Annotated in this window: 56 protein-coding genes and 1 tRNA gene (2 of these 57 only partly in view); 27 read left to right on the forward strand and 30 right to left on the reverse strand. The window is 36.8% G+C overall.

What is annotated here, in order from left to right:
• Positions 1-196: the 3' end of a glycosyltransferase family 4 protein gene (locus tag AA637_RS09260; protein WP_446682520.1), read on the forward strand. Its footprint begins 995 nt before the window's first position; 196 of the gene's 1,191 nt are visible here — the last part of the coding sequence; its start codon lies off the left edge, out of view; the stop codon is at positions 194-196.
• Positions 197-281: 85 nt separating this feature from the next.
• Here AA637_RS09260 and menB read toward each other — a convergent pair whose 3' ends face one another.
• From menB to AA637_RS09275, 3 genes are read right to left on the reverse strand one after another with little or no spacing between them, the layout of a single operon-like run.
• Positions 282-1,115, reverse strand: coding sequence for a 1,4-dihydroxy-2-naphthoyl-CoA synthase (gene menB / locus AA637_RS09265; protein WP_446682521.1), 834 nt, complete (start codon positions 1,113-1,115; stop codon positions 282-284).
• 5 nt (positions 1,116-1,120) lie between these two features.
• Complete coding sequence (locus AA637_RS09270) at positions 1,121-1,708, reverse strand: hypothetical protein (RefSeq protein WP_446682522.1); 588 nt, start codon at positions 1,706-1,708, stop codon at positions 1,121-1,123.
• Positions 1,709-1,747: 39 nt separating this feature from the next.
• Positions 1,748-2,524, reverse strand: coding sequence for an HAD family hydrolase (locus AA637_RS09275; RefSeq protein WP_446682523.1), 777 nt, complete (start codon positions 2,522-2,524; stop codon positions 1,748-1,750).
• Positions 2,525-2,562: 38 nt separating this feature from the next.
• Between AA637_RS09275 and AA637_RS09280 the strand changes: the two genes are divergently transcribed.
• From AA637_RS09280 to AA637_RS09315, 8 genes are all read left to right on the forward strand, one after another.
• Positions 2,563-3,009, forward strand: coding sequence for a hypothetical protein (locus tag AA637_RS09280; RefSeq protein WP_446682524.1), 447 nt, complete (start codon positions 2,563-2,565; stop codon positions 3,007-3,009).
• A 478-nt stretch (positions 3,010-3,487) separates the two neighbouring features.
• Entirely contained in the window at positions 3,488-5,107 is a 1,620-nt protein-coding gene (locus tag AA637_RS09285; RefSeq protein ID WP_446682525.1) for a hypothetical protein, read from the forward strand.
• A 1-nt stretch (position 5,108) separates the two neighbouring features.
• On the forward strand, positions 5,109-5,717 hold the full coding sequence (locus AA637_RS09290) for a type IV pilus modification PilV family protein (RefSeq protein WP_446682526.1): 609 nt from the start codon (positions 5,109-5,111) through the stop codon (positions 5,715-5,717).
• Positions 5,695-6,273 (forward strand): pilus assembly FimT family protein, encoded by a 579-nt coding sequence (locus tag AA637_RS09295; RefSeq protein ID WP_446682527.1) that lies wholly within the window; start codon positions 5,695-5,697, stop codon positions 6,271-6,273. The genes AA637_RS09290 and AA637_RS09295 overlap by 23 nt, the downstream gene beginning before the upstream one ends.
• 81 nt (positions 6,274-6,354) lie before the next feature.
• Complete coding sequence (locus tag AA637_RS09300; RefSeq protein WP_446682528.1) at positions 6,355-7,137, forward strand: Rpn family recombination-promoting nuclease/putative transposase; 783 nt, start codon at positions 6,355-6,357, stop codon at positions 7,135-7,137.
• 145 nt (positions 7,138-7,282) lie between these two features.
• Positions 7,283-8,116: a PulJ/GspJ family protein gene (locus AA637_RS09305; RefSeq protein WP_446682529.1), complete on the forward strand. Its 834-nt coding sequence runs from the start codon at positions 7,283-7,285 to the stop codon at positions 8,114-8,116.
• A gap of 86 nt (positions 8,117-8,202) precedes the next feature.
• Positions 8,203-8,466, forward strand: coding sequence for a hypothetical protein (locus AA637_RS09310; RefSeq protein WP_446682530.1), 264 nt, complete (start codon positions 8,203-8,205; stop codon positions 8,464-8,466).
• Positions 8,463-8,876, forward strand: a complete 414-nt coding sequence (locus tag AA637_RS09315; protein WP_446682531.1) for a type II toxin-antitoxin system VapC family toxin — start codon at positions 8,463-8,465, stop codon at positions 8,874-8,876. The genes AA637_RS09310 and AA637_RS09315 overlap by 4 nt, the downstream gene beginning before the upstream one ends.
• Before the next feature lie 87 nt (positions 8,877-8,963).
• Here AA637_RS09315 and AA637_RS09320 read toward each other — a convergent pair whose 3' ends face one another.
• The 5 genes from AA637_RS09320 to purH all read right to left on the reverse strand — a co-directional run bounded on the left by AA637_RS09320 (position 8,964) and on the right by purH (position 16,175).
• Positions 8,964-10,169, reverse strand: a complete 1,206-nt coding sequence (locus tag AA637_RS09320) for a 4-hydroxy-3-methylbut-2-enyl diphosphate reductase (protein WP_446682532.1) — start codon at positions 10,167-10,169, stop codon at positions 8,964-8,966.
• Positions 10,170-10,244: 75 nt separating this feature from the next.
• Positions 10,245-10,679 (reverse strand): YggT family protein, encoded by a 435-nt coding sequence (locus AA637_RS09325; RefSeq protein WP_446682533.1) that lies wholly within the window; start codon positions 10,677-10,679, stop codon positions 10,245-10,247.
• A gap of 255 nt (positions 10,680-10,934) precedes the next feature.
• Complete coding sequence (locus AA637_RS09330; RefSeq protein WP_446682534.1) at positions 10,935-12,410, reverse strand: CPBP family intramembrane glutamic endopeptidase; 1,476 nt, start codon at positions 12,408-12,410, stop codon at positions 10,935-10,937.
• A gap of 322 nt (positions 12,411-12,732) precedes the next feature.
• Complete coding sequence (locus tag AA637_RS09335; protein WP_446682535.1) at positions 12,733-14,502, reverse strand: serine/threonine-protein kinase; 1,770 nt, start codon at positions 14,500-14,502, stop codon at positions 12,733-12,735.
• Between the two features lie 137 nt (positions 14,503-14,639).
• Positions 14,640-16,175: a bifunctional phosphoribosylaminoimidazolecarboxamide formyltransferase/IMP cyclohydrolase gene (gene purH / locus AA637_RS09340; protein ID WP_446682536.1), complete on the reverse strand. Its 1,536-nt coding sequence runs from the start codon at positions 16,173-16,175 to the stop codon at positions 14,640-14,642.
• A gap of 220 nt (positions 16,176-16,395) precedes the next feature.
• Between purH and sppA the strand changes: the two genes are divergently transcribed.
• Positions 16,396-18,189 (forward strand): signal peptide peptidase SppA, encoded by a 1,794-nt coding sequence (gene sppA, locus AA637_RS09345; RefSeq protein ID WP_446682537.1) that lies wholly within the window; start codon positions 16,396-16,398, stop codon positions 18,187-18,189.
• Positions 18,190-18,491: 302 nt separating this feature from the next.
• Here sppA and AA637_RS09350 read toward each other — a convergent pair whose 3' ends face one another.
• Together AA637_RS09350 and folE are read right to left on the reverse strand one after the other, a co-directional pair.
• The gene (locus tag AA637_RS09350; RefSeq protein WP_446682538.1) at positions 18,492-19,484 is read right to left on the reverse strand and encodes a CobW family GTP-binding protein; all 993 of its coding nucleotides are present in this window, start codon (positions 19,482-19,484) and stop codon (positions 18,492-18,494) included.
• A 143-nt stretch (positions 19,485-19,627) separates the two neighbouring features.
• Positions 19,628-20,287, reverse strand: a complete 660-nt coding sequence (gene folE / locus AA637_RS09355; protein WP_446682539.1) for a GTP cyclohydrolase I FolE — start codon at positions 20,285-20,287, stop codon at positions 19,628-19,630.
• A 408-nt stretch (positions 20,288-20,695) separates the two neighbouring features.
• On the opposite strand from folE, the gene AA637_RS09360 reads away from it, so the two are divergent.
• The 3 genes from AA637_RS09360 to AA637_RS09370 all read left to right on the forward strand — a co-directional run bounded on the left by AA637_RS09360 (position 20,696) and on the right by AA637_RS09370 (position 22,857).
• On the forward strand, positions 20,696-21,232 hold the full coding sequence (locus AA637_RS09360) for a late competence development ComFB family protein (RefSeq protein ID WP_446682540.1): 537 nt from the start codon (positions 20,696-20,698) through the stop codon (positions 21,230-21,232).
• Positions 21,233-21,412: 180 nt separating this feature from the next.
• A complete protein-coding gene (locus AA637_RS09365) occupies positions 21,413-22,042 on the forward strand; it encodes a MotA/TolQ/ExbB proton channel family protein (protein ID WP_069792040.1) in 630 nt (209 codons plus the stop codon).
• A 173-nt stretch (positions 22,043-22,215) separates the two neighbouring features.
• On the forward strand, positions 22,216-22,857 hold the full coding sequence (locus tag AA637_RS09370) for an ExbD/TolR family protein (protein ID WP_446682541.1): 642 nt from the start codon (positions 22,216-22,218) through the stop codon (positions 22,855-22,857).
• Between the two features lie 173 nt (positions 22,858-23,030).
• On the opposite strand, the gene psbA is transcribed toward AA637_RS09370, so the two are convergent.
• The 3 genes from psbA to AA637_RS09385 all read right to left on the reverse strand — a co-directional run bounded on the left by psbA (position 23,031) and on the right by AA637_RS09385 (position 26,615).
• Positions 23,031-24,098: a photosystem II q(b) protein gene (psbA, locus tag AA637_RS09375; RefSeq protein WP_069792042.1), complete on the reverse strand. Its 1,068-nt coding sequence runs from the start codon at positions 24,096-24,098 to the stop codon at positions 23,031-23,033.
• Positions 24,099-24,421: 323 nt separating this feature from the next.
• Positions 24,422-25,762, reverse strand: a complete 1,341-nt coding sequence (locus AA637_RS09380; protein ID WP_446682542.1) for a TldD/PmbA family protein — start codon at positions 25,760-25,762, stop codon at positions 24,422-24,424.
• A gap of 109 nt (positions 25,763-25,871) precedes the next feature.
• Positions 25,872-26,615 (reverse strand): glycosyltransferase family A protein, encoded by a 744-nt coding sequence (locus AA637_RS09385; protein ID WP_446682543.1) that lies wholly within the window; start codon positions 26,613-26,615, stop codon positions 25,872-25,874.
• Between the two features lie 162 nt (positions 26,616-26,777).
• On the opposite strand from AA637_RS09385, the gene AA637_RS09390 reads away from it, so the two are divergent.
• From AA637_RS09390 to rpsN, 4 genes are all read left to right on the forward strand, one after another.
• Positions 26,778-27,692 (forward strand): sulfotransferase, encoded by a 915-nt coding sequence (locus AA637_RS09390; protein WP_446682544.1) that lies wholly within the window; start codon positions 26,778-26,780, stop codon positions 27,690-27,692.
• Between the two features lie 229 nt (positions 27,693-27,921).
• Complete coding sequence (locus tag AA637_RS09395) at positions 27,922-30,438, forward strand: sigma 54-interacting transcriptional regulator (protein ID WP_446684564.1); 2,517 nt, start codon at positions 27,922-27,924, stop codon at positions 30,436-30,438.
• Between the two features lie 147 nt (positions 30,439-30,585).
• Positions 30,586-31,977: a malic enzyme-like NAD(P)-binding protein gene (locus AA637_RS09400; protein ID WP_446682545.1), complete on the forward strand. Its 1,392-nt coding sequence runs from the start codon at positions 30,586-30,588 to the stop codon at positions 31,975-31,977.
• A 166-nt stretch (positions 31,978-32,143) separates the two neighbouring features.
• The gene (rpsN, locus tag AA637_RS09405; protein WP_446682546.1) at positions 32,144-32,446 is read left to right on the forward strand and encodes a 30S ribosomal protein S14; all 303 of its coding nucleotides are present in this window, start codon (positions 32,144-32,146) and stop codon (positions 32,444-32,446) included.
• 44 nt (positions 32,447-32,490) lie between these two features.
• On the opposite strand, the gene AA637_RS09410 is transcribed toward rpsN, so the two are convergent.
• Entirely contained in the window at positions 32,491-32,799 is a 309-nt protein-coding gene (locus AA637_RS09410) for a monovalent cation/H(+) antiporter subunit G (RefSeq protein ID WP_069789639.1), read from the reverse strand.
• Between the two features lie 99 nt (positions 32,800-32,898).
• Here AA637_RS09410 and AA637_RS09415 point away from each other — a divergent pair, with 99 nt between their 5' ends.
• The 3 genes from AA637_RS09415 to ribE all read left to right on the forward strand — a co-directional run bounded on the left by AA637_RS09415 (position 32,899) and on the right by ribE (position 34,535).
• On the forward strand, positions 32,899-33,450 hold the full coding sequence (locus tag AA637_RS09415) for a peroxiredoxin (protein ID WP_446682547.1): 552 nt from the start codon (positions 32,899-32,901) through the stop codon (positions 33,448-33,450).
• 9 nt (positions 33,451-33,459) lie between these two features.
• A complete protein-coding gene (locus AA637_RS09420; protein ID WP_446682548.1) occupies positions 33,460-33,714 on the forward strand; it encodes a TIGR03643 family protein in 255 nt (84 codons plus the stop codon).
• A gap of 131 nt (positions 33,715-33,845) precedes the next feature.
• Positions 33,846-34,535: a riboflavin synthase gene (ribE, locus tag AA637_RS09425; protein WP_446682549.1), complete on the forward strand. Its 690-nt coding sequence runs from the start codon at positions 33,846-33,848 to the stop codon at positions 34,533-34,535.
• Here ribE and cobQ read toward each other — a convergent pair whose 3' ends face one another.
• The 7 genes from cobQ to sufC form a co-directional block, all read right to left on the reverse strand.
• Positions 34,536-36,017, reverse strand: a complete 1,482-nt coding sequence (gene cobQ, locus AA637_RS09430) for a cobyric acid synthase CobQ (protein WP_446682550.1) — start codon at positions 36,015-36,017, stop codon at positions 34,536-34,538. It abuts the gene before it with no gap.
• 175 nt (positions 36,018-36,192) lie between these two features.
• Positions 36,193-36,642 carry a pentapeptide repeat-containing protein gene (locus AA637_RS09435; protein ID WP_446682551.1) on the reverse strand — a complete coding sequence of 150 codons (450 nt, stop codon included), beginning with the start codon at positions 36,640-36,642 and terminating at the stop codon, positions 36,193-36,195.
• A gap of 315 nt (positions 36,643-36,957) precedes the next feature.
• Complete coding sequence (locus tag AA637_RS09440; RefSeq protein WP_446682552.1) at positions 36,958-38,127, reverse strand: histidine kinase; 1,170 nt, start codon at positions 38,125-38,127, stop codon at positions 36,958-36,960.
• A gap of 443 nt (positions 38,128-38,570) precedes the next feature.
• Positions 38,571-39,350 (reverse strand): segregation/condensation protein A, encoded by a 780-nt coding sequence (locus AA637_RS09445; protein WP_446682553.1) that lies wholly within the window; start codon positions 39,348-39,350, stop codon positions 38,571-38,573.
• A 129-nt stretch (positions 39,351-39,479) separates the two neighbouring features.
• The gene (locus AA637_RS09450) at positions 39,480-40,958 is read right to left on the reverse strand and encodes a UDP-N-acetylmuramoyl-L-alanyl-D-glutamate--2,6-diaminopimelate ligase (RefSeq protein ID WP_446682554.1); all 1,479 of its coding nucleotides are present in this window, start codon (positions 40,956-40,958) and stop codon (positions 39,480-39,482) included.
• 212 nt (positions 40,959-41,170) lie between these two features.
• Complete coding sequence (gene sufD / locus AA637_RS09455) at positions 41,171-42,544, reverse strand: Fe-S cluster assembly protein SufD (protein WP_446682555.1); 1,374 nt, start codon at positions 42,542-42,544, stop codon at positions 41,171-41,173.
• Positions 42,545-42,721: 177 nt separating this feature from the next.
• Positions 42,722-43,492, reverse strand: coding sequence for a Fe-S cluster assembly ATPase SufC (gene sufC, locus AA637_RS09460; protein ID WP_446682556.1), 771 nt, complete (start codon positions 43,490-43,492; stop codon positions 42,722-42,724).
• 187 nt (positions 43,493-43,679) lie between these two features.
• Between sufC and AA637_RS09465 the strand changes: the two genes are divergently transcribed.
• A complete protein-coding gene (locus AA637_RS09465) occupies positions 43,680-44,189 on the forward strand; it encodes an inorganic diphosphatase (RefSeq protein ID WP_446682557.1) in 510 nt (169 codons plus the stop codon).
• Between the two features lie 112 nt (positions 44,190-44,301).
• On the opposite strand, the gene purM is transcribed toward AA637_RS09465, so the two are convergent.
• A complete protein-coding gene (purM, locus tag AA637_RS09470; RefSeq protein WP_446682558.1) occupies positions 44,302-45,327 on the reverse strand; it encodes a phosphoribosylformylglycinamidine cyclo-ligase in 1,026 nt (341 codons plus the stop codon).
• A gap of 596 nt (positions 45,328-45,923) precedes the next feature.
• Here purM and AA637_RS09475 point away from each other — a divergent pair.
• Positions 45,924-46,820 (forward strand): septal ring lytic transglycosylase RlpA family protein, encoded by an 897-nt coding sequence (locus AA637_RS09475; RefSeq protein ID WP_069789629.1) that lies wholly within the window; start codon positions 45,924-45,926, stop codon positions 46,818-46,820.
• An 88-nt stretch (positions 46,821-46,908) separates the two neighbouring features.
• On the opposite strand, the gene AA637_RS09480 is transcribed toward AA637_RS09475, so the two are convergent.
• Complete coding sequence (locus tag AA637_RS09480; RefSeq protein WP_446682559.1) at positions 46,909-47,625, reverse strand: hypothetical protein; 717 nt, start codon at positions 47,623-47,625, stop codon at positions 46,909-46,911.
• Positions 47,626-47,855: 230 nt separating this feature from the next.
• Here AA637_RS09480 and AA637_RS09485 point away from each other — a divergent pair, with 230 nt between their 5' ends.
• Complete coding sequence (locus tag AA637_RS09485) at positions 47,856-48,095, forward strand: hypothetical protein (RefSeq protein WP_446682560.1); 240 nt, start codon at positions 47,856-47,858, stop codon at positions 48,093-48,095.
• 3 nt (positions 48,096-48,098) lie between these two features.
• Here the strand turns inward: AA637_RS09485 and AA637_RS09490 are convergent, their stop codons facing one another.
• From AA637_RS09490 to AA637_RS09500, 3 genes are all read right to left on the reverse strand, one after another.
• A complete protein-coding gene (locus AA637_RS09490) occupies positions 48,099-48,545 on the reverse strand; it encodes a DUF3531 family protein (protein WP_446682561.1) in 447 nt (148 codons plus the stop codon).
• Positions 48,546-48,840: 295 nt separating this feature from the next.
• On the reverse strand, positions 48,841-50,469 hold the full coding sequence (locus tag AA637_RS09495) for a hypothetical protein (protein ID WP_446682562.1): 1,629 nt from the start codon (positions 50,467-50,469) through the stop codon (positions 48,841-48,843).
• Positions 50,470-50,668: 199 nt separating this feature from the next.
• Positions 50,669-50,741: transfer RNA gene (locus AA637_RS09500), tRNA-Arg, on the reverse strand.
• Between the two features lie 126 nt (positions 50,742-50,867).
• On the opposite strand from AA637_RS09500, the gene AA637_RS09505 reads away from it, so the two are divergent.
• Entirely contained in the window at positions 50,868-51,251 is a 384-nt protein-coding gene (locus AA637_RS09505) for a hypothetical protein (protein ID WP_446682563.1), read from the forward strand.
• Positions 51,252-51,302: 51 nt separating this feature from the next.
• The gene (locus AA637_RS09510) at positions 51,303-52,421 is read left to right on the forward strand and encodes an iron-containing alcohol dehydrogenase (RefSeq protein WP_446682564.1); all 1,119 of its coding nucleotides are present in this window, start codon (positions 51,303-51,305) and stop codon (positions 52,419-52,421) included.
• A gap of 175 nt (positions 52,422-52,596) precedes the next feature.
• On the opposite strand, the gene AA637_RS09515 is transcribed toward AA637_RS09510, so the two are convergent.
• Together AA637_RS09515 and AA637_RS09520 are read right to left on the reverse strand one after the other, a co-directional pair.
• Positions 52,597-53,640, reverse strand: a complete 1,044-nt coding sequence (locus AA637_RS09515) for a D-alanine--D-alanine ligase family protein (RefSeq protein ID WP_446682565.1) — start codon at positions 53,638-53,640, stop codon at positions 52,597-52,599.
• A gap of 104 nt (positions 53,641-53,744) precedes the next feature.
• Positions 53,745-54,962: an ABC transporter permease gene (locus AA637_RS09520; RefSeq protein ID WP_446682566.1), complete on the reverse strand. Its 1,218-nt coding sequence runs from the start codon at positions 54,960-54,962 to the stop codon at positions 53,745-53,747.
• 131 nt (positions 54,963-55,093) lie between these two features.
• Here AA637_RS09520 and AA637_RS09525 point away from each other — a divergent pair, with 131 nt between their 5' ends.
• Positions 55,094-55,642, forward strand: coding sequence for a manganese efflux pump MntP (locus tag AA637_RS09525; RefSeq protein WP_446682567.1), 549 nt, complete (start codon positions 55,094-55,096; stop codon positions 55,640-55,642).
• Between the two features lie 179 nt (positions 55,643-55,821).
• On the opposite strand, the gene gshB is transcribed toward AA637_RS09525, so the two are convergent.
• Entirely contained in the window at positions 55,822-56,778 is a 957-nt protein-coding gene (gene gshB, locus AA637_RS09530; RefSeq protein ID WP_446682568.1) for a glutathione synthase, read from the reverse strand.
• Positions 56,779-56,865: 87 nt separating this feature from the next.
• Complete coding sequence (grxC, locus tag AA637_RS09535; protein ID WP_446682569.1) at positions 56,866-57,126, reverse strand: glutaredoxin 3; 261 nt, start codon at positions 57,124-57,126, stop codon at positions 56,866-56,868.
• A gap of 370 nt (positions 57,127-57,496) precedes the next feature.
• Between grxC and AA637_RS09540 the strand changes: the two genes are divergently transcribed.
• Positions 57,497-57,671, forward strand: the start of a protein-coding gene (locus AA637_RS09540; protein ID WP_446682570.1) for a glycosyltransferase. It continues 2,141 nt past the right edge of the window; 175 of the gene's 2,316 nt are visible here — the first part of the coding sequence; it begins with the start codon at positions 57,497-57,499; the stop codon falls past the right edge of the window.

The raw sequence follows: 57,671 nt of genomic DNA on the forward strand, positions 1-57,671 counted from the left end.
CACCTATGCCAATGATTATAACTCCCTTGCTTGGGGAATTTTACAAGTATTACAAAACCCAGACTATGCCCAAATATTAGTCAAAAACGCCTATCAAGATTTAAAAGATAGATTTAGGTGGGGCGACTTAGCCAAGCAAACAGAAGCAGTATATACCCATATTTTAAAAGAGCGTCGCCAAATTACTTGGGAATAATTACGGTTTGAGTTCCACCCTCATTAAGGGGGGTCATGTATTAATGAGGAATTAAGAGGCGATCGCATCAAGCAAACCCAAAACATTACGGCAACCATGGATATTCATCAAAATTTGGTGGACGTTTTTCCAAAAATGCCTGTTTACCCTCAGCCCCCTCCTCCGTCAGATAATAAAGCAACGTCGCATTTCCAGCCAACTCCTGTAACCCCGCTTGTCCATCACAATCCGCATTAAAAGCTGATTTGAGACAACGAATGGCAATGGGGCTTTTCGCCAAAATTTCCCTAGCCCAATCAATCCCCTCCGCCTCTAATTGCTCTATAGGTACAACCTTATTAACCAAACCCATATCAAGGGCTTCTTGGGCGTTATATTGACGGCACAAAAACCAAATTTCACGGGCTTTTTTTTGCCCCACTACCCTAGCCAAGTAACTAGCCCCAAAACCACCATCAAAACTACCCACCTTTGGCCCAGTTTGCCCAAAAATAGCATTATCCGCCGCAATGGACAAATCACAAATAAGATGTAAAACATGACCACCCCCAATGGCATACCCTGCTACCAAAGCAATCACCACCTTGGGAATAGTACGGATTAACCGTTGCAAATCCAGAACATTAAGACGAGGCACCCCATCATTACCCACATATCCTGCCTTACCCCGCACACTTTGATCGCCCCCAGAGCAAAAAGCATATTTACCATCAGTATGGGGCCCAGCGCCCGTTAACAATATTACCCCTACTTTTTGATCTTCCCTAGCATCACAAAAAGCATCATATAATTCAAATACCGTTTGTGGACGAAAAGCATTACGTTTATGGGGACGATTAATAACTATTTTTGCAATTCCTCCCTGTTTAAAATATAAAATATCGTGATATTCCTTGACCTTTTCCCAATTAAAATTCATTACTTTTAAATACTAATAGAACTCGGTTTATCATAACTAGCAATTATCCGCCGACAGCCCGACTCAGGTTGCGCCCATTGATTGACATATTCATTAGGATTTCCCCAACATAAACCCAAATATACCTCATCTTTTCCTGTATCAAGTTCCGCCCACTCCGCTTCTTGATACAATTCCTCTAACTGCTCGGAAGTTAACTCATTTTCCCTATCTTCTGATAAATAATATTTCATATCCTCCGTTACTTCGTGCCAAAAATCTAGTACCGAAGACTTAGCCCCCACCAAAAAATCCTTATCTCCCTCGATCGCAATTAATTGATTATATACTTCTGGAAAACTAAAACTTTTTCCCTTAAAAGTAATCTTTCGTTTGATTAAACCAGAAACATTATTCTTTTCTTGATACTCATGAATTTGGCGACGAAAATCTCTAAAAATAAATACTCGCCCCGTTTTATCCATATCAAGAGCCTTAGAAACAACGGGATTATCTAGCTTTTCAGAGGTATTAAAAATCAATCTTTTGCCACTCCAAGTGGCCTTCAATTCCATTTCTAAAAAATCAATTAATTCTTTAGTGCTGTAAGTCATCGGGTTAATTAGTCTAATTAACTGGAGGTAAAATTGTGTTTAGGAGAATAAATTAACCATATCACCTTTAGTGAAATCTGTTAAAGATAACAATGTGATACCAGATTCTGGGGTGACACTGGCTCTAATTTCTTGGGTATTATAACCCCAGGAGGCTAAAAATAATCTTATTCCTGCCAAGTCTGGTTGTTGACGTACTCCCTCTAATGCTTCCAGTCTATCCTCAATAAAGCAAATATCAGTAGGTTTAACTTTTTCTTGGTCTAAAATTACCCTCAGACTATCGTATTTTTTTCTTTTTTGTTCCTTGCCCCAAAAGGTTATTTTATCTGTGTCAATGTCTTGACTTGCTAATAATTTTTTAGCAAAAATTCCTTCTTTAGTGGTAATGATAAATATTTTATAGTTTTTATAAATAATTGCTTTTATTACTTCTACAATGTCATCATAAAAATTGTGTAACCTTAACCATTGCTCAATATTATTATTAATTTGATTTTGTCGAACTAAGTCTAATTCTTTGGCTATTTGTTCTTTGGTTATATTATCTTTTTTCATAATATCTTTAACAACATTCTGCCAATTATTAAATAAAAATTGTTTATTCTTTTCCATTTCAATAGCTCGAAAAATTAACGGCATTTCCCACCCAGTTTCGATGGTAGGACGTAAATATTGAAAAACTTCTTGGCTATACTCTAAATTTTTTACTTTACTCTTCCAAATTATTTCGTAAGTCAATCTACTACTATGGAAATATTCTGCCATGCCATCACAAATGACCCCATCAAAATCTAGTGCTAAGATTTTATTCATAAGATATTTTAGTTTTTATTTTTTTATTGTAAATTACCATGAATCAAGAAATACATGAGTCTATAATTAATTCTTTAACCAAAGAAACTTTAACGGATTTAAAAAAACAAATTACGAGAATCGATAACTATTTGATGGTTATTTTTTCCCTAGTAGTAATTTTGTTAATAATTTCAGGATACTTAAACCATAATCAGGTACTAAAAATTGTTTTTCAGTCTATAGAAATGAGTTTATTATTTGCTTTGTTAATTGTCTGTGTTGTGGGGTTATTTCAATATAGGTATGAATATTTTATTTTTAGTGATTTACCACAGGATACTCAAAGTGTGATAGTAAATGAACAGTATGTCATTAAATATTGGCAAGAGGAGTTATGGAAGTTACACAGAGTTTATCAAAGAAAAAACAGTTGTCTTAATAGTGCCTATATCTTAATGATTATCTCAACTATATTTTTAACGATCAACATATTTTTAAGTTAGTTTAATTGTTGGTGATGGTACTATTACTCGAAAAAAAGTCAAGATAGATAAAACTTCATGGCAACTTGATAGGGTTACAAACGATACCATGTTCCCTTCTCTTTTTCTTTTAAAATGAAGGATAGAACAAGGTCACAAAAAACATGAAAATAAAGCAATTTCTTTTTTTTACTTACTAACAATTATGGAAGAATAACATTAGTTTCACAACTCAGGTATATTTACTTACATATATTTCCCAGTACATAAACACCGCTAATATAATAAAGTTATAATAAAGATACATACTATATGACAAAACAAAACATATAGACCATAACAAGATTCAAGCAACACTTAGTTGTAATAATCATTATTTAAATTATTAAAAAAAACTAATCACATATCCTGATTACGATAATTAAATACAAAACTAAATAATTATTAACTTTTCTTTTCAACTACTATTAATACTAAGCCAAGCGGAGTAATAAATGCTATGTCCCACAAACCACCCGAATCATCCTTAAAATCCCTATTCTGGCTATGGCAGAAAAGACTAGGACAAAATAACCAAGAAGCAGGAAACACCCTCATTATCGCCATTTCCCTGGGAGTTCTGCTCATTGGTGCCACTAGCACCATGATTTTTACCTCTAGCAGGAATAGAACCAACGTTGCTTCTGATGAAATGTCAGTCAGGGCGCAAGAAGTTGGAGAACTAGGCGTAACAAGAGTTCATGATTTTATTGCCAGAAACTCTAGGTTAGCAGAATATCCCAGAGCCTTAGAAGATGTAGAGTCGATATTAGATAGTGATTCGGAGTGGGTAGAAGATTGGTCAAGTATTAGTACTTCAAGCGCAGTAGAAGGAGTTTACCCCAACACTTCATCATCAAATCAAACTTGTACAAATGTTGTTAACTCCTATAGTTCCTCAACAAGCACCCCTGATAAAATTCAATCGTTTCAGAACGGTCAAGCAGTAAATCCAGATAAAATTAATCAGGGTGGATTCGAGTTATTAGGATATGTGATAAAAAAGCCGGGAGGAGAATTATTTGTTAGTTACCAAGAATTACAAAATGCCAGAATAGGGAAAAATCAAGGCGATACCTATGCCTTCGGGGAAATGGTTATTAGAAGTTCAGTCAATCCCAATGCCACTTCCACATCAAACTTATTTACCAATAATGACTCTAGTAGATCACAAGGTCAAATAAGAGTAAGTTTTCCATTAGTCCAATCAGATCCCACATCTATTGAGTTTCCTGGAGTTTGGATTAGTCAGCAAAGTATATTATCTCCGACGAATAGCCAAATTGATGCGACATTACTTGCGCCAAGTTGCGATAATATTGGCTTAAATATAATTCCAGGAAATGATGTCATTCTTTCAAAAGCAACCTTTCCTCCATTGCCCCCCGAACCAGTAGGCGATCCAAAATACTATGATCTAGGCGATTTGACTAATAGTATTACCTTACCTCGTACCAGTGACTTACCAATGAGAACTGAAACTGTGAGTCATGATGGAACTAACTACGATATAAAAGTGTATGAATACAAAGTTAATAGCATTAACTATAACGGAGGAAGTACATTAAAAATTATTCCAGGCAGAAAGGTTGTTCTTCACTTACATGGTAATGTGTCTTTGGGAGGCAGTCAAACCATAGAGAACATCTGTACTAACAGCACTGGTTATAGTTGTAACACTAGCACTAACGTTGTCACTTACACTTCTTCCGCTGAAACAAGTCTTTATCGCAATTCTAATCTAGTAATACTAGGGCGTAAACAAAGAAACCCTAGCGTAGATGACGTTACAGAACCCAATATCTGTTTAAGTGGTGGCGCTCAAATTTTTGGCTTTGTTTTTGCCCCTGATTATGCCGTAGGTGCAGCAGGTACGGGTGCTGGAAATGGATTTATTGGGGCAGTCTGGGCAAGATTATTTAATCCCCCCAGCACTTGTGGTTCTAACACAGGTCAAGTAGTAGCAATTCAAGAAATAGATAGTTGGGATATGCTAGGTATGGGTACAAGTTTTGTCCCAGGTAACTTACCGCCTAGAATTGAAACTATCTCACAATGGCAACGGGAGGGATTGAATTAATATGAGTAATAATAATTTGAAAATAATTCAATTACAACTTTTATCAGGGTTAAAAGCGAAAAATAACCACTCGGGCTTTACCCTAATCGAAGTCCTTGTCACCATCCTTGTGGTTACAGGATTTGTCCTCGGCTCACTCCAAGCAGTGGTACTCGCTACCTTTTTCCGAGTCCAGGCCCAAGATAAAAACGAAGCCCTGAACTGGGTTCAGCAGGACTTAGAATTAATTCGTTATCAGGCTTTTAGTTTAGATATAGATCCCGACAATCCTGAATCTAGTCTAACTTTATCAAGAAACGATGCTTGTACCAACTCAACCTATGGAACAAGACTAGAAGATTTTATTGATGGTAATTACCCCGAAAATCCTGCTAATCCGATAAGTGTCAATGGCAAAAATTATCGAGTTTTCCGAACATACACACCTTCTGGTAACACATTAGTTATAAACCATGTAATAGCTTACGCTCCTGCCAGTAGTGGTTTTGATGCTCATCCTCGTTATAATTCTAGTGCAAGTTATAGCACTGCTCCAGATGAAGATAACCCTAATCGTGTAACAACCCTATCAACGGAGGTAATACCAGATGCTGCACTTAGTTGCGACTAAACTTAAACTAAAAAATCAAGACCCTCAAAAAGGCTTTACCCTAGTAGAAATAGTTGCCATTTTAGTAATTATTGGCATCGGTAGCGCACTGGCAACCCCCAGTCTAATCAATTCTCAGCGCCAAGATCGAGTAACTCAAACTTTTAGACGAGTAACTTCGGCTCTTAAGGAAGCCCAAATTAATGCAAATAGACTTAGTACAGATTGTGACGTGACTATTAATGCAACTTCCGTTAGTGCCAGTCCTGCAGGTTGCTTACTAGAGACTGTTACTTATGATTCATCAATTGTTAACGTTTCATCCACGGCAGGAGCTTTACCACAAACGATAAACTTTGATTTTCGAGGTGAAACCGAAGTTGCTGATATACAAACTATAAGATTTTTTCGCCAAGATTACAGTAGTCCCCCTAGTGCGATTTCAGGTACAGGAAAATGTATTGTAATTTCTAACACTTTGGGCATGATACGCACGGGTAATATGACTCCCGTTGATGGTAATGCGGATGATTGTGATAATCCTGAAAATGCCCGTTATGATGACAGCAACCCTTAATTAACTTTTCTCAGTGTTGGCAGGTTTGATCACCCCTGCCTTCATAAGAGGGGAACACAAATAAACTTCAAATTCTATGAAATGAAAACCGACTCTATCTTTTACGAACTATTCTTAAATCTTCCTGATAGTCTATTCTCCCTGCTTGGGTTATCCCCCCAATTAGCCAAAGAATATCAGTTTACATCTCAAGAATTAAAACAACTCGCCAAAAGGATAGACGGACTTTTTCTCCCTCTCAATGATGATAAACCCATCTATTTTGTGGAGGTACAATTTCAAAAAGATGATTCCCTTTATCATCGGTTATTTACTGAAATATTTACTTACTTAGGGCAATACAAACCACCGCAAAACTTCTGTGCAGTTGTTATGTGGGCAAAAAAAAGTTTAGATATATCCCTACCACCCTATTATCAAGAATTTCAAGACTCAGGTAAATTAACTGTCATATATCTTGATGAATTAAACTCAAACACCACTGATAGTATTGGAGTGGAAATTATGAAACTAATTATCGCTCCACAATCTCAGGCAAAAACCCAAGTAGAAAAACTGTTTTCCATAGCCCAAAAAGCGGACAACTCAACCACAAAAAACCAAGATATTATAGAACTATTAGAGAAAATATTAACCTACAAATTTAGTAATTATTCTAGGGAGGAATTGGCAAGAATGTTTACCCTATCAGACTTCAAAAAAACTCGTTTTTATCAAGAAACCTACGCTGAAGGCAAAATTGATGCAAAAATATCTAGTATTCCTAACCTGTTAAAACTAGGTTTAACCGCCGAACAAATAGCCCAAGCCCTCGAATTAGATATTGAATTGGTTAAGAAAATAGCTGGAAATGAGCAAAATTAATCGGGAGTCTTTTTCTCTCCTCTCCCTTGGGAGAGGGGTTGGGGGTGAGGGCAAAACCAACGGTATGATATACCCCCAAGTTTGGAGGGAGAGCTTAACGAGAATATGATTATTTTAATAAAAACAAAATCTTAAATTTAAAACCATGAAAAACTATAAACTTTTACTCAAACTACTACAGAAACGAAATGATCTAGGAATCACCCTCACAGAATTATTAGTGGCGCTCGTTATCAGTGGTATTGTTTTAACCGCCACTACCAGTGGTTTTATTAATATCTTAAGAGCGAATCAAAATGTCAATTCCAAAAGTGATCAACTTACTTCTTTATCAAGAACTCTAGTTTATATACAAGAAGATATTAAACAGGCTATCTCGGTTGAAGCTACTTCTGCTACCGCAGGAGGAGAGTGTGACAGTACAGATGTTGATTCTGTGAACTGTTTAAAATTAACTTATGCTACCACCAATAATGATGATGGTAGCGGTGGAATTATTCCTAGTTGTGACGTACCAGATGCAATTACTTACTACGGTTATCAAGATATTAGCAGTTCAGACTCTATTTGGTTCAAACCAGGAATTTTACGAAGAAAAACGTTTACTAAAGTCCGTGATGATAAAACTACTTCTGATAGGAGTGATGATACTTGTAGTGTAGCCGAAAGTAATTGGATTACTGTTGCTGATGGTTTGATTAGCGTCAATGAAGATGATCCCACTGATTTTCCTATTGATTTTCCTACTCCTGATGGCACGATCGCATCTGATGATTTTTGTAGTCAGAATGATACAAATTGGACGGGAAGTGACGCAATTTATGGGGCTGATAGTTCGGGGTTTGGAGGTTTTCGCTTTTGTTTAGAAGAAAATAACGACGAAAATCGCCTAGTAAGAATTTTCTTGTATGGAAATATAATTAATGGCGATCCTATTCAAGTTGATGTTGTCACCTTTGCCCGTGCGGGACAGAATTAGGGACTAAAAGTTTAGTTTTTTTTAATAGTTGCTATCTTATTAGGTAAGCATTATTCAATTTGTTATACATTCACTATTTATTATTTATGAACGAGCAAACATTCACCCTAGAAGTAAAAGAAGGAAAATTAATTATTTCCAATGAAATTCAAGATTATTTAAATAAATGTTCTGAGAATGTCCAAGTTATTTTGACAGTTAAATCAGAGTCTAATAAAGTGGCAAATAAATGGAATAAATGGTTTGATCAACTAGAAAATTCTCAATCTTTAAAAAGTTTAACTGATATTGAAAATGAATATAAAACATCATTAATAGATAAGTATAAAAAGCAAGGTTTAGAACTATGATAATTTGCGATACAGCACCTTTATTTTGTCTGGTTGATCCATCTCAACCCCGTCATTTAGCTGTAAAAAATTTTATTAAAAATAATCCTTCTACTTTAATAACTACTTGGTCTTGTTTTACGGAAGCTATGTATCTAAGTCTGCAAAGAGGAGGGTGGGTAATGCAAAACAAATTAAGTAACTTATTATTAGAACAATTGCTATTTTTACAACCTATTGAAGTGCTTGATTATTCTCGTTTATTTCAATTAATGGATAAATATAAAGATCGTCCAATGGATTTAGCTGATGCTACTTTAGTTGTTGTTGCAGAAAAATTAAATTTACATTCTATATTAACTTTTGATTCAGATTTTTTCTTCTATTTAATTAACGATAAAAACACGTTTAATGTTATTAATTTAATGTAATGTAATATTACTGAAAAAAAATTTATCCCCTCGAAATCTAAGAAAAGTCGAAGGGAAAGTTAATTGAGAGCGAGACAATAATCTTTTTTATTTCAAACTATCGTTTTTCAGAGCAAAGATTTTCTCGATAATATCCTCCACAACTTTATCGGGAGTGGATGCGCCTGAAGTAACCCCCACAGTGATTTTACCTTCGGGAAGCCAATGGTGCTTAATTTCTAAGTCTTGTTTGAGGGGTTTATGCTCAATATTGTTGTCATCATCGATACGATTGGCACTATCAATATGATAGGAAGGAATCTTGTAATCGATCGCAATTTCTTGTAGATGAGTCGTATTAGAGGAATTAAAACCACCGATTACCACCATCAAATCGAGTTTTTCTTTCACTAAATCCAACATGGCATCCTGCCTTTCTTGGGTAGCATCACAGATGGTATTAAAACTCATAAAATGATCATTTAATGCGGTAGGGCCATATTTTTTGAGCATAGTTTGTTGAAATAAACGCCCAATTTCCTCGGTTTCGGTTTTTAACATGGTGGTTTGGTTAGCAATACCTACCCTTTCTAAATCTTTATCAGGATCAAATCCTTGAGAATAAGCATTTGCAAACATATCTAAAAATTCTTCCCTATCACCACCATTAAGGATATATTCACTAACATAATTAGCTTGATCCATGTTTAATACTACCAAATAAGTATCAGCAAAAGAGCTAGTGGCGATGGTTTCCTCGTGGTTATACTTACCATGGATGATAGAAGTATAACTACGTTTTTTGTGCTTTTCTACCGAATTCCATACCTTCGATACCCAAGGGCAAGTAGTATCTACAATGGTGCAACCCTTATCATTTAAAAATTCCATTTCCTGCACACTAGCACCAAAGGCGGGTAAAATTACCACTTCTCCACGGTTAACCAAAGAAAAATCTTTTTCCCCATCAATGACGGGAATAAAACCCACATTCATCTCTCGCAAACGTTCATTTACCGAAGGATTATGGATAATTTCATTAGTAATCCAAATTTTCTCAGTGGGGAAATGGGTGCGAGTTTCATAGGCCATTGCCACTGCCCTTTCTACACCCCAACAAAAACCAAAGGCTTCGGCTAAACGAATGGTAACGTCTCCTTTGGTAATTTGATAATTATTTTCTCTGATGGTTTTGATTAAACTGCTTTCATATTCACTATTCAAAACTCCTGCGACTTCTTCTTGATGCCCAAAGCCTTTACGATGATAGTTTTCTGATTTTTGGAGATTGCGCTTAAAAGTTTTAGTATCCATGGGCAGGTTAATTTTTATACTGATTTTTAATTTCAATTTTAACCTGACTGGGGTTTGCTCGTGAATTATTACTTGCTAAGGGCGCTTGTACAAATATCTAACAACGGTTACCCCAAGCCACCCCAACAGGGCATATACAATAATGGCAACCATCACGTTAAGATCAAAAACATTCATACCACCGATAGGATTCATGGTTTCATCAGATACGGGGCTAATAAATAGGGTAGCAAAAGGACTCATAAATAGATCAGAAACGCCATAAATAAATTGGGCAAATTGATTTTCAGGATTAGCACCCAAAAGACGCAATAGAAGTCTAATAAACAATAAAACTTGTAAAAATCCTACTAATATATAAATTGTATTAACAATCCAACTAAAGGTAGTGGCTCTTTTTTCTGCTTTTAATTCTCTTTCTCTTTTACGAATTTTGTAGGCTTCTTCTTCTTGGCGAAGTTTCTGCTCTTTTTCTATATTTTTATCATCATTAAAAGGTTCGTTATTCATGATTTTAAGGGTAATTTATGTTGGTTTATAGGTTGTAATAAGTGTGTTTTACCAATGTAGTGTCTTTTTTTCTCGTGTAAAACATTTTTATTATTACTCATTTATAAATATATTATTATAAACGTTTAATAATTACTATTATTTCTCTAAAACTATAATTTACTTATTAAATCCCCCATCATGAGGGATTTTAATTTTTTTAGATAGGAGTTTAAGGTTTAAAAACAAATTCTCAAGGGTTTTTTGTTAGCAGAATTAATTTATTTTACTACCTAATAAAAATAAACTAAATAAGGTGCCACTATTCCATAAACTATGTACCATGATGGAAGATAATAAACTGCGAGAGCGAGTATAGACAAACCCTAATAAAATTCCTAGGGTTGCTAAGGGTAAGATTTCTGATAAGCTAAGATGGGCGATCGCAAAAATAACCCCACTAAGTATAATAGCCCCCCATACTGGCATATAACGGGTAAGAGAAGGTAACAAAAAGCCACGAAAGACAATCTCTTCAAAAATGGGGGCGGCTACCGAAGCGGTAACAAAGAAAATAAACAAGGCTACTTTATCCTGGGATTCCAACGCCAACATCAATAAAGGATTACTACCCCCCTGCCCATCCCAAATTTGTTGGTTAAGGAAAGATACCAAAAACACGAGGGGAATGGCGGTTAAATAGCCCCCTAAACCCCACCAAAACCAATTTTTATTGGTCAATTTAAACCAACCTTCGGGCAGAGGAAAAAAGGGCTTTACGGATAAATACAACACCAATAAACCGCTACCTGCCATCAAAAAGTAACTAACTAATACATATAAAGCCTTGCCTCTAATGCTTAAACCCACGGGATTAAAACCACTAGCACTAAACAAAATTGGTAATAGTATTTGAGAAACGAAGAAAAAACCAATGATTAATACTTGTAAAATGGTTTCCCAATCCCATTTTAATTCCCATGATAAATTACCATTAACAGCAATAATGGATGATTCTTTTTTCAGTAACCATTGAATTAGTAGAAAGACGATTAAACCTGTGCCAATAACTCCTCCAAAAAAAGGAATAATACTAAGGATAACTAATCTAACAGTGGCTTTTTCTGCTAGGGTTTGTTGTTGTAATTGAACTTCTAATAATTTATCTTGATTATTGTCAACTTGATAATATTTTTCTAGGGCAGTTAAGGCAAACCAATCATCTAAGTTTTCTCTGATAATGGTTTCTGAATTCGCTTCTATGTTACCTTCAGATTGCCAAAGATTATTGAGGGTTGATGCCACTGAATTATTAGATATTTGTTGCCAATATTGGAAGGCTTCTTCTACTTTATTTTGAGAAGCGTTAATAAGTCCTAATTTTATTTTTAATTGCTCGATTAATTCTTGATTTTTGTTAAAACTTTGTTTAATTTGTTGCCTAGGGCTTTCTGATAGGGCGATAAATTCTTCCTCTTTTTCTTCCGCTTGTTTAAGCGCGGCATCCAATACGTTTTGATATTGTTTTTCTGCTACTTGATAGGGATTATTTCCCACTAAACTGGGAGCGAGTTGGTTTAGGTTTTCGTTGTCTGATGCTTCTAATTCAGCAACGTTGAGAATGAGATTAGTTTGATATAACTCTAGCTGAGATTGTACTTGAGGTTCTGCTAAACTTTGCCCAAGGGCAAAAAATACGCTGAGTAAGGATACAACTGTAATTATAGCTAAGAGCGATCGCTTTATATTCATATATTATTTATTAAATGGTTTTATTTATTACTGTATCAAAATTTGTCCTTTGAGAAAATAATAATGATATTTATCTAAAAATGTTTGATAATTTAGTATCTCATAAAAAATTAAGTAATACCAATTTCAAAAACTAATGCTATTCGATTTGATTTAGAGGCAAGGGGTTTAAACCTCTTGTTAAAAAGAAATATATTATGGATTCAATATAACTAGCCATAATTAAATCAATTTAGATAAGAAATAACAAAAAACTTAGCCTCTTATAAGAGTTTTAATAAAATAAGAACTATAATTAATTTTACCAACCTAATTAATCATTTTAGTTTTTAGAAAATGGGATAACATTTTTCAGAGAAATAATATGACATTTATCATTTACTAATACAGAAGCTACAAGCATTTGATTATTTAAGTTGTTTAGTTTAATAATTTTTTTTTCTAAATCAAAACTACTAACTAAATTTCCTTTTAAATCTAAACATAATACCTTTCCTAAAGAGTTAGCACAGATAAAATAGTTATCAAAAGATAAAATAAATTCAGGAGAAAGTTTTAAGGGTATTCTTTTTACTTGAAAAGGTTTAAGGTTAATTAGTACCACATAATCAGTAAACTTTTCTCTAGCTAAAAAGTAATTTTTATTTTTTTGATTAACTTTGATATTTTCTAGCGGTAAATCAAGACAATAGTTATTATACCAATCTCCTTTTCTAGTAAAAAATTTCCAAAATGAATAGTTTTTATTAATTTCTTTTTGTTCAAAACTTACTAATCCATGGCCTTGATCAAGGATAATAATTTCTTTGGGGAAAAAGTCTTCTATTTCGGGCATCAAACAAGTTAAATCATCTAACTTTATTAGTTGAAAAGTTTTGTCTAGTTTATCATTGATTGCTAAGGTTAACCAATTACCATTAGGGGCGATCGCACTTAGAAAATTATCAGCACAAAAGGAATAAATAAAAGTGATTTCATTAGAGAATAGATTGATACTATAACAACGAACATTGTTAATATCTTTCGTAATAATAAAACAACCATTGTTAAAGGGTTTTAGATCAAAAATAGTACCATCAATTTGATAAGTTTTGCTAGATTTTATTATTAATTTATTATCAATTATTTGATATTCTTTTATTAAAAATGTATTCTGATAGGCAAAGTAAAAACAAGATTCATTGACCACAAATAGAGTAAAATAATCATCTAAAATATCAATAGTATCTGAATCAAAATTACTAGAAACATCTTTGACATAGCCATCAAAAAAAGGATTTTTCTCCGTAGTAACCGTCTCCAAAGCCAACAAACACCGTAAAATTTGGGCTTTCATTTCCTTCGCAGTGCGAAAACGATGGCTCGGTAACTTTGCCAAAGCCATTTTTAAAGTGTCTTGTAACAAAGGAGGTAAATCAGAAGGAATATCAGGTAAATAATTGAGATGCCCTATCATAATCTCCTTGGGGCTACCCGAAAAAGGACGTTTTCCTGTCAACAACTCATATAAAACTATCCCCATGCCATAAATATCCGAACTGTAGGAATATTTGCCATAAAACTGCTCAGGGGCCATATAGGCAGGGGAACCAGTATCCCCTAAACTGTTAGTATCATTACCCTTATCTTCTGATTCAATTTTTGCCACTCCAAAATCTGATATTTTGGCAACCCAACCATTAGGAGAAACCGTTAATAAAATATTTTCTGGCTTTAAATCTCGATGGATAATTCCCTTTAAATGAACACTCGATAAACCTGATAAAATATCAACAATTATCTTTAATTTTTGTTCAATATTTAAGGAGATAGAACTATCAATAAAATCTCTTAAAGTGCCACTATCACAATATTCCGTTACCAAGAAACGATGTTTTTTGCTATGCTCTAAACCTTGGCAACGAATAATATTTTCATGGTCTAAACTTAATAAAATTCTGGTTTCTCGTAAAAACTTTTTCGTAGAAAACTTTTGGGCATCCAACTGCTTGAGAGCAAATAATTCCCCCGTTTGTCGATGAATCGCACTATAAACTTTACCAAATTGCCCTTCCCCTGCAAGGCTTAACATTCGATAATTACTACTTTTCACCAGATGACACCCATAATTTTATCTTCGGATACTTATAGTATAACCATGGGCTACCTTTTCTTTTATTGACAATGGTCTATCTTTTATTTTATTAACAATGGGCTCGGGGCCCATTGCCTAACTCAATTTAAATCCTTTTAGTGTAAGAAATGCCTTACCCCAGTAAATACCATCACTAAGCCCAACTCATCGGCGGCTTTGATGGAGTCTTTGTCTTTGATTGAGCCTCCTGGTTGAATTATCGCTGTGATACCTGCGGCGGCGGCAGTGCGGACAGAATCATCGAAAGGAAAAAAGGCATCACTGGCCAAATAAGCCCCTTGGGCTTGATCTCCTGCCTCTTCTAGGGCGATTTTTACCGAGCCTACCCGATTCATTTGCCCTGCACCGATACCGAGGGTGGTACGATTTTTGCTAATGGCGATCGCATTTGATTTTACGTGTTTAACAATCTTCCAAGCAAAGAATAACTCTTTTAATTGCTCTTCGGTGGGTTTTTTCTCGGTGACGACTTCCCATTGGGCAGGGCTTTCGATTTGTATATCATTATCTTGCACCAAAAAGCCCCCGGCGATCGCCTTTATGTTATCCTGACTACCTGCATATAAATCCGAGAGAATCAACACCCTTAAATTAGGCTTTTTGGCTAAGATTTGCTGTGCTTCCTCGGTACAATCAGGTGCCACGATACACTCTAGGAAAATCTTACTCATAGCCGTAGCCGTAGGGGCATCAATGGGGCGATTTAGGGCGACAATACCCCCAAAAGCTGAGATAGAATCCGCCTGATAAGCCTTATTATAAGCATCTATCAAACTAGAACCCACAGCCACCCCACAAGGGTTAGTATGCTTCACAATCACCGCCGCTGGTTCATCGTTAGGAAATTCCGCTATTATCCTTCTAGTGGCCTCTAAATCCACCAAATTATTATAACTTAACTCCTTACCTTGCAACTGTTGCGCCCCTGCCCAACCAGTTTTTGGACTGCCGCTTTGATACCAACTCGCCTGTTGATGAGGATTTTCCCCATAGCGCAAAGTAGCAATTTTCTGTCCACCAATGCCATAATAACCCTGTGTATCTGGGGCAACTTCACCGAAATAACGACAAATTGCCTGATCATAACTTGCTGTCATGGCAAAGGCTTCCGCCGAACGAGCTTGTCGAAATTCGAGGGTAGTTTTACCGCCATGGGCTCTCAATTCTTCAATATATTGATTATACATGGCAGGGTTAGTTAATACTGCCACATGGTGATAATTTTTTGCTGTCGCCCTCACCATGGCAGGGCCACCAATATCAATTTTTTCGATGGCATCGGCTAGGGTACAATTAGGATCGGCAATGGTTTGTTCAAAGGGATATAAGTTCACTACCACTGCATCAAAAGCCCTGATGTCATTGGCTTTTAAGTCAGCCAAATCTTCTTCTGTATCACGGGCAAGAATCCCCCCATGGATACGAGGATGTAAGGTTTTTACCCTACCGCCCAAAATTTCGGGTGATCCTGTGTAGTCACTTACTTTGGTTACTTTAATTCCTGCGGATTGTAGGGTTTTGGCTGTACCGCCACTACTGACGATGTCAAAGCCAAATTCGTTAACTAATGTTTGCGCTAACTCTACAATACCTGTTTTATCTGAGACGCTTAATAAAGCTAAACCTGTCATTAATTTACTATAAAAATACTAATACGATCAAACAATAGCTTACCATAGTTGCTATTAGTCCATTCTTTGCTTATGGGGATAACCGTTGCCCATTAACTATTCCCTGCCCTGATGATGACACTTTTTGCTCATCCCTGATTATCAATTATCAATAATTCTCCTATATTAGATATATTGAGTGATTCGCCCTGAAACAACGGGATAAAATTGAAATAGTACCATGAAAAAATTTTTACAACAAACTTTCGCTAGTTTTATCGGTAGTTTAGCTGGTTTATTCTTCTTTTTTGCCCTCAGTGCAGGGGGTTTATTTTTCTTTTTCATGGCTGTGTTGATGAATAGTAACACCCCCCAAGTAGATAATCAGTCAGTGTTGGTTTTTAACCTTAATAGTCAAATTACTGATAGTACGGGCGATCGCCCTTTAACGGTGGTTTTAGGAGAAGAAAGCCCCGATATTCTCTCCCTAAGACAAATCACCACGGCTATTAGTCGAGCGGCGGAGGATGAACGCATTACGGCTTTATTTTTGGATGGAAGTCGAGGTAACATTAACACAGGATATGGTAGTTTAACGGAGATTAGAACTGCTTTAGAAAAGTTTAAAAATAGTGGTAAAAAAATCATTTCTTATAATGTTTCGTTAGGTGAAAAAGATTATTTCTTAACATCCCTTGCCGATGAAATTTATCTTAATCCTTTGGGTACGGTGGAAATGAATGGTTTAAGTTCTGCCCAATTATTTTTCGCAGATGCTCTGGAAAAATATGGTATCGGAGTACAGGTAATTCGGGTAGGTCAATATAAATCAGCGGTAGAGCCTTTTACTAGAAATGATTTTAGTCCAGAAAGTCAGTTACAGACGGAAGAGTTATTAACTAATTTATGGGATATATACACTGATAAAATAACTGAATCTCCAGTTTTAACTCCTAGTAGTATTAATAATATTGCTGATAATATAGGTTTATTAAAAGCAGAGGAAGCTCAAGAATTAGAGTTGGTTGATACCCTGGGTTACCCTGATGAAGTAAAAGATAATTTAAAGATTATTTCTAATAATGAAAACAGTGATTCTGTTCCTACTATTGATATTGGAGAATATGTGGCAATTACCAATAGAAAAAATACTCAAAATGTAAAAGAGACTATCGCTATTCTTCACATTGATGGCAACATCGTTGATGGTATGGGCAGAGTCGGGGAAGTAGGAGGCGATCGCATGGCACAAGAAATAGAAAAAATTAGAGAAGATGATAATATAAAAGGGGTAGTAGTAAGGATTAATAGCCCGGGAGGAAGTGCGATCGCATCTGAACGCATTGCCAGAGAATTGGAACTCACCGCCCAAGAGAAATCCATCGTTATCTCCATGGGGGATGTGGCAGCCTCTGGGGGTTATTGGATAGCCACCGCAGGGGAAAAGATATTTGCCAACGAAAGCACCATCACAGGCTCTATAGGGGTTTTTGGTTTACTGTTTAACCTCGAAGACATTGCCGACAATATTGGTATCAATGCCGATGTCATCAAAACCAACGAACTCGCCGATATTAGCAACACTTTTAAGACCAAAACAGAGCAAGAGATTAACATATATCAAAGTAACGTTGACCAGATTTATACTCTCTTCCTCGAAAAAGTAGCCCAATCCAGAAGTTTATCTACCTCCGAAGTAGATGAGATTGCCCAAGGTAGAGTTTGGTTAGGCAGTATTGCCCAAGAAATTGGTTTGGTGGACGAAATTGGTGGGTTAGACAGTGCGATCGAGTATCTTAACACCGTTTTAGAACTTAATGAACAATATAAAATCCAAGAATTTCCTCAAAGACGAAATTGGGAAAGTGAATTATTAACGGCATTAGGAGGAGCAAACTTCAAAGCAAGTAATCTTGATAAGGTAGCCCTTACGAATACAATTTGGAACTTAAATTCAGAATTAGAGTTAGTTGATATTATTAATAAACCTAACCGTATTTACACAATTCTACCCTTTAAAATGAACATAAAATAAATTACTAAATAGCTGCAAATATTTGTTTTTAATATTTAAAAAATAGATATTACAGGATATTCAAACAAAAGTGAGTTGATAAAAGATATTTTGGTGGGTGCTGCCCACCCTAATTCTCTAGTCTAGAGTAAATGTAGAGAGGAATGAGAAAGGGAAACACATAAAAGAAAAATAGAGAGAAAATATAAATAAGCAAAAATAAAATCTTCTCTCTATGAACTAACATAGCAGACCAGAAAATTTTCGTCATGGTACCTATGAAATGTGAGTCAAAGGTACTGATTTAAACCTATTTATTTTATCTAATTAACGATACACTCTTGTAGTTTTGCCCTTAAGTTATCTGCTGATATGTCTTTGCCTATCATCACTAACTGATTTTTCTGGGGCGTTTGCCATTCTTCTGTGTTCAAATCATAGCGTTTCCCGCTGAGTTGGAAAATATGTTTTAATTCGCTTTCTGCAAACCATAAAATTCCTTTGGCTCGATATACTTTCGCCATGATATTATCTGTGATAAAGTTTTGGAATTTATCTACGTTGAAAGGGCGATCGCACTCAAAGGAAACCGATACAAAACCATCTATCTCTAAATGATGGGAATGATCATGATGATGATCGTGTTCATGGTGGTGATCATGAGATGATTCTAGCTCATTTTGGGGATAATTATTAACATTACTTCGCTGTATATCTAATATAAGAGGTAAAGGTATCTTTGCATTTTCACAACATAAAATACTAGCCCCTTGCTTAATAGTAGAAATACTGGTTTCTAATTCCTTGACCTTTTCTTCTGTAACTAAATCAATTTTATTTAGTAATATAATATCACCATAAATAATTTGTTGAAGTGCTGCATCACTCTCAAAATATGATGGAGTAAAATTCTCCGCATCGATTAAAGTTAGCACAGAATCAAGACGAACTAAATCCCTTAATTCAGGACTTAAAAAAGTTAAAATAATAGGTAAAGGATCAGCAACTCCCGTTGTTTCCACAATTAAATAATCAACTTTTTGCTCACTTTCTAATACTTGATAAACAGTATCCAATAAATCATCATTAATAGTGCAACAAATACATCCATTACTTAAACTAAGCATATTTTCTTCTACCGATACCAACAATTGACTGTCAATATCAATATCCCCAAACTCATTAACTAAAACCGCAACCTTTAAGTTATGGTTATTGCTCAAAATATGATTTAAAAGAGTTGTTTTTCCACTCCCCAAAAACCCCGTAATAATAGTGACGGGCATTCCTCTTTTAGGTAACATTAAATTGTCCATAAAAAAATAAAAATATTATTTATAACAACCCATTATAAGTTGTTAAGCAAGGGGTTTTAAACCCTTGTTTTGTCCGTTGATCAGATTTATTACCACCTTTTTGGGATTTTACAAAAAATTTAGTAATATTCTAATGATTAATCTCAATTATTAAAAGTAGGGCGATGCTGAATCAAATTCATAAACTCTTGGCGGGTTTTTGCGTCCTCCGAAAAAACACCTCTCAAAGCGCTGGTAGAAGTCCAAGAGCCTGGTTTCTGTACCCCACGCATAACCATACACATATGACTCGCTTCCACGACCACAGCCACCCCTTGGGGTTGCAATAAACCCTGTAACGCATCAGCAATTTGAGATGTTAAACGTTCTTGTACCTGTAATCTTCTAGCATACATTTCACAAATTCGAGCAATTTTTGATAATCCAATGACCTTACCATTAGGAATATAAGCAACGTGCGCTCGTCCAAGAATTGGCAAAATATGGTGTTCACAAGAGCTAAACAAATCAATATCCCTCACCAAAACCATTTCATTGGATTTCTCATGAAATACCGCCCCATTAAGCAATTCATCCAAGGATTGATCATAACCTGAGGTAAGAAACTTAAGAGCTTTAACCACTCTTTTTGGAGTATCTTTCAATCCTTCCCGTTCTGGATTTTCCCCCAAACCTATCAGTAACGTTCTCACCGCTTGAATCATCTCTTCCTGCGTTACTTGAGGCCTAGACTCCGTAGCAAGAGAAGGTAGTTGGTTTTCTTGCACCGTTGCTTTCATCATCGAGGATTCAGTGAATGTCATGGTATTTTGTTCATAAATCTTTAATTATTAAAATGATAACCATTATCAAATAAAATGACAATTGCAAAAGTCTTGAATATTAAGTAGGTTGGCGAAATTAATTATAGCTCTTATTTTATTAAGACTCTTATGAACAAGGGGTTTAAACCCCTTGCCTAAATCGATTTAATTATGCCCACTTACTTAGAAAAATAGCTACTCTGTCCAAAGGTCATAAAAGAGTTTCAGCCCTCTATTTACGATGAGTTTGAAGTATAATTTATTAGTGGACTAAAGCGAATCACATTTTCTGAAATATGTTGCTCGGTTCTGATATTAATTTATTGTTTATTCAAAAATAAACTAAGTTCTATCTATCAAATCCAAGAAATCTAAAGGATTCCAAGATTAAAATAACTGACTCAAACCATGACAAACGAAAAAAAAACTTATAAAAATGTAATGGAAATATTGGTTGATGAAGAAATAGAATATCAATTAGTTCACAATAAAACAATTAATCCTAACCTAAGAGATTATATAAATCCTATTGAAGTGGCAACTTTTGCTCTTAATCGTTTGCCTAGCTTATATGCTTCTTCCACAGAGGGAATTCAAAAACAAAAAAGAAGAGCAATTATCAAATATAAAAAAGAAATACATCAAGCTGTAACCCAAGGATTTGCTGCAGTTGAGCGAGATCCCCTCAGAAAGTCAACTCCTCTATCAAGTGAAAGGGAAGACATTATTTCGGATGCGAGAAAAACATTGACTAAATTTGATGAGAATATTCCTAAAGAAGAGTTATCTTTAATTGTTGAATTTATGGAAAGTTTTTTGAACAAGATACAGAATGGGGAGATTACATCGGCAGAAATAATTAAACTTTATTATTTATTAGATTTTTATTGGGAAGAAGACGGGGAGGGGTTGATGCAGAATAAAAGTGTTCGTTGGTATGGGTAATGGTAAAACCAAGAAATAGAAGTAAGAGAGTTTTTGATTCAAAATTTTTGAGAAATTTCTTTTGATGTGGTTAAAATTTCCCCATTTTTTTAAATTCTGTGTGATCATTGATAATCGATAATAAATCATTAATAATTTAGTGATGTATCTTGAATTGTTAAAAAAGGAACTATATTAACGGTGACACTAGCAGAACTAATAGAAAAGGGTGGATTTTCCATTTGGCCTTTGTTATTCTTATCGATTCTCGCTCTAGGAACTATTGTCGAGCGCATTTGGTTTTGGTCAAAGGTTCTGGTGAAGGAGGAACAAATTTTAAATTCGATTATGGATGCGGCGACAACAAACTGGGGGAAAGCTGGAGAGATTGCTTCTCGTTATCGCAATCATCCTTTGGGAAAATATCTTAATACTCCTTTACAGTTGGATAATCCAGATCCTGAAGTATTCCATCTTGCCCTTGAAACTGGTGCAGATGATGAGCTTTCTCAAATGCGTAAGGGGGATAAAATTCTCGAAGGGGTAATTGCTTTATCTCCTCTGTTGGGTTTATTGGGTACAGTATTGGGTTTAATTCGCTCCTTGGGTTCTATTTCCCTCAGTGATTTGGGTACAGCTTCAACAACAGGGGTAACTCTTGGTATTGGTGAGTCTTTGATTTCTACTGCGGTGGGTTTAGTGGTGGCGATTATTGCGGTGGTTTTTTATCGTCTTTTTCAGGCTTTTTGGGCTAATCAGGTCAGAATTTTTCGGAAGGCTGGAAGTGATTTGGAGTTGATTTATCGTCAAAAATGGAATGTGGATGAGTAGAAGTTGAGGTCCACAAGAATTAAATTTTGATGGTTTATAATTTAGTGAGTAATTAATTTAAAGTGGATCGTTTATTGTATCAGTGTTGATAATTGCTAATCTATGGGTAGCTAGACACTGATATTTGAATTCGCTTAATCAAAAATAAGGTTTTTATTTTAGTCTATATATTTATGACACAGATACCAGTACCAAAGAGAAACAAGAGTAATTCTTCTCAAAAATATGCCCCTCGCCCTCTCAAGTTATGGGGTGATATGAATACTCAGCCGGAGGTTAGAATTGAGATTGTGCCGATGATTGATGTCATTTTTTGTATTTTGACGTTTTTCATTTTGGCGGCGGTGGGTTTTTCTAGACAACAGGCGATTAATTTGAATTTACCAAGGGCAACTACTGGCACGGCACAGATGCGGGAGATGTTGGTGGTAGCTCTTGATAATCAAGGGCAGCTTTATTTGGAAAAACAACCAGTAAGCCAAGTTCAACTTTATAGCGCCATAAAAAATTATAATACGATTAATCCTTCTGGATTGATGGTGCTTCACGCCTCTGAAGAGGTGCGTTACAGTCAGGTAGTGGAAGTTTTGGATATGTTGAAAGAGGTAGGGGGCGATCGCGTGGCTTTGGCTACTCTGGCGGGTAACTCCCAAATCCCCACGGAAAATCAAACTCCGACCCCAGGGATAAATCCTTATCTCAACCCTGATAGTAATAATATCCTACCAAATAATAATGGCGGTGGCGAAGGTGAAAATATGCCTTCTTCCCCTGTGCCTTTACCTCCTGTACCCGAGTCTCCTCCTTCTTTTTAAGACTCTGGAAATGGTGGATTGTTAGTTTTTTGTTGGGAAAGGACTAAATTGACGTAGTTCTTTCCTTGAGTCTTTGTCAATCTAATTTTTAACACCTACGCAAAAAGCACCCCCCAACTAAGGAGAGTGCTTTTTAGTTATTATTTAGTTGTTAAACTAACTTCCGTTAGATATTAACCGTTGATTACAGGAGCAGAAACTGCTTCAGCAGAGGCTAAGTCTAAGGGGAAGTTGTGAGCATTACGTTCGTGCATTACTTCGATACCGATGTTGGCACGGTTTAATACGTCTGCCCAAGTTCCAATGACGTGACCTTGGCTATCTAAGATAGACTGGTTGAAGTTGAAACCATTTAAGTTGAATGCCATGGTGGATACACCCATTGCGGTGAACCAAATACCAATTACAGGCCATGCACCTAAGAGGAAGTGTAACGCGCGGCTGTTGTTGAAGGATGCATATTGGAAGATTAAACGACCAAAGTATCCGTGAGCAGCTACGATGTTGTAGGTTTCTTCTTCTTGACCGAATTTATAACCGTAGTTTAAAGACTCGGTTTCGGTGGTTTCACGTACCAAAGAAGAGGTTACGAGAGAACCGTGCATTGCGGAGAATAAAGATCCACCAAATACACCAGCTACACCTAACATGTGGAAGGGGTGCATTAAGATGTTATGCTCTGCTTGGAACACGAACATGAAGTTGAAGGTTCCAGAGATTCCCAAAGGCATACCATCAGAGAAAGATCCTTGACCGATAGGGTATACTAAGAATACTGCAGTGGCAGCGGATACAGGTGCAGAGTATGCAACACAGATCCAAGGACGCATTCCTAGACGGTAGGATAGTTCCCACTGACGACCCATGTAACAGAAGATTCCGATTAAGAAATGGAATACTACTAATTGGTAAGGGCCACCATTGTACAACCACTCATCTAAAGATGCTGCTTCCCAAATAGGGTAGAAGTGTAGACCGATAGCGTTGGAGCTAGGTACTACTGCACCAGAGATGATGTTGTTTCCGTATAATAAAGAACCTGCTACAGGCTCACGGATTCCGTCGATGTCCACAGGGGGAGCAGCTACGAAAGCGATTAGGAAACAAGTGGTTGCAGTTAGTAAGCAAGGGATCATTAACACACCGAACCAACCTACATAGAGGCGGTTATTGGTAGAGGTGATCCACTGACAAAACTGCTCCCATGCGGAAGACTGTTGTTGTTGTAAAGTGGTAGTCATCTTTTATGATTTCTTTATGATGTTTTCGAGGTACAATAATTGAGTGAATTTATCACTCTGTAGATATGATAATACACCAAGTAAAGTTTTGTCAAGGATTTTAAGAAATCTTTTTTCGAGGGGCTGAAGTGCTAGCAAATAGGGGGTATGGAGTCTTTACAATATGAAAAAAATCTTGGGTTGATGGTTTTACCCTGATATGGTGTTTATGGTTTGCAACAGAGGAGATTGAGGTGTCGTGGGTAGCTGTTCATAAAAAATGAAGAAGCTCTCAATATGAGAAAATGAGAGCATTTCTGAGTAAAAGATTAAAAACTGAGAATTTACTGTCCTGTGATAGAAAGGCTATCTACCCAAATACGAGGACATACACCGCTGGGGGTGATTTCGGCTTCTTCTTCGATAAAAATAATAGATTTTAATAAATCAAGGAAGTCTCCTGCTACGGTGGCGGCCTCGATGCTGGTTTTTTCTCCTTTGTTAATTAACCAACCATCAAAGGGAAGGGAGAATGAGCCTTGTAATGAGTTTACCCCTGCATGGAGGGCTTGAACGTCATCAATTAAGATTACGTTTTCTGCTTCATCGAGGTTATATTTTTGGGTGGGTTGTTGCCCTCGGAAAACATGGAAAAAGTTGGGGCTAATACTTACTTTTGCCCCGATGTTGGCATTGCCTGTGGGTTGGGCTTTCATTCTCTTGGCAGTAACGCTACTGTGGAGGAAATTCGTTAATACTCCTTCGAGGATGAGGGGAAGGTTTTGGGTGGGGGTACCTTCTCCGTCAAAGGTTTCTCCGCTGATGTTGGCGGGGTGCAGGGCATTGTCGGATACGGATAGGAGAGGGGATGCTATTTTTTCACCGAGGGATTCGGGGGTGGAAAGACTTTGTTTATCGAGGATGCTTTGGGCGTTATAGAGGTTACTAAATGCACCCAATAGGCTTAGGAAGGCTTCGGGGGAAAAGACGACTCTATATTTTCCTGATTTGATGGGTTGATAGTCTAGGTGGCTAATGGTTTTGGTGACGGTTTCTTGAAAACAGCTATCTATGTCTAGTTTGGGTAGGCTGGGGGCGATTTTGAATGCTCCTCCGCTACGGGGTTTTCTGCCTTCTTGTTCGGTGGTAGCGTATAAATAAATAGTGGCGTAGGTGCGGTTTTCTTCTCTTAATGCTCCTTCGCTGTTGAGGTAGAATCTCTCTATTTCTTGTTCTGATATTCCATTATAGGGTACCGAGGCGATCGCACTGTGGGCTTTTAATAAATTATCTTCTACGGTTAAAAGTTTTTCGATTAACTCAGCAGGGGGGGTTTGCTCTCCTAATTCTACTTGGACTTCGGGTAAGGGGGATTTTGCTTTGTCACTAAAATCAGGAATATTTTCTTTCACACCAAAAAAACTAGCTTCATAGGCAGTTTTCAATGCTGCTTCAATGCCTTTATCATCCACGTCGGTGGTGGATGTCACCCCAATTTGGTTATCATCATTCCAAACTCGCACAATGACACTAGATTTGTGGGAGGCTTTTACCTGTTTTGGCTCCCCTTGAAATACTTGAACACTGGTTTGCTCTACCGTTGAGCCATAAATGTCGTATTTTTTGATATTTAACTTTTCTGCTTTTTCTTTGGTGTTAAGGGCGATCGTTTGTGCTTTTGACATGTAATCTTCTAAGATAATTGCTACTAATGATCAAGAACTGGATGAAAATAATGTGCCTAATCATATACCAATATACCCGAAATATTAGTGTTTAATTGCCACACAATAATTAACTCAAAGGATATAACCCAAACTGATTTTTTATTTTGTCTGTTAATTTACGTCTATTAAGCCAATTGAATTTTAATATACCTTCATTGCCTGACATATTCTCTCCTCCTCCAAGAGTATAGATAGCTCCAATAAATGGTAAAGGCTTCAAAGGATAATTTTTAGCATTCATTTTATCTCGAATTTTTTGATGATCTAAATAAAATTTATAATATCCATATCCCCTGTTATATTCGGGGTTATCAGGAATATCAAGTATATCATATTTAAGAATATTTGCAGTTCCTGAGAGAGTATAAAATTTTTTTATTTTGATATATACACAAGATTCTCCTTCCAAATATTTATAACCATTAGAAAAATACCAACCATTACAAGAAGGATTTTTTTCCACAAAAGAAGCTAATTTTGAGCTTACACAATCATCTGCATCAACCAACATCACATGGGTAGGATTATATTTTTTTGCTTCCACTATTCCCCTTAAAACTTTTCTTCCTTTATCTGTTAATCCTTTTACAATTTTATTGGGGTGTTCAGGAATATCATAGATCATCTGTACATACTCTATTGCAGGATGGGAAAATCTAACAAGCGGCTTCTCATGACAGACTACAACCACTTGAAACTGAGAAGATGTTTGATTACAAATAGATTTTAAAGTTCTTTCCAACAATTGACTAACTTTATCCCAAGATTTAGATACTTGTTCACTTTTCAGTGGAACCACAAAAACTAACATATAATTTTATAAATAATTATCGAATAATAATAGCTCAGAATAATTTTTTTTTCTATTTATAGCAGATCATAGTCTTTTGTCTGTATTCAAAATTTAATGAGTAAATAGATTAAATAGTAAACTTATATTTCAAACTTTCATAATTATATTTTATTTAATAAAATGAACAAAATAAAAATTTTATATATAGCAGGATGGGGTCGTAGTGGAAGTACGATAATAGCAAGAATATTAGGACAAGTTCAGCCTTTTTTTCATGGTGGGGAGTTGAGAACTATATGGAAAGATGGATTATATAAAAACAGTATATGTGGTTGTGGAGAACGATTAAAAGAATGTCAAACTTGGCGAAATATTTTTGCAACGAACTTAGAAAACATTGAGCACATCGACGCTGAATTAATGACTAAGTTAAGGGATAGTGCTGAGCCTAAAACCAAAGAAGTAATATTATCTTCGGTATTTCCTCTACTTAATAAAAAAAAAGCTATCTCCAAAAAATATATTTCTACTCTCGAAAATTTGTATGATGGTATTAGAAGATCAACCAATACAAAATTAATAATAGATGATTCTTTACACCCTGGATATGCTTCTATTTTAAATAGAATTGATCGTTTTGAGTTATACATATTACACTTAATTCGAGATCCTCATGGTTGTGCTTACTCTTGGTTAAAGCCATCACAGTATCTGGGAAATTATAATGTGAATGATACTGCTAAAGGTTGGACTTTAAGAAATATTGCAACGGAGTTACTCGCTAGTGGAAATAATCAAAAATACATGCGTATTCACTATGAAGATTTTATTAAAAATCCTCGAGCAACGGTGCAAAAAATAGTTAATTTTGTTGGTTTTTCTGATGTAGATTTACCTTTTGTGGCTGATGATGAAGTTGATTTGGGTATTACCCATAGTGTGTTTGGTAATCCTAATCGCATGAAAACGGGGGTAGTTAAGTTAAAGTTAGATGAGCAGTGGAAAACAAATCTATCTAAAAAAGATTATTGGAAGGTGACGGGATTATGTTTACCTTTGATGTTGAGGTATGGTTATCCAAAGAAGAATAATTGAGAATTGATAATGAAACTTTAGCATTGCTTAATCAATGTACTGGAATTATGCTAGAAATTGAGACACTAAAATATTATCGCTATTGTTCATTGGTCGTCTCCATGAAAAATTATATTTAAAATCAGTAACGCTGAAACTTTTACTCCCTCGTCTCTCCTTCTTGCTAAAACCTAATAAAATCCCAATTAGTCCTAGAATAAAAATAGTTTAATAGATTGTGGGTAATGGTATGGAAACCGCTGAGTTGATGACATGGTTACAAGAGCGCACTGCTATGAATATTTTACCTGATGAGGTGTTAAAGGCGATCGCCCCTAACCTTACTTTAACTTCTTGGGCAAAAAATGAAACCATCATCGAAGCCAGTCAACCTATTAAAAATGTCTATATTTTAGAAGCAGGGCAAGTAGAAATCAAAGGCACAAAACAAACCTCCTGTTTACTGCCTGGGAGCTTGATAAATCTACGGGAGCTAATTTTGGAACAATCTGCCCAAAATACCATTACCATCCTCACTGAGGCGAAATTATGGGCAATTCCTGCGGAAAAATTTACCCAGTTGATCAAACAATATCCCGCCATAAGTCAAGCCTTTTCCCAACAACTAGCCCAAGAAATTGCCAACCTCTCTTCCCAATTGGATTTTGAACAGGAAAGAAGAGAGGCACTACGCCCCTACTTGGTAAACAAAGCAAAAAGGGGAATTATCGGCAAAAGCCGTTATGCAGTCAGATTACGGCAGAATGTGAAGACTGCATCGAAAGATCATCAATCGGTGTTGATTTTTGGAGAGCAAGGATTAGAAAAAGATAACTTAGCCGCTTTGATTCATTACGGTTCGGGCGATCGCCGTGAGCCTGTTATTAAGGTAGATTGTGCTAAACTTCAGGCCAGTGGAGCAGAAATTTTTGGTAGGGCGGGGGGTAAACCAGGTTTAATTGAAGCTGTAGGTAAAGGTACTGTAATTTTTAATAACATTCAAGATTTACCCTCAGAATTATTACCTTCTATTGTCAAATTATTGGATACTAAAACCTATACTGCTATTAATCGAGGGGAGAATATAACTAATAGGGAAAAAGAATGTTCAGCCCGTTTAATTATTATTGCTGAAAAGGTTATTCCTGACATTAAAAAACTGATTACTCATAACATAAAAGTACCTCCTTTGAGGGTAAGAAAAAGTGACATCGAGGATCAAGTTAACTACTATATCAGTTTAGTTTCCCGCAACAAAAAAATTAATAAACCTCAAATTAGCCCCGAAGCCTTACAACGCTTACAAAGTTACGATTTCCCTAACAATTTACGAGAATTACAAAACCTCATTGAAAGGGCGATCGTGCAAATATCAGGTACAAATGAACTAACGGAAGAAATTATTTGGCCATCTCAAAGCAAAAAACGACAATTTCGCTTCAACCTTTTAACCGCCTATCCTCGTTTTCGTAACTTCCTTCGTAGTCCGTGGTGGCCTGATCGCATTAACTACGGTTTCACTTTAACAGTATTTGCCCTCGTGGTGATCATTTTATTTATGGGGCCCCAAACAAGGGATCAAAACTTTGCTCTCAATTTATTTTGGGCTTGGTGGTGGCCTTTGATTTTACTTTCTTTTCCTTTTGTAGGTCGTTTGTGGTGTTCTATATGTCCATTCATGATTTATGGAGAAGTTACCCAGAAATTGACCCAAATTTTATTCCCCAATTATGAACTAAAAAAGTGGCCAAGAAAAACGGCGGAAAAATGGGGCGGTTGGTTTTTATTTAGTGGGTTTGCTTTAATTCTACTATGGGAAGAACTTTGGGATTTGCCTAATACGGCTTATCTTTCTTCCTGTTTATTGTTATTAATCACGGCGGGTGCGATGATTTGTTCAGCTATATTTGAAAGACGTTTTTGGTGTCGTTATCTTTGCCCCATCGGGGGAATGAATGGGATGTTTGCTAAGTTGGCAATGACGGAGTTACGCGCGCAACAGGGTACTTGTTCGGCGGAATGTAATACTTATCAATGTTATAAGGGGGGCCCAGAAAAAGGAGAGGGGCAGGAAACCAATGGATGTCCTTTATATTCTCACCCTGCCCAAATGCAGGATAACCGAGACTGTGTTTTGTGTATGACTTGTTTAAAGGCTTGTCCCCATCGTTCGGTTACTTTCAATTTACGTCCTCCTGCGGTGGAGTTGTGGACGACTCACCAACCCCGTAGTTATGAGGTGGCGTTGTTGTTTTTGCTCCTCAATGCGGTGTTTTTACATCTAACTCCCCAAATTAATGATTATTTTAATTTAGGTTTGGATTTGGATAATTTTTGGATTCACGGTTTAAGTGCGATCGCCCTTATCACTATTCCTGTTATTGTTCCTTTAATAGCCCATGGTGTCATTCGTCTAGTTTGTAAACTAAATCAAACCCAATCCCGTAGTTTTATCGAACTTGCCTACGGCTATCTACCCTTAGTGTTAACCGTCAGTTTGGCTTACTATTTGCAAATGGGTTTAGGGGAAGCAGGGCAGGTGTTACCTCTTATTGCCACTACCTTTGGCTTGGATGGCAGTGGTTTACCCGTTTGGGTTGCCCATCCTGCGGTGATTGCTTTTTTACAGGGAGTAAGTATCATTTTCGGAGTTTTACTAACCATTATTTTGAGTCAAAAAATAGCCCGTCAATCCTTCAAACTTCTTTTACCTCAACACTTATCTAGTGTTAGTCTGGGAATTGCTTTTTGGTTATTGATTGTTTAAGGCACTCTGTAAATGTTGGCGAAACTCACGGAGTAGGGCATTCATCATATTTTGATTTCCTTACCTTCTGTACTATTATCTCTTTCCGAAAGAATTTCTGTGAGCTACAATTCTAAAGACTATTATAATTATTGGTATTAAAAAAGAATGGCAGAATTAACCCCTAACCCTAGTTTTAGTTTGACGGTCAAGTTAGAATTATTAAACAGGGCTGGTACTTTAGCAAAAGTTACCCAAGCTATTGCGGATGTGGGCGGTAGTTTGGGAGAAGTATTATTAATCGAACGTAGCTTAAAGATTACTAAAAGAGAATTACATATCGACGCTTCTAGCACCGAACACGCAGAGAGAATTGTTCAAGCGATTAAAAGTATTCCTGAAATTAAAGTATTACATATTAGCGATCGCACCTTCGACATCCACCGAGGCGGTAAAATCCATATCCAAAACCGTATCCATATTTCCTCCTCCTCCGACTTAGCCATGGCATACACCCCCGGGGTAGGGCGCATTTGTCGGGCGATCGCCGATAACCCTGAAAATGTTTTCTCCTTGACCATTAAAAGCAACGCCATTGCCATTGTTACCGATGGTTCAGCGGTTTTGGGGTTAGGAAACCTAGGCCCTGAGGCGGCTCTGCCAGTGATGGAAGGGAAAGCCATGTTATTTAAAGAATTTGCCAACATCGATGCCTTTCCCGTGTGTCTCAATACTCAGGATGTGGAAGAAATCATCCAAACCGTTAAAAATATGATGCCCGTATTTGGGGGGGTAAACCTCGAAGACATCGCCGCCCCCCGTTGTTTTGAAATTGAGAGAAGATTACAAGAGGAATTAGATTTTCCCATCTTCCATGATGATCAACATGGTACAGCCATTGTTAGTATTGCGGCGCTGATTAACGCCCTCAAATTGGTTAAAAAGGAAATCAGTGATATTAAAGTAGTTATCAACGGTGCAGGGGCTGCAGGCATTGCGATCGCCCGTTTACTCCAAAAAGCAGAATGCCATGGCATCGTCCTGTGTGACTCGAAGGGTATTATCAGTAAAGATAGAGAAAACTTGACCCCCGAAAAACAATCTTTAGCGGTAGAAGAAAAAGGAAGCCTCAAAGATGCCCTCGTGGGTGCCGATGTATTTATTGGGGTAAGTGCACCCAAAGTGGTAACTAGGGATATGATTCGCAGTATGGCAAAAGATCCCATTGTCTTCGCCATGGCAAATCCCATTCCCGAAATTCAACCCGAATTAATCCAAGATGATGCGGCGGTAATTGCCACAGGCAGAAGTGATTATCCTAACCAGATTAACAACGTGTTGGCATTCCCCGGCCTTTTCCGTGGGGCTTTAGATTGTCGTGCCAAAACCCTCACCACCGAGATGTATTTACAGGCCGCAAAGGCGATCGCCTCTTTAGTACCACCGACGGTATTAGACAAAGAACACATCATTCCTTCCGTGTTTGACGAGCGTATTGTTCCCACAGTGGCAGCCGCCGTCCAACAGGCCGCCCGTGAAGCAGGAGTCGCTAGACTATAAATTTTTAAGTAGTATGACCAAAAAATCCTCTGACTGTTCCCTATTCCCCGTTCCCTGTTCCCGCCCTCATGAAACAATTTTAGAATCAATCACCCCTGCCACTGACAGAGGACAGTAAAATCGGTTATGATATAATTTGCTGTGTTTATACGAAAAAATAATTTAAATGGCTAAAAAATCTATGATTGCACGGGAAGCAAAACGTGCAAAACTAATTGCAAAATATGCTGACAAAAGGGCTGAACTAAAAGAGCAATTCAAACAAGCTCAAGATCCCTTAGAAAAATTAGAAATTCACCGTCAACTACAACAATTACCCCTCAACAGTTCCCCCGTACGTCAACGCAACCGTTGTTGGGTTACTGGAAGACCTAGAGGCTATTACAGTGACTTTGGTTTATCTCGTAATGTTCTCAGAGAATGGGCTCACAAAGGTTTATTGCCCGGGGTTGTTAAATCTAGTTGGTAAAAAGGGTTTCTTCAGGGGCAAAGGTTTATTCCTTGCCCTTTTTTTTATGTCGTTGATTCGTTTTCCACGGTAATTGTTGTTTGTTCTTCTTCGGCGGTAGAACAATAGGCATAAACGTAACTCAACATTGTATTCCAGATGGCGATAGAGATAATAGCGAGAATGAGCAAGGGAAATTCTCGGGGAATCTGAAATAATAATCCTACAATAATTAAAATTGAGCCTAAACTATCAGAAACCGTGAGATTGTGGATTTTATATAATACTGTCCTTGATGATAGTAAGGATGATGTACCCCAAAACCAGAAAAATATACCAATGGTAATAAAAAAATAAGTGAATATATCAGTCATAGATTTGTTTTGTGTCCTCGAGATTTCCTTTTCAAGTTATGATCGATGGTATGGAAGGAGTCTATTCCTTGTCATTATATTTTAAGTTTATTTTTGATCATGTGGAAATCCATTTTGAAGAGCAATGTAATTGTTGCTTTAATTTTTTCGGTGTGTTTATGGTTGGGGTTTTCTAGTCCTGCTCTAGCTTTGGGGGGAGTTCAACCCACTTTAAATGAACCTGCCCCAGAATTCTCTCTCCCTAGCAATGGTGAAGATATAGAGGTTTCTTTAAATGATTTTCGGGGTAAGTGGGTAGTGGTTTACTTTTATCCCCAAGATTTTACCCCCGGTTGTACCCTTGAAGCGCAAAGATTTCAACGAGATTTAGCCGAATATGAGAAAAGAAACACTCAAATTGTGGGTATCAGTGTAGATGATGTTCAATCCCATGAGGATTTTTGTGATTCGGAAGGTTTAAAGTTTCCTTTGTTGGCGGATACCGATGGGAAAGTTAGTAAAGCCTATGGCTCTTGGTTGAGTGGTCGTTCTTTACGTCATACTTATATTATAAATCCTGAAGGGGTTTTGGTTGCCAAGTTTTTGGGGGTGCGTCCTGTGATTCATAGTCAGGAGGTTTTGGCTACCCTTGATGAGCTACAAGTTAATTAAGGAGTTGTGATGAAATTACCAAAACTTAGTCAGGGGGATATTGATAGGATTGTAGAAATGGCTTGGGAGGATAGAACTACCTTTGATGCCATTGAGTTACAGTTTGGTTTGTCGGAAAAGCAGGTGATTGCTTTGATGAGAAAGGAAATGAAAAGTTCTAGTTTTAAGATGTGGCGCAAACGGGTTTCTGGTAGGAAAACAAAGCATCTCAAGAAAAGAGATTTTCTGGTAACTCGGTTTAAGTCTGATAATCAAAAAACTTAGTTTTAATTTAGTTAGAGGCGTGATCCCGCAGGGATCTGCTCCGCAGTACGCCAAGGGGTAAGATTTGCCCTTCTTTTTTTGTGATACAGTTAGGGAAAATAACCAGCTATTTCGCATAAACTAATTTAAGAGTGTTTACAGGATTAATACAAGGTACAGGGAAAGTTAAATCTTTAGGTAATGATTTATATGCGATCGCCATTGACCGAAAAAACAACCAAAAAATTACCCACGACTTAGAATTAGGAGACAGTGTCGCCGTGGACGGAGTTTGTCTTACCGTCGAAAAAATTACTAAAGATGGCTTTGTTGCCACCGCCTCCCCCGAAACCCTCCAAAGGACAACCCTAGCCAGAAGTACCCAAAATCAAAGCCCCGTAAACCTAGAAACCTCCCTGAGAGTAGGTAGTAAAATCGGAGGACATTTTGTTAGTGGTCATGTGGACGGTATTGGCTGCCTAACAGAATCAAAGCAAACCCAACAAGCTTGGGAAATGACCTTTTCTAGCCCCCCCACCCTTAAAGTTGAGTGGGAAAAATATCTCGCCCCCTATATCGTGTCAAAAGCTAGTATTGCGGTTAACGGTATCAGCCTTACCATTGCCGAGTGTGATAGCGATGGTAGTTGCTTTAAAGTGGCAGTAATACCCGTTACCTATGCTGATACAAACCTCGCTCAATTAAAAATAGGTGATTGGGTAAACCTAGAAAGCGACATTCTCGGTAAATATGTTGATAGACTAATTAGTCATCGTCTTGGAAAACAACCCATACAAGCAGACATCACCCTAGATTTTTTAGCCCAGCATGGATATGGATAATTAATAAAAACTACTCAAATCTAAATACTTCTCCATATAATCCGCCAACGTATCAATTAACTCCTCCCTATGCTGACGATAATTAGATATTCCCGTGGGCAAAGATGGTAAACCTCGCTTATGGCGCAGATGATTTAACCACGAGCGCCTCCAGGCACCATTATCAAAAATACCATGGAGATAACAACCCCACACCGACAAACTTTCATTAACCAGCCCTAAACTAGGATCATCAAATAAAGACATACATTTGATTTTACGTTTTTTCACCAAAGGAGTAACCAACTCTGTATAACCCTGATGAATTTCATAACCATCCACAGGAAAACCACCTTGAGGATAATTGGCTGATATTTCCCGTTGACGGGTAATTTTTTCAGGTTTGAGGGTAGTTTCAATGGGTAACAAGTCAATACCTTCTGTTTCGGGAGAAATACTCTCAAAATTTTCAGGATCTAAAATTCGATGTCCTAGCATTTGATAACCACCACAAATGCCAAATACTGTGCCTCCTGCTTTTTCATATTCCAGAATTCTTTGTTTCATTCCCGTTTTTTCTAATACCATCAAATCAGCAATGGTGGCTTGAGTCCCTGGAATTATTACCGCATCGGGAAACCCTATGTCCTCATGGGGTTCTATGTACTCTATTAAAACATGATCTTCTGCTTCGAGGGGATCAAAATCAGTAAAATTGTAAATTTTCGGTAACTTGATAATTTTTATGTGTAAATAGTGATGACCTTTACCATGGGTGCGTTTTAATAATTGGAAAGAGTCTTGAGAAAGAGACTCCGTATCAAACCAAGGCACTACCCCCAAAATTGGTATGCCCGTATATTCCTCTAGCCATTCAATGCCAGAATGGAGGATAGACTTATCTCCCCGAAACTTATTAATCACAATTCCTTTAACTAAAGCTCTTTCTTGGGGTTCAAGGAGTGCTAAAGTTCCTACTATATGGGCAAAAACTCCCCCTCTTTCAATGTCTGCCACCAAAATAGTATCGGCATTAAGATGGGTTGCAATCTTCATGTTAGCTAAATCTTGATGTTTCAGGTTAATTTCTGCGGGGCTACCTACCCCTTCACAAATAACAAGATTAAATTCCTGTCCGAGGGTTGATAAAGACTCTTTGATAATTTCCCAACCTTGCTCAAAGTATTTTTGATAATATTCTTGGGCATGGGCTACTCCTACCAAATGACCTTGAAAAAGCACTTGGGATGTCATTTCTCCATGGGGTTTTAGGAGTACAGGATTCATCTCTACCCTGGGAGTTGTTTTAGCCGCCCATGCTTGAAAGGCTTGAGGATAGCCGATTTCTCCCCCACTGCTGGTGAGGTAGCCATCGGACGCCATATTTTCTCCTTTAAAGGGAGTTACTAACCATCCTTTACGCCAAAAAAGACGACATAGCGCAGCCACAAGGGTTGATTTTCCTGCGTGGGATGTGGTACCCACAACCATAATTGCTTTCATTTATTTATTTTAGTTGTTGGGAAAAATATCGTCGTTGGGTTAAGTTGTTTAATTGTTATTTTGCATTAATATTGCTTTATAGCTTACCCTATCCAATTAATAAATTAACAAAAAAAACAGCCCCTTTTCACTAATGAAAGAGGCTTTGCTTTAGGTAAATTTTAATCATAGTTTTTTAATCAGGATATTGTCCGCCTACACCGATGTTTGTGTTGTAAATGGTTGCTTCTTCAATGTTGAGGTTATGTATAAAGGCATTATCAACATGAGTATCAAACAGAGTAGCATAGGCTAGGTTCGTATTGTTTAGGTTTGCATAGTTCATGGTTGCATTGGTTAAAAATGCCCGATGAAGGTCAGCATAAGCAAGGTTTGCACCATCTAAGTCTGCTCCTTCTAGGTTGGCGTAACGTAGATTTGCTCCTCTTAAGTCTGCGTTTCTCAAGTCTGCACCGATAAGATGAGTTTCTTGTAAGTCTGCGTTTCTTAAGTCACAGCCCATACATTGGTTTGTTTCTATCAGTTGTTTTACATGGTCAGCATTTTGGGCGATCGCTTCAGGGCTTACTATAACACTAAGGGCGATCGCACAGGGTACTGCCACAACAGTTAATAAATTTTTCATGAATTTTTCCCCCTATCTATATATGGTATTTTATCTTTATTTCCCTAATATATCTCTTAATATTACAAGGATTTTACAAAGCAATTAGTTTTATCTATCTAGTCATAAAAAGTAATAAACTAGCTTTTAAAGATAAATAAGACTCAACATTAAAATTAAGCATTTATAATTAATCAAATTAATACAAATTAATGATTGTCTTAATAGTTAAATAATACGATGATTAGTTTATAACTCTTATTTATCAAAGACTATAAAAAGTATTTCTACTAACTTGAACTTTATTAATTGCTATACTTCTACAATAACAAATGATTAAAGATACACAGGTAGGGTAAAGCGAAAACAGCTGCCCTGATTTCCATTATCATCAACCCAAATTTGACCGTAATGAGCATTAATTACCTGACGACAAAGAGCCAATCCAATGCCATATCCTTCCTGTTTTACATCCCTTTCTAAACGAAAATGACCATCAAAAATAAGCTCTTTTTTTTCTGGGGGGATACCCGAACCTGTATCAATGACACTAACTTCTATTTTTTGAGTAGTTTTATGAAGAATAGCAACGGTAATTTTTCCCTGATTAGGAGTGTATTTAATAGCATTTTCAATCAAATTAACTAATACTTGATATATCAATTCTGGATCAGCATATACCGCAGGTAAATCTTGGGGAATATCTTTGACTAAATATTGATTTTTAATCTTAATTTTTTCACTAAAGCTATTAAGTAAATCATTACATAAACTAGGTAAACTAACTTTAATAGGTATAATATTGAGTTGATGATTGGTCTTTTTCGATGTTTCTAATAAATCAGTAATCATTTTATTCATCACTTTAAACTGCTTTTTAGCCTGTTTACAAAGTTTTTTTTGTAGCTGAAATAACTTCTCTTTATCAGCTTCATTCATGGCTAATTCAATGGTTTCTACCGCAATAGATGCAGCGGTTAAAGGATTACGTAAATCATGTACCAACATCGCCAACATTTGATCTTTAAAATCCAATTGTTGTTGCAAATTTTCCACTTCTTGCCTCAGCTGAAAAATATCATCACTCAAACGAATCAACTCAGAAGAAGGTAAACAAGTTTCTAAAATAGAATCTTTTGCACTTGTTTCTGTATCGAAATTTTGAGTCAAAGAGTGTTGCCACTTATCCCACCATTTCTGCAACTGGGCTGTTAAATTACTTCCTGCAAGGGTTTGTTGGGGGGCTGGATTAACTTTCACGAGGGATGGAGTAGCAACCAGTTTAAAATGTTCTACCAGATGGGGATATTTACTAATTTCTAATACTTCTAACTGAAATTGATAATCACGGGTTAGACTTTGAAGATAAGTTTTTATTTCTAGAATATTTTTCTGCGAACTATGACGATTATCAACAAATAATAATAGTTGAAGAGATTTTTTTGTTTGTTCTATATTTTTATCTTTGTCTTCGCCAAAAATTAAATCACTGTCTGATGGATACATCGTGAATATCACTCCCCATGGGCATATTTTTGTTGCTACTATTACCAATTTATAGTATTTTCTAGGTTTTATTTTACTGTGAGGATATTTTTTTTGATAAATATTTGATGTTTTTCTCGGGAAGACACAAAAATAGAAAGTAACGGTGCGTGTAATATTTTAATTTATGTATATACCAATGTACCGAAATATTTAAAATTATTGGTGAATTTACGCTAAGTAAGTAGGCATAATTAAATCGATTTAGGCAAGGGGGTTTAAACCCCTTGTTCATAAGAGTCTTAATAAAATAAGAGCTATAATTAATTTCGCCAACCTACTTAATTAAGATTTAGTTATTAATAAAAAAGTATTTATTCACTTTTATTTTTTTACTTCTTGAGTTTGTAATATTTATATTATTATAAAATATTTATTTTTCTATGAATTATAAACTCAATAATTTATTCATTATCTATTAAAATTTGTATATCAATGTCTTGATAAAATTCTTCTTGAGATAGTTCTACTTTTGACTGGGATGATAGTAGTAATAATGCCCAAAATACTCCTACTTTATCTTTTTTAGGAGTTTCTTGATATTGACTCCAAGAGGTTACTAATTGTTCTAGTTTTATTTGCTCTCGGGTTTCGGATATACGAGATAAATTTTTCGTTAAAAATATGTTTAAATCTTGGGCTAGTTGAGTTAAGTTTTCGTCATGGGCTAACTCAGTAATAGTTTTTAAAGCCTGTTTCTTGGTATATTTTCTTTTTTTATTTAAATTTAGTCCATGAAGGTTACTAGCTTTCTTTAACTCTTTTTCAATGTCTTGCAGTTGAGTAATAAATTCTGACAATGTAACTCTTCTTTTGCGAGGAGGAAGGGCTGATGTTCTTCTTTTTATTTGTTGTTCTAAATTTGATTGTAGATGTCTTTTTCTGATAGTATTTTCAAGATCTTCTTCTATATAAATTTCTTCATTTTCTATTTCTTTTTGACCTAGTTTTTCGAGGGTATCTGCTTTTAATAAAACGAGCATTGATGCCCACAACATTACTTGCCCTGAGTGGGATAAATCTTGATCTAAAATGTCTATTGTATGACTTTCTTTAAGATTTAATTCTGCTAAAAAACGATCTATTATTTCTATTACTTGCACATCCCAAGGGTTAATTTCTCCTTTTTGGGCTAAGTCAATTAATACGGCGATGGCTTCACTAGCAGGACTATTATTTTTCATTATTTATAAATGCAATGTATGGGGAAGAGGTTTTAACCCTTTATGGGGTAATGATGGCAGAAAAGTAATTAACTAAAAAAAACGGAAAATTAAATATAAATTTAATTCTCCATTATCAATTATTAATTCTCAATTATTTATGAGGGCTTTTTGGGCTTCTTCTCTGTCATCAAAATGAATTTTTTCGGTGCCTAAAATTTGATAATCTTCATGGCCTTTTCCTGCAATTAAGACTCCGTCACCTGCTTGGGCGGTTTTGATGGCCGTTTCAATGGCTAAAGAGCGATCGCCCTGTACAATAGGTTTAATATGATTAGGAATACCCGCCAAAACATCTTCAAGGATTTGAGTGGGGTTTTCTGTGCGAGGATTATCGGAAGTTACTACCACTACATCGGCTAAATCAGCGGCAATTTTACCCATTATAGGGCGTTTTGTGCGATCGCGATCGCCCCCACAACCAAACACACATATCATTTTACCCTTAATAAAAGGACGGGATGCTTTGAGTAAATTTTCCAAACTATCGGGGGTATGGGCATAATCCACAATAACAGTAACATCCTGATTCGGTTTAGCTTCCACCCTTTCCATGCGCCCTGGCACCCCTTTAAACTGGGGTAAACCTTGGGCAATGGTATCTAAGTCAATACCCAGTTGCAACACGGCACCAACTCCAGCCAAAAGATTTGCTAGGTTAAACTGCCCAACGAGGGGGGAAGAAAATTTAATTTCTCCTTGGGGAGTATGTAAAATCCCCTCCACTCCATTGGCTTGATATACTAAATCGGTGGTGTACAAATCCGCTTCCGTATTGGTAACACTGTAACTCCAGACATTTTCCACAGATTTAATCAATCTTTGTCCATAGGGGTCATCATAGTTAATAATGGCTTTACCATGGAGATATTCTTTGTTAAATAGGAGGGCTTTGGCTTGAAAATAATCCTCCATATCTTTGTGATAATCGAGGTGGTCTTGGGTTAAATTGGTAAATACAGCCACATCAAAATGACACCCTTTTATTCTTTTTTGGGCGAGGGCATGGGAGCTTACTTCCATTATGGCGTATTGGTTTCCAGCGTTTACGGCTTCTGATAACTGTCCTTGTAAATCTATGGCGAAGGGGGTGGTATGACTAGCGGTTTTTTGATAGTCTTGCCAACGGGCATAAAGGGTGCCAAAGAGGGCGGTTTTTTTCTGGGCTTGTTGTGAGAAAAATTCGATTAAGTGAGTGGTGGTTGTTTTGCCGTTAGTACCTGTAACCCCTACCATGGTTATTTTTTGACTAGGATAGTCATAAAATTTACTGGCCATTTGCGCACAAATATCATTCATATCGTCGGCTACTATGACGCAGTCAGAATTTGTGGGGGCAATTTTATCATAGGCTTCTTTACTTATTATAGAGGCGATCGCCCCTTCGCTCAAAGCACTTTGCCAAAACTCTCCCCCGTCAACCCTTGTGCCAGGCATCCCGATAAATACATCCCCCGATGACACCAACTGAGAGTTAGTCACAATTCCTTTAACTTCAAAATCCAAGGCAGGATGCTCAGGAATAGAGTTAATTTGTTCTAAATTGGACAATAATTGACGTAATTTCATCAAACTTCACCCCTCACTTAACAATAAAAGATTTTTACTATCTTATAGCAATATTTTGGGGAATGGGGAACAGGGAATGGGCAATGGTCATAAAATAATAAATTAATTAGTAGTGATAATGAGTAATAGCTCATCATCTGCTTTTGTGGGGTAATAAACCCAACTTTAAAAAACTATGCCCCTCGCCTTTGGGAGAGGGGGTGGGGGTATTGTTAATCAATGGTGCGACAAGCGACACACTGAGTTAACCGTTGAATGAGGGATTTATAAGGAATTTTATCAATAATCTCGGCGGCGAAGGCATCGAGGAGAAGATGACGGGCATCATTTTCATTTAAACCACGGCTACGGAGATAAAAAATTTCATCGGCTTCTAATTGGCTAACCGTTGCCCCATGGGCGCATTTCACGTTATCCGCAGTGATTTGTAACTCTGGTTTGGTGTTAATCCTTGCTTTGGGAGATAACAATAAATTGCGATTTAATTGGGTAGCGTTGGTTTCTTGGGCTAGTTTTGGCACATTTACTCTACCATTAAAAATACCGTGTCCAGAGTCATCTAAAATATATTTATGAAGTTGATTTACGGTACCATAGGGATAATTTAAGCTCACATGGCTATGGGTATCAGCAATCTGTTTTCCTTGTACCATGGATAAACCATGGAGGTTAGTGTGGGTTTGTTCACCTTTTTGGAGAATGTCTAGGTTATGACGGTACAATTTTCCACCTAAACTGATTTCATTTATAGTATAACTACTGTTACGGTGCTGGGCGATCGCACTTAAGCCAATATGAAAACCATCCCCCGATTCCCGTTGAATACGACAATGATTTAAAGAAGCATTTTCCTGTAAATGAATTTCGGTGACAGCATTGGTAAAATAAGGCTTTCCACCCACCGCATCAGAACAACCAACGCTTGTCGCACCATAATATTCTATAATCTCACAACGAGAATTAACCTCCCCCACTATCAAAATACGGGGTTGCACCAAAATAGGTAAATCTTCCTTTGCCACAATATGCAGTAAATGGATAGGAGTATGACACTCTATATTTTTATCAATCCACACCACAAAAGCATCATTAATTCCTGCCGTATTTAAAGCCGAAAAAACTTCATTTTCAGGTTGATTTTTAGTTAAAAAATGACCAACTTTTTCTTTTTTACTATCATCTAAATCAGCTAAATTACCCACATAAACCCCATCGGGCAATCCAGACACATCAGACAAATTTTCATCATAAAAACCATTCACGAAAACTAACCGAGAATTAGACGCTTCTTGCAATTTAAAACCATCTAAAACAAAATTAGATAAACTCTGTTTCGTTGGACGATGAAAATCAACTTTTTGTAAAGCAGTCAAATCGGTAAAACGCCATGCTTCATCTTTACTGGTAGGAATATTTGATTTAACTATCTCATTAGCAGATTTTTGTCTTACTTGCTCAATAAAACTGCCTAAATTATCGTCAAAATTAGTTTTGTCACTTTGTCCTACCTGTAATAAACCACCTAAATAAGCATCGTTGTTGACTTGAAAGTTATTAGGATTTAAAGTAGCCACTGAATCAGACATAAAAATATATTATAAAATTTACAACAAAAAATAATAAACCTAACACCTACAAATACACCTCCCTTAACAAGGGGCACGGGGCCCCTTGCCAGAGAATTTTTCCCCTTATCACCAAGTTTTGATACCTCGTCATCAAAATAAATTTCATTGACGTAATATTCTTGATGAATTAATCAATTAAACCTCTACTAATTGCTCATCTTCCAAGAAATCATAACCCCTTTCTTCCAACTCAATAGCCAAACTTTTATCACCACTTAAAACAATTTTTCCTTGGGACATTACATGAATAAAGTCAGGCTTAATATAGTCCAATAATCTTTGATAATGGGTAATTAATAAGAAAGCATTATCAGGCTTTTGTAACTGATTTACCCCCTCAGAAACAATGCGTAAAGCATCAATATCTAAGCCAGAATCAATCTCATCTAAAATGCCCAAAGTAGGTTCTAATAAAGCCATTTGTAGGATTTCATTACGCTTTTTCTCTCCCCCAGAAAAACCTTCATTTAAGCTGCGACTAAGGAAAGCAGAATCCATTTTGACAATGCCCAATTTTTCCTCAATTAAATCTTCAAAATCAAAAGCGTCGATTTCTTCTAAACCTAAAAATTTACAACGGGCATTATAAGCCACCCTCAAAAAGTCTAAATTACTTACCCCAGGGATTTCTAAAGGATATTGAAAAGCCAAGAAAATACCAGCCAAAGCCCTCTCATCAGGCTCTTTATCTAGTAAGTTTTCCCCTTTATAGAGAATCTCTCCCCCTGTTACTTCATATTCAGGATGCCCCGTTAAAACTTTGGAAAGGGTACTTTTTCCAGAGCCATTTCGCCCCATAATAGCGTGTACTTCCCCTGCTTTTATTTCTAAATTTACTCCCTTCAGAATAGGGGTGCCATCTACGGAGGCGCTGAGGTTACGAACAGATAATATGGTTTCAGTCATAATAAGTTATTTAATACTGGTGAGCGTTCTTAATTTGTATATATTTTCTTCTGTGGATCTATTTTAAGGTACTTTAGCAACATTTTTGTTGTTTTATTCTTTTTTGCTTGTTAAAAAAACTCCATGAGTCGGATCTGTGATTAAATAAATAGGCGTATGAATAAGTTTTATGAAGGAGAGTTTTTAAATGGATTTATCTCGTATTCCTGCACAACCCAAGGCTGGTTTAATCAATGTTTTAATTGAAATCCCCGGGGGAAGCAAAAATAAGTATGAGTTTGACAAGGATATGAATGCTTTTATTTTAGATAGAGTATTATTTTCCTCGGTGAAATATCCTTATGACTATGGTTTTGTACCCAATACTTTAGCCGATGATGGTGATCCTTTGGATGGTATGGTAATGATGGATGAGCCTACTTTCCCTGGTTGTGTCATTGCGGCGCGCCCCGTGGCAATGTTGGAAATGATTGACGGGGGAGATAGAGATGAGAAAATTCTTTGTGTTCCTGCTGAAGATCCTCGCTATGATCATGTTAAGTCTTTAAAGGATATTGCTCCCCATCGCCTTGACGAAATTGCTGAGTTTTTCCGTTCTTATAAAAATTTAGAGAAGAAGGAAACCAAAATTTTAGGTTGGAAGGATGTTGATCAGGTTGCTCCTTTAGTGCAAGAATGCGTTAAGGCTTATAAGTAATATATAACTTCGTTTTTTTGGTGGGCATTGCCCATCCTACGGGGAGAATACTAAATTTTTAACAAGGGGTTTAAACCCCTTGCCTCGATCATACCTGATACCTTTAAATGGTTTAACAAATAAATTGGATGTCTTTTTTTCCTTCGATAACTTTGCCGATATGGTAGGAGGAAATATTTTCGGCTTCAAAAAATTCGATGGTTTCTTTGACCTTGTGGGGTGGCACAATCACTACAAAACCTACTCCCATGTTAAAAGTATCAAGCATATCTTGTTGATTGACGTTACCTGTTTTGGCTAACCATTTGAAGATGGGGGGAATTGCCCAACTATTGAGGTTTACTTCGATGGAGAGGTTGTCGGGGAGGCAACGGGGTAAGTTTTCGGGGATGCCTCCCCCTGTAATGTGTGCCATGGCTTTGATGCCAAGGTTATTTCCTAGGGCTTTGAGGATGGGCTTTACATAAATACGGGTGGGGGTGAGACAGGTTTCCCCGAGGGTTAATCCTCCTAATTCTTCTGGTTTGTCTTCCCAATTTAGTCCACTTACTTCGATGATTTTACGCACGAGGGAGAAGCCGTTACTATGAATGCCGCTACTGCTAAGGGCGATCGCCTGATCTCCTATTTGTACATCTTTTCCATCTAAAATAGATGCTTTTTCCACAATTCCCACACAAAAACCAGCCAAATCATATTCCCCTACCTGATAAAAACCTGGCATCTCTGCGGTTTCTCCACCGAGTAAGGCACAACCACTTTCTTTACATCCTTGGGCAATGCCTACTACCACTTCTTCTAATTGACTGGGATTTAATTTACCTGTGGCTAAATAATCAAGGAAAAACAATGGCTCGGCGCCTGATGTCAAAATATCATTGACACACATGGCAACTAAATCTATACCCACGGTGTCATGACGATTTAGTTGATGGGCTATTTTTAACTTTGTACCTACTCCATCGGTGCCGGAAATTAAAACAGGTTGTTTGTAGCCAGAAGGAATTTCAAAACAACCACCAAAACCACCTAGCCCTCCTAAAACGCCCTGACGATAAGTGCTTTCTACCGCTGAACCAATTTTATTAACAAATTCTCTTCCTGCTTCAATATCAACTCCAGCCTGTTTATAATCCATATTTTCTAGGTTTTTAAATAACAATAAATTATGACAGTAATCATGTTAGCTAATATGATCATTTATTCTTATCTCGTTTTCTGATCAAATTACTATCACTTTACTAGGGGAAATCATACCATTATTAACTGGATTTTTTATGGTTTTGATGGAATCAGTTTTAAAAAGTGATTGGGGAATAATTAGATATTTTGCAGTAAATCTGGGCGTAATCTGGCAATTTTTCTGATTGTGACTAACCTTCAAGGGGTTTTCTCGTCTTTATTTTTTACTTTGACTCGATTTTTAGATTCCATCAACGATAAAAAACTATAAATTATCACCCCATTGATTAGTTTTCTTTAACTAAAACACCGAAAAAAAAAGTAAATAAACCTACCAATTTAGTGGATTAATCTTTGGTTTTCAACCCAAATAAGGAATACTGAAGTTTTATCTTTTTTGAATAAGTATTTATTACCCCCCAAGCAAAAATGACGTGTTAACTTAGGTAGAGTCAAAATTTATTAACGAATGTAAACATTCCATTATCTAGGAGTAAGAAACAGAATAAACCCGTATTCGGGGTTTTGATCTCATTCAATAAAGAAAAAACTATGCTTACAAACACTTGGAACAACGCTGTTAAGTCAGCCATCACCATTATTTTAGGAGTATCGGGTTTAACCATCGCCCCTAATGTAAGAGCTAATACAGCGAATTTCTCGGATCAAAATACAGCAGGTACTTCTCAGGCACACAATCCTGTTGCTGTACAACTAGACAATGTCGCAGAAGAATTTTTAACTAGCAGAATTTATTCCCATAACTGGCAATCGAAACAGGCCGCCACTTTACACTTCCAAAATATTCCCTTACTTACTTTCGTAGGTGAAAATGAAGTAGAAACTAGCACTAGAGCGAAGGATTTAGCCTCTCGTCTTGACCAACTTCATCAACAACAGGCTGATGCCAATAAAATTGCTGTACGTTGGGATGACCAAAAAGCGGAATATCTTATTCAATACGATGAGCAAGATCTCGTTGCTATCAATGATAACAATATTTTGCCAGATTCTACAGCTAATGCGCAAGTAGATGCTTTACAAGCTGCTAATCGCCTACGCAGATTGTTGGGAAATGCAGAGCCTATCAGTACTATTATTAACCAGCCAGAAACACAATTGGCAAGTACCACTGCGGTAAAGAGTTCTACTGGTAGAGTAATTCGGGGTATTGCTTCTTGGTATGGTCCTGGTTTCCATGGTCGTAGAACGGCTAATGGGGAAAGGTTTAACCAAAATGCTTTGACTGCGGCTCACCGTACTTTGCCTTTTGGTACTAAAGTAAGGGTTACTAATGTGAACAATGGTCGCTCTGTGGTGGTTAGAATTAATGACCGTGGACCTTTTACTGGTGGTCGTGTCATTGATTTGGCTGCGGGTGCTGCTCAGGCCATTGGCTTGAAGGGTAGAGGAGTAGGGCCTGTTACTATCCAAGTTTTGGGTCGTTAGTTTCCATTTTACTCAATTTAATAAGGGGTTTAAACCCCTTTCGCCTAAAAGCTTTTAGCCAAAATTAAATAGTCCCCCATGATAGAATTTAGCTGAGAATTAGTTCTGGAGATGGGGGAATTTTTATGTCTGTAAAGGGCTGATTGCTGAGACAATGCCAATGGCAGGTGTATAAATCTGGTTGTTGTACTTTGATAGAGGCGATGGCAGGGGTAGCAGGAAAGGGCCAAAGGCGATCGAAAATAATGGTTTCATCTACCATACGAAACTGCATGAGATACACCGCAGGAGTGGCATTAATGGATTCTAATAAGTCATGGGCAAGACCATAGAGAGGTTGCCGTAAGTTATCTTTTAAGTCGTAGGGTTGTTCGTAGGAGTTGGGAATTTCCCCTTCGCCGATAACTTCTCCATATACTAATCCTTTGGCGGTACATATAATAGGTAGCCATAAATCTCCTAACCAGAGATGATCTGTACTGGTACGATAGTTAAAGTTTTGTTCTACCCATTTTCGTCTTTTGTCAACCTCGTAACAGGCTTTATAAACGTTGTAGGCTTTGAAGTTAAACCATTCTGGTAGTTTAATGGTTAGGGGACAATAAATTAATTCTGAACTTGGATTGGCTAAAGTAATCGATTTTGACCATAAATCTGCTGCTCCCATAATTTTTACTTCGGTATCAGGGGCGGTGGTGATTATTCCCTTGGTTAATGCCGTTGCCATTTTTTGGGCGATGGGCGCTGAGGGAGATATTTTTCCCTGCTCGACTTGGGCATTGACTATTACAATAACTTTAGACATTCTTTAATCAATATGATGGTTTTTGGTTGTATTGCTATGAGTGGGATTTGTCTTTTTTACCCTTAAAAACAGCAAAAACATAAGCATAGTAGAAAATTAACTATACTTTGTGACACTCTTGCCTTTATGATAGAGATCAACTTGTTGTTAATTATAACTGAATTTGACTTATACTTAGTTTTTCAAACTCTATTATTGATTTTTGTTAACTCTATCGGTTTTTTTGATTAATGCGAGAAAAGTTTTTGATTTGGTTGGATCGTTTTTTAATGGCTGATGTTTTTTTAGTTATTATCAGTTTTGGTTGGTTTGCGATCGCCCTTATGGGTAAATCCATGGGTATTGCACTGGGTTGGGAGATTTGGTACAAACTATGGCAACCCGTATTCAACCCAGCCATCGGAATTTTATTTTTGGGTGCTTTTTCTAGTTGGTTAATAAAAAAATGGAACGAAAAATTCGGATCCTAAAAGTTACTCTTCCATAAACTTATCTTCGGGGTTAGTTTCCACAGGCCAATCGGAATTTTCTCCGCCGATAATTAACTGATTAATGGTTACATAATCCTTGGAAAGTTCTCTCAAGGAATTGATTAAAATATCAATGGAAACTAGGTCACTGGTGCCTAGATCTAACCAACATCTACCCCAGTTACCCAAAAACTCAAACTCCCCCATATTGTGCATCAAAGACATCATCGAATTTTCTGCATAATCAGTGTCATAGTTCATATAACTGATGTCAATTCCTACCTCTTGAACTTGGAAATTTTCCGCATTATATCCTCCTAATTTACCGAGAAAAAACCAAGAATTAAATAACTCTTCAATATATTGTCTTTCCATTTCTTTCGGTACTGTTTCAAACTCGATCCATACCCATAAATCAAAAGGGTTAATTTCTCTAAATAATACTTCCATTTTTATTTTATCTTTTTATTATCACTCTAAATTATACCATTATTTCTATCCTTAAATAAAGGGCGATCGGGCTTTATTTAAACCTAAAATATTTTCAAGAATACTTATATAATATATAATCTAATAAGAAAGATAAAACTATTTTATTTAGACTATGGTAATAAGTGAAAATCATTAAATAAATTTAAAAGAAAAGACCAAGTATTTTTTTTAAGGTGAGACTATTCTTATAACTAAACTTATCGTTAATTTCACTAAGCTAATTCACAAATTGTTAGTAAGAATTAGTTTTTTTTTAAAATCTTTGGATTAATGATTTAAAAAAATTAACTATATTTAAAATAAAGTTTTCCATCGTTAATATTAAAACATCTAATTTTTCGAGGATAATTTCTAAAAAGTGTTTTTCATAACCCATGGTAATAACCTTGGCTTCTATTTCACCTTCGGAGGGATGTTTTTGTACATCAATAAATTTCTTTTCATCTACCAAGGTAATAGTTTTACTTTCCGATGTTACTTTGGCTATCAAATCTTTCTGAGTATCTACCTTATTTTTTGATACGGACAAATCTTTCTTTAGAGGAGTATGGACAACGCTTTTATGGTCAATATTTTTGTCTTGGTTATCTTGAAACTGAAGGGGGTTTTTCTCTCCATACAAGTCTTCCCATGATAGCCAAGGATCGCTGACTTGTCCATCAATTAGAAATAATTCCTTTGTGCTTTGAGAGAAGGTTAGGGGTTTATCTTTATCAAGTTTAATATTGAAGAAATAATCGATCGCAGCCCATATCAAGGCTTGAATATTAAGGGGGTTATCATCATGGTTAATCACACTATCAAATTTACTTTTTACCACAGAAGCCTGATTTAAGCCTTTAACCATCAGCTTCTCTGTTTTAGCTTGTATTACTGGTAAAATTTCTTGGCTTTGAGTAACTATTCCCTGAATTTGTTGGGTAATTTCTTTATTAGTTTTTGATAGATGATGTTTTTCTTTTAAAGTATAATTATCACATTTATCATTCTCAATAGTTTTATTATCTATATCTTTTGAAGTAAAAAAGTAATTAATTGCCGCCTCTATTAACGCTACAAAATAAGCTTTTTCCTGTTTATTAACATTATCTAATGACTGCGAATTATTTTCTTGAGATTTAACTATACTCTCTTCTTTTTTTAATACTGTTAAAGCCCCCTTTTCAATTTTGAAAAATAGTTTATCAATAAAAAGGATAACTTTATTAGAATCTGGCTCAATATTTTGGTTATTTAATGATGTTTCTTCTGGGGGCTGAGTTGAGATTAAATCAGATTTTTTTAGTTGTTCTAAATCTTGGCTTATTTTACGATTTCGAGAAAAAAGTTTAAAGGGATTAATTAAATCAAAGGAAGGTTTAAGTTGCTTTTTATCATTGGAGTTTTCTGTAGTTAATAATCCTTTCTCCGTTTTATATTCAGTAATAACTGTATCAATTATCGTTTTAATCTCTTCTTGATGACGAGGAGGAAAAACTATTTTTATTTGATTTTTAGGTTTAGCGATAACGATGTTATGATTATCAATTAAACTAGCCAAACCTTTGACTGATTTTCTCTTTAGTTTGGGTATTTCAGGAATATCAATTATTTGCTCTGATACTTGTTCTAAGATATAGTCTGAGGATACTTGTTCGGAAGTTTTATTTAGTTGTTTTTTAGAAATATTTTCTGAAGTACCTGTAAAGATATTACCTATTTTCTTAGTATTTTTTAATAGTACGTAAAGAGGATAAAGAATTGTAGCGATTCCTGTATTAACGGTTTGAGTAAATTGCCTTACCGATATGCCTAAAGATGAATTAATTTTTAAGTACTGACGATTGAAAAAATTAAGTAATCTACTTTTGTAGCGAGTGGATGATTCTTGGTTAGAAGACATGGCAAACGTCAGTAGGTTTTTATTTTAAAGGGATTGTTCCTTCATGATTCATAGTATAGAACTTTTTCTAAATCACAGAAAATCATTTATTGTTTATACCCATGGAAAAACCGAATAGATAAATCTGCGGGGAAAAAATATTAACAAAATTATGACCACTCAAAAGTCCATGACTATGACTATGAAATAGTTAAAACAACGAGTACGGAGGGATTCGAACCCCCGACACCCAGAACCGGAATCTGGTGCTCTATCCCCTGAGCTACGCACCCATAATAAATATATAAGATACCATTTTTTTGGTTCCTTGACAAAGTATTTTTTAAGGACTGCAAAATAATATTCATAGGGTAAGAGTATAATTTTCAATAGTGGTAATTAGATTAACGTAGGAAGAAATGGAACTGAGTAGGGAAGAAATCAACTATTATCGAGAGCAATTAGAAGATTGTGAGATTGCTCTGAGGGCTTTGGAAATTATTGAGGATTGTGAGGGGGATTTGGTAGATTCTGCTACTAACATCGCTCTGTCTATTGGGCAAAGTCCTGATAGGATAGACTGGCTTGAAGGTATGGCAAAAAGATGTCGAGTTGCTATTTGTCACCAAGATTTGAGGCAAGATTTACAGGACAATTACATTGAACCTGCCGTAAAATATTTATTAGAGCGTAAAATTTGTCCTCCTTTGTTGGTTACTCCTGTTATTATTTATGCACTTAGGCAGGGTATTGATGGTTTTTGCGAGCCTCTGAGTTATCAGTTATTGGCTAATAATGATTAGGGGTAATGGTTTAAGTTATTCAATTTGAAGTTTTTAGATTTAAGTTTATCTATGAGTAAAACAAAATCGGTAGTGAGTAAGGCGACGGAAGTTTTTAGTTTACAGATTGCCCCCGCTAGGATAGTGAAGGGGGATGATTGTTTAAAAAATGCTGGGGGTGAAATTGCAGAGTTGGGCAAACGCCCCATGGTGGTGGGTGGTGATAATACTTTGAGGGTAATTGATAGTTATTTGGCTCCTATTTTTGAGGAGTATGGTTTAACTGCTAGTAGTGGAAGTTATGCCCCTGATTGTTGTGAGGTTTCTTTGGCAAGGTTGGAAGGGTTGGTAAAATCCCATGAGGCAGATTTTGTCATCGGTGTTGGGGGTGGCAAGGCTTTAGATATGGCTAAGTTAGTGGCTTTTAAGGCTGGATTGCCTGTGGTTACTATTCCTACTTCTGGGGCGACTTGTGCGGGGTGGACTGCGCTGAGTAATATTTATTCTCAGGAGGGGGCTTTTTTGTACGATGTGAGTTTGAGAAGTTGCCCTGATTTGTTGATTTTGGATTATGGTTTGATTGCCTCTGCCCCCCTTCACACCCTCATAGCGGGCATTGGAGATGCGATCGCCAAGTGGTACGAGGCTTCTATTAGTAGTGGTAATTCCAGCGCTACATTGACCATTGCAGCGGTACAACAGGCTAGGGTGTTAAGGGATATTTTATTTCAAAAGGCAGAAAGTGCTATTTCCCATCCCCTCAGCGAAGATTGGAAAGAGGTGGTAGATGCCACGGTATTACTAGCAGGGGTAAGCGGTGGTTTGGGCGGTGCAAATTGTCGCACAGTGGCTGCCCATGCGGTGCATAATGCCCTTACCCATTTACCCCATAGTCATCACAATCTCCACGGGGCAAAGGTATCTTACGGCATCCTCGTGCAACTGAGACTGGAGGAAATGCTAGATAATAATAAGTTGGCAGCTACTTCAAGGCAACAGTTAATCAAGTTTTATCAAACCCTTGGTTTACCTTGCACCCTTGAGGATTTGGGTTTAGATAAAATTACCCTTGAGGAATTACGCCACTGTGCCCAAATTGCTTGTCAGCCCAAGTCTGATATTCATCGTCTGCCTTTTGTTGTAAAACCTGAGCCATTGGTGGCAGCTATGGTATCAACTACTGTTGTTTAAGTTTTAGGGATTAGATGTTAGGTTAAAATGCTTGTTATTTTATGATTTCAGCATAATATTAATGTTTGGTAAACCATAATTTAGATCAAGTGTTATTAATCGATTGTGTAGAAAATCCCCCTGCCCTTGCAAGGGGGGACAAAAAAATCGAAGTAATCCTTAACATTTCGTTGAACTATGGATTGAGGGCAAAATCAATTAATTTGTCCACCAAATCGGCAAATTTTACCCCTGATGCTTCCCACAATTGGGGATACATACTGAGGGTAGTAAATCCGGGTAGGGTATTGATTTCGTTGATTAACACTTCCCCTGTTTCTTCCACATAGAAAAAGTCCACCCTTGATAACCCTTGACAATTGAGGGCATGGAATGCATTGAGGGACATTTCTTGAATTTGGTTAACGATATTTTGAGGTAGTTGGGAGGGGATGATTAACTGGGCTTTGCCGTCGGTATATTTAGTTTCGTAGTCATAAAAATCGGCATCATAGGTAATTTCGCCCACCACGGAGGCTTTGGCTTGGGCGTTGCCCAACACAGCGCACTCTACTTCTCTGGCTTTTACCCCCGCTTCTACGATGATACGGGTATCATATTGGGCTGCCATGTCGAGGGCTTCTTCTAATTCTTGACGGGTGTTGGCTTTGGCAATGCCCACAGATGAGCCTAGGTTAGCAGGTTTTACAAAGCAGGGATAGCCAAGGGTTTCGTCAATGCGATCGCACATTTTCGGGAATACACAAGGGCCAGACAAAACTTCATCTCTGGTAACGGCAACATAGGCAACTTGGGGCAGTTGGGCTTGGGCAAAGGCATTTTTCATGGCAATCTTATCCATACCCAAAGCCGAACCCAAAACACCACTTCCCACAAAGGGTACATCCATCAGAGTTAATAATCCTTGTACTGTGCCATCTTCTCCATTGGGTCCGTGTAGGATAGGAAACCACACTTGTATTTCTTGACATGGGGCTGGAAATTGCCATTTTGAGCCTTGGGAATCGGTGTCGTCAGGGATGCATGATGCTAAAATTTGCGTTGATTTTTTAGGCTCTAACCATACTCCATTTTGATTGATATAAAAGGGAATTACCTGATATTTTTCCTTATTCTCTCCTGTTTCTAGGGCTTTTGCGATCGCCCGTGCCGATTTAATTGAAACCTGATGTTCCCCAGAACGTCCACCAAATAAGAGTCCTACCTTTATTGTCGTCATTTTTATATTTTTCTAGTATGAATAATTAACTCTTGTTTTATAACATAGAGCAGATAATATCAATCTGTGTAATTATCCATTATCCATTGTCAATTTTCAATTATTTAAGCGCTGCGCAACGCCACAATGGGATCTAATTTTGCAGCCTGTCTGGCAGGTACGACGCCAAAAAATAACCCTATGCCCCCAGAAACACTAACCGCAAGGGCAACCGCCACAGGAGAAGCCGTAGTGGGTAAAGGAGAAAGTAAACCCACGAGGGTTAAACCACCCACCCCAATGGCTGTGCCAACGACACCCCCCGCAGCAGAAATAATCACTGCTTCGATGAGAAATTGTAAGAGGATATTTTCTTCTGTTGCCCCAATGGCTTTACGAAGTCCGATTTCCTGAGTCCTTTCGGTAACAGAAACGAGCATAATGTTCATTACCCCGATGCCCCCCACCAAAAGGGAGATAGCCGAAATGGCCGCCAACATGATGGTTAAACCCCCTGTAACAGTATCAACGATGCTTAAAACATCCTTTTGGGTTTCCACTACAAAATCATCTTCCCCCACAATTTTATGCCGTAATCGAAGCAAATTTTCGATTTGAAATCTAGCCGCCTCAATGCTGTTAGAATCCTTTGCAGACACGTTAATGACGTTTACCTGAGTACCAAATTGAGATGTACGCCCTACCAATTGATTTGCCATGGTGGTTAGGGGTATATAGACAGTTTCGTCCTGATTAGTGCCTAGAAACGAGCCTTTTGCCTCCATTACACCGATTACCTCAAAATTAACGTTTCTGACCTTAATGGTCTGTCCGATGGGATTTTGGTTGGGAAAAAACTGAGTGGCAATTTCAGGCCCGATGACTGCGACTCTGACACTGCGACTTACTTCGGTATCATCAAAAAAGCGTCCCTTTTCCACCACGAAACTACGCACAGGTAAAAATTCGGGGGTGACACCCGTGACTAAAACATTATTATTTCTACTTCCTGCGGTGACAAGAAAACGACCATTGATTTGGGGTGATACATTTTCCACGCTAGGCACCTGAGATGCGATCGCCTCTGCATCACTTAGTACAAGGGTATTAGGAGTTTCAAAGGTGGTACGCCGACTTTGTCTGTTACCCGGAATGACAAATAAAACGTTAGCCCCTAAAGATTCAAATTGTTCGGAGGCTAATTGTTGCGCCCCTTGCCCGATGCCAATCATACCGATAACAGAGGCGTTACCAATAACGATACCAAGCATAGTGAGACTACTACGCATTTTGTTCGCCATTAGGGTGGTGGTAGCCATTTTTAGAGTGTCAATTAGTTTCATATTTTTCTCATCTTTTTTTCATAATTTTATCAAAATATATTTTCTATTTTAAAACAGAATTTCAAAAGCTGGTAATGGAGAAAAAGCATTACAATATGAGTGGTTATTTATTTTTATTCTTACTATTAATCGTGAATTTAATTACTATTTTATTAACCTCTTTTGGCTTAGCAATGGATGCTTTTGCTGTGTCTGTATGTAGTGGCCTAACTATTAAAAAAGTTCAATTTAGAGATGCTTTATTAATAGCGACTTTTTTTGGCGGTTTTCAGGTTTTAATGCCCATTATTGGCTGGTTTTTTGGTTTAATATTTCGTGATTTTCTTCCTAATTTTGATGATTGGATTGCTTTTGTTTTACTTGGTTTTATCGGTATAAAAATGATCATGGAAGCCATGGAAGATGGGGCGGAAAAATTGGATAAAAACCCCCGTAATCTTTATAGTTTGTTTGGCTTGGCGATCGCCACTAGCATTGATTCTTTGGCAGTGGGCTTAAGTTTTTCCTTGGTTGAATCGGGCATTGTTAATCTTTTAATTGCCGTGGGGATTATTACTTTTTCTCTCTCTTTTGCTGGGGTAATTTTAGGGGGCAAATTCGGACATTTGTTTGAGAAACAAGCGGAAATGATTGGTGGTATTATCCTTATTTTCCTCGGTTTGAGAATTTTACTACTTTAGGAATTAGAACTTGAGTAAATAATTCTGTTATTGCTGAATTTAGATATGATTTTTACTTTAGGCGGGGAATGGGCAATGGTAGTAATATAGGATATTTGTTGTAATTTAATAATATTTCATACCATAACCCGTGCAACGCCATAATCCTTCGATTGTTTTCAATTAGTAGATTTTATTAGTTATCCAAACAAAGAATTAATGGTTTCCTTACCTAAATTTACCCCATTGAGACGATCAATTTCTCGGATACCTGTGGGGCTAGTTACGTTTACTTCTGTTAAATAACCCCCAATCACATCAATACCCACAAAAGTCAAGCCATCAGCAATTAATTTGGGGGCGACGGTGTCACAAATTTTCAAGTCTTGGGCTGTAATTTCCGTTTTGGCAACTCTACCCCCTACGGCCATATTTCCTCGAAATTCCTTGCCTGTGGGAATGCGATTCACTGCGCCAAGGGGTTTACCATTTACTAAAATTATTCTTTTATCTCCTTCCTTGGCAGCTGGGAGATATTGTTGTACCATCACAGGTTCTTGTCCTTGTTTTGTGCTAATTTCGATAAGGGAGTTAAAATTGCGATCGCCCTTTTGCAAAAATAAAATACCTTCTCCTGCTTTACCGCCTAGGGGTTTGATGACAGCTTCCCCTTTTTCTTCGAGAAAATCAGCTATTACGGACTTACTTTGAGTAACGATGGTATCGGGTATTACGGAAGGGAAATTGAGGGCATATATCTTTTCGTTAGCACAACGGATGCCTTGAGGAGTGTTAATAACTTTTGTGGTGGAAGGGTTAATGAGGTCTAATATATAAGTAGCATAAAGATAACCGATAGTTACGGGAGGATCTTTACGCATAAAGACTCCATCAAAAGATTCTAGGGGTAAAAATTGTGATTCTTGGAGACTATACCAATTATCCGAACTTATCCAATGATTATCCACCAATTCAACGGGCTTGAGGGTGACGGGCTGTAAATGCCCATAGGCTTTACCATCAACAATACTCAATTGAGGTACATAAGTAATCCAAATTTCATGACCGAGAGTTTGTGCGGATTCCATCATAGCTATACTACTATCATGGGTAGGATCTAATTTTGAAATCGGATCGATTATAAATACAAATTTCATGAGTTATTGTGATGGTAATTAATGCGTTAGTAGATGATATTTTTTTTAATGGTTTAATAGTCAACTTAGTTTTAAAATATTGTAGTTTTAACTATTTAATAAACCCTCTAATTTTCCAGCCCTTTCTAAAGCATAAATATCATCGCAACCCCCTATATGCTCATCATCTATAAAAATTTGGGGAACACTTGTTCTTCCATTGGCTCTTTCAGACATTTTCTGTTTTGCGGTGCGATCGCCATCTATACAATATTCAATAAAATCGACATTTTTTTGCTCTAATAATCCCTTAGCACGAATACAAAAAGGACAGGTACTCCAAGTATAAATTTCTACTTTTGCGCTCATAGTGCTTAATATTTCTTTACAATAATGCCATTAAAATCTAATTGTACATCAGATCAGGATTGAACAATTAAACTTTAGTACGTTTTATCACCTTATCTCTTCATCCGTGATAATTACCCATACAATCAAACAATTTTTCGTAACATAAGTTAACGTAGAACAAAACTATCCTCTCTCAAGACATAAGTTAGAAAAAGTAACCAACAGAAAAAAAGTTAAAAATAATTAAACCTTTTACGAGGTAAATCGAATCTAAATAAGTGGGTGATTCGTATTTGTGATGATGATTAAAATTTTCTCATGGTATATGGATAACTCCTTCACATTGAAATAAAAAATCACAACGTAACTATTTTGGACATAGGAAAAAATGTTAAAAAATTCTCGAATTTATCCTACCACTATCATTATTCTGAGTCTCATTACCCTCCTTGCAATTTTTGTAATGGCATGGTTAACAGAAAATCAAGCTGTTAATAATATTTTTGAGGATATCGCTATGATTCAAAATAATCCTCCTTTGTGGTTACAAGTACCTGATTTTA

Source organism: Cyanobacterium sp. HL-69, from assembly GCA_002813895.1.
In the GTDB taxonomy this organism is placed as follows: Bacteria; Cyanobacteriota; Cyanobacteriia; order Cyanobacteriales; family Cyanobacteriaceae; genus Cyanobacterium.

Coding starts and splice junctions, on each gene's coding strand:
- AA637_RS09515 (WP_446682565.1), bottom strand. CDS start 53,640: ATGACGACAATAAAGGTAGGACTCTTATTTGGTGGACGTTCTGGGGAA.
- grxC (WP_446682569.1), bottom strand. CDS start 57,126: ATGAGCGCAAAAGTAGAAATTTATACTTGGAGTACCTGTCCTTTTTGT.
- AA637_RS09510 (WP_446682564.1), top strand. CDS start 51,303: ATGAGTAAAACAAAATCGGTAGTGAGTAAGGCGACGGAAGTTTTTAGT.
- AA637_RS09285 (WP_446682525.1), top strand. CDS start 3,488: ATGTCCCACAAACCACCCGAATCATCCTTAAAATCCCTATTCTGGCTA.
- sufC (WP_446682556.1), bottom strand. CDS start 43,492: ATGACTGAAACCATATTATCTGTTCGTAACCTCAGCGCCTCCGTAGAT.
- AA637_RS09450 (WP_446682554.1), bottom strand. CDS start 40,958: ATGAAATTACGTCAATTATTGTCCAATTTAGAACAAATTAACTCTATT.
- sppA (WP_446682537.1), top strand. CDS start 16,396: ATGAAAAAATTTTTACAACAAACTTTCGCTAGTTTTATCGGTAGTTTA.
- AA637_RS09275 (WP_446682523.1), bottom strand. CDS start 2,524: ATGAATAAAATCTTAGCACTAGATTTTGATGGGGTCATTTGTGATGGC.
- AA637_RS09370 (WP_446682541.1), top strand. CDS start 22,216: ATGACACAGATACCAGTACCAAAGAGAAACAAGAGTAATTCTTCTCAA.
- AA637_RS09300 (WP_446682528.1), top strand. CDS start 6,355: ATGAAAACCGACTCTATCTTTTACGAACTATTCTTAAATCTTCCTGAT.
- AA637_RS09290 (WP_446682526.1), top strand. CDS start 5,109: ATGAGTAATAATAATTTGAAAATAATTCAATTACAACTTTTATCAGGG.
- AA637_RS09270 (WP_446682522.1), bottom strand. CDS start 1,708: ATGACTTACAGCACTAAAGAATTAATTGATTTTTTAGAAATGGAATTG.
- AA637_RS09325 (WP_446682533.1), bottom strand. CDS start 10,679: ATGAATAACGAACCTTTTAATGATGATAAAAATATAGAAAAAGAGCAG.
- AA637_RS09280 (WP_446682524.1), top strand. CDS start 2,563: ATGAATCAAGAAATACATGAGTCTATAATTAATTCTTTAACCAAAGAA.
- AA637_RS09415 (WP_446682547.1), top strand. CDS start 32,899: ATGTGGAAATCCATTTTGAAGAGCAATGTAATTGTTGCTTTAATTTTT.
- AA637_RS09320 (WP_446682532.1), bottom strand. CDS start 10,169: ATGGATACTAAAACTTTTAAGCGCAATCTCCAAAAATCAGAAAACTAT.
- AA637_RS09360 (WP_446682540.1), top strand. CDS start 20,696: ATGACAAACGAAAAAAAAACTTATAAAAATGTAATGGAAATATTGGTT.
- AA637_RS09310 (WP_446682530.1), top strand. CDS start 8,203: ATGAACGAGCAAACATTCACCCTAGAAGTAAAAGAAGGAAAATTAATT.
- purH (WP_446682536.1), bottom strand. CDS start 16,175: ATGACAGGTTTAGCTTTATTAAGCGTCTCAGATAAAACAGGTATTGTA.
- AA637_RS09495 (WP_446682562.1), bottom strand. CDS start 50,469: ATGTCTTCTAACCAAGAATCATCCACTCGCTACAAAAGTAGATTACTT.
- AA637_RS09490 (WP_446682561.1), bottom strand. CDS start 48,545: ATGGAAGTATTATTTAGAGAAATTAACCCTTTTGATTTATGGGTATGG.
- AA637_RS09350 (WP_446682538.1), bottom strand. CDS start 19,484: ATGGACAATTTAATGTTACCTAAAAGAGGAATGCCCGTCACTATTATT.
- AA637_RS09395 (WP_446684564.1), top strand. CDS start 27,922: ATGGAAACCGCTGAGTTGATGACATGGTTACAAGAGCGCACTGCTATG.
- AA637_RS09420 (WP_446682548.1), top strand. CDS start 33,460: ATGAAATTACCAAAACTTAGTCAGGGGGATATTGATAGGATTGTAGAA.
- menB (WP_446682521.1), bottom strand. CDS start 1,115: ATGAATTTTAATTGGGAAAAGGTCAAGGAATATCACGATATTTTATAT.
- AA637_RS09445 (WP_446682553.1), bottom strand. CDS start 39,350: ATGAAAAATAATAGTCCTGCTAGTGAAGCCATCGCCGTATTAATTGAC.
- AA637_RS09485 (WP_446682560.1), top strand. CDS start 47,856: ATGCGAGAAAAGTTTTTGATTTGGTTGGATCGTTTTTTAATGGCTGAT.
- AA637_RS09305 (WP_446682529.1), top strand. CDS start 7,283: ATGAAAAACTATAAACTTTTACTCAAACTACTACAGAAACGAAATGAT.
- cobQ (WP_446682550.1), bottom strand. CDS start 36,017: ATGAAAGCAATTATGGTTGTGGGTACCACATCCCACGCAGGAAAATCA.
- AA637_RS09465 (WP_446682557.1), top strand. CDS start 43,680: ATGGATTTATCTCGTATTCCTGCACAACCCAAGGCTGGTTTAATCAAT.
- AA637_RS09505 (WP_446682563.1), top strand. CDS start 50,868: ATGGAACTGAGTAGGGAAGAAATCAACTATTATCGAGAGCAATTAGAA.
- AA637_RS09440 (WP_446682552.1), bottom strand. CDS start 38,127: ATGTATCCATCAGACAGTGATTTAATTTTTGGCGAAGACAAAGATAAA.
- sufD (WP_446682555.1), bottom strand. CDS start 42,544: ATGTCTGATTCAGTGGCTACTTTAAATCCTAATAACTTTCAAGTCAAC.
- purM (WP_446682558.1), bottom strand. CDS start 45,327: ATGGATTATAAACAGGCTGGAGTTGATATTGAAGCAGGAAGAGAATTT.
- AA637_RS09380 (WP_446682542.1), bottom strand. CDS start 25,762: ATGTCAAAAGCACAAACGATCGCCCTTAACACCAAAGAAAAAGCAGAA.
- AA637_RS09385 (WP_446682543.1), bottom strand. CDS start 26,615: ATGTTAGTTTTTGTGGTTCCACTGAAAAGTGAACAAGTATCTAAATCT.
- AA637_RS09520 (WP_446682566.1), bottom strand. CDS start 54,962: ATGAAACTAATTGACACTCTAAAAATGGCTACCACCACCCTAATGGCG.
- AA637_RS09315 (WP_446682531.1), top strand. CDS start 8,463: ATGATAATTTGCGATACAGCACCTTTATTTTGTCTGGTTGATCCATCT.
- AA637_RS09400 (WP_446682545.1), top strand. CDS start 30,586: ATGGCAGAATTAACCCCTAACCCTAGTTTTAGTTTGACGGTCAAGTTA.
- AA637_RS09410 (WP_069789639.1), bottom strand. CDS start 32,799: ATGACTGATATATTCACTTATTTTTTTATTACCATTGGTATATTTTTC.
- psbA (WP_069792042.1), bottom strand. CDS start 24,098: ATGACTACCACTTTACAACAACAACAGTCTTCCGCATGGGAGCAGTTT.
- rpsN (WP_446682546.1), top strand. CDS start 32,144: ATGGCTAAAAAATCTATGATTGCACGGGAAGCAAAACGTGCAAAACTA.
- AA637_RS09330 (WP_446682534.1), bottom strand. CDS start 12,410: ATGAATATAAAGCGATCGCTCTTAGCTATAATTACAGTTGTATCCTTA.
- AA637_RS09295 (WP_446682527.1), top strand. CDS start 5,695: ATGCTGCACTTAGTTGCGACTAAACTTAAACTAAAAAATCAAGACCCT.
- AA637_RS09390 (WP_446682544.1), top strand. CDS start 26,778: ATGAACAAAATAAAAATTTTATATATAGCAGGATGGGGTCGTAGTGGA.
- folE (WP_446682539.1), bottom strand. CDS start 20,287: ATGACATTCACTGAATCCTCGATGATGAAAGCAACGGTGCAAGAAAAC.
- gshB (WP_446682568.1), bottom strand. CDS start 56,778: ATGAAATTTGTATTTATAATCGATCCGATTTCAAAATTAGATCCTACC.
- AA637_RS09435 (WP_446682551.1), bottom strand. CDS start 36,642: ATGAAAAATTTATTAACTGTTGTGGCAGTACCCTGTGCGATCGCCCTT.
- AA637_RS09480 (WP_446682559.1), bottom strand. CDS start 47,625: ATGTCTAAAGTTATTGTAATAGTCAATGCCCAAGTCGAGCAGGGAAAA.
- AA637_RS09475 (WP_069789629.1), top strand. CDS start 45,924: ATGCTTACAAACACTTGGAACAACGCTGTTAAGTCAGCCATCACCATT.